45 protein-coding genes and 1 pseudogene (1 of these 46 running past the window's edge) are annotated in these 57,671 nt (G+C 70.9%); 30 read left to right on the top strand and 16 right to left on the bottom strand.

Going from position 1 to position 57,671, the window contains the following annotated elements; translation table 11 throughout:
- Nucleotides 1–120: 120 nt before the first annotated feature.
- Nucleotides 121–2,277, bottom strand: a complete 2,157-nt coding sequence (locus F8271_RS04455; RefSeq protein ID WP_151488361.1) for an elongation factor G-like protein EF-G2 — start codon at nucleotides 2,275–2,277, stop codon at nucleotides 121–123.
- A gap of 249 nt (nucleotides 2,278–2,526) precedes the next feature.
- On the opposite strand from F8271_RS04455, the gene pgsA reads away from it, so the two are divergent.
- The 9 genes from pgsA (at nucleotide 2,527) to F8271_RS04500 (ending at nucleotide 18,799) form a co-directional block, all read left to right on the top strand.
- Nucleotides 2,527–3,156 (top strand): phosphatidylinositol phosphate synthase, encoded by a 630-nt coding sequence (pgsA, locus tag F8271_RS04460; RefSeq protein WP_151488362.1) that lies wholly within the window; start codon nucleotides 2,527–2,529, stop codon nucleotides 3,154–3,156.
- A gap of 49 nt (nucleotides 3,157–3,205) precedes the next feature.
- Nucleotides 3,206–4,138, top strand: coding sequence for a phosphatidylinositol mannoside acyltransferase (locus F8271_RS04465; protein WP_151488363.1), 933 nt, complete (start codon nucleotides 3,206–3,208; stop codon nucleotides 4,136–4,138).
- A gap of 170 nt (nucleotides 4,139–4,308) precedes the next feature.
- Complete coding sequence (locus F8271_RS04470; RefSeq protein ID WP_151488364.1) at nucleotides 4,309–5,469, top strand: glycosyltransferase family 4 protein; 1,161 nt, start codon at nucleotides 4,309–4,311, stop codon at nucleotides 5,467–5,469.
- 83 nt (nucleotides 5,470–5,552) lie between these two features.
- A complete protein-coding gene (locus tag F8271_RS04475) occupies nucleotides 5,553–6,056 on the top strand; it encodes a hypothetical protein (protein ID WP_151488365.1) in 504 nt (167 codons plus the stop codon).
- A 136-nt stretch (nucleotides 6,057–6,192) separates the two neighbouring features.
- Complete coding sequence (pdxS, locus tag F8271_RS04480; RefSeq protein WP_151488366.1) at nucleotides 6,193–7,110, top strand: pyridoxal 5'-phosphate synthase lyase subunit PdxS; 918 nt, start codon at nucleotides 6,193–6,195, stop codon at nucleotides 7,108–7,110.
- A gap of 2 nt (nucleotides 7,111–7,112) precedes the next feature.
- Entirely contained in the window at nucleotides 7,113–7,715 is a 603-nt protein-coding gene (pdxT, locus tag F8271_RS04485; RefSeq protein WP_151488367.1) for a pyridoxal 5'-phosphate synthase glutaminase subunit PdxT, read from the top strand.
- Nucleotides 7,716–7,975: 260 nt separating this feature from the next.
- Nucleotides 7,976–8,725 (top strand): YebC/PmpR family DNA-binding transcriptional regulator, encoded by a 750-nt coding sequence (locus tag F8271_RS04490; RefSeq protein WP_151488368.1) that lies wholly within the window; start codon nucleotides 7,976–7,978, stop codon nucleotides 8,723–8,725.
- A gap of 611 nt (nucleotides 8,726–9,336) precedes the next feature.
- A complete protein-coding gene (locus tag F8271_RS04495; protein WP_151488369.1) occupies nucleotides 9,337–17,823 on the top strand; it encodes a hypothetical protein in 8,487 nt (2,828 codons plus the stop codon).
- Nucleotides 17,824–18,172: 349 nt separating this feature from the next.
- Complete coding sequence (locus tag F8271_RS04500; RefSeq protein WP_151488370.1) at nucleotides 18,173–18,799, top strand: DUF402 domain-containing protein; 627 nt, start codon at nucleotides 18,173–18,175, stop codon at nucleotides 18,797–18,799.
- A gap of 118 nt (nucleotides 18,800–18,917) precedes the next feature.
- Here the strand turns inward: F8271_RS04500 and F8271_RS04505 are convergent, their stop codons facing one another.
- From F8271_RS04505 to F8271_RS04535, 7 genes are all read right to left on the bottom strand, one after another.
- A complete protein-coding gene (locus tag F8271_RS04505) occupies nucleotides 18,918–19,979 on the bottom strand; it encodes an ABC transporter permease (RefSeq protein WP_151488371.1) in 1,062 nt (353 codons plus the stop codon).
- Entirely contained in the window at nucleotides 19,976–20,869 is an 894-nt protein-coding gene (locus F8271_RS04510; RefSeq protein ID WP_151488372.1) for an ABC transporter ATP-binding protein, read from the bottom strand. Before F8271_RS04510 ends, F8271_RS04505 begins: the two co-directional genes overlap by 4 nt.
- Nucleotides 20,870–20,950: 81 nt before the next feature.
- The gene (locus F8271_RS04515) at nucleotides 20,951–21,649 is read right to left on the bottom strand and encodes a response regulator transcription factor (protein ID WP_151488373.1); all 699 of its coding nucleotides are present in this window, start codon (nucleotides 21,647–21,649) and stop codon (nucleotides 20,951–20,953) included.
- A complete protein-coding gene (locus F8271_RS04520) occupies nucleotides 21,646–22,977 on the bottom strand; it encodes a sensor histidine kinase (RefSeq protein WP_151488401.1) in 1,332 nt (443 codons plus the stop codon). Before F8271_RS04520 ends, F8271_RS04515 begins: the two co-directional genes overlap by 4 nt.
- A 122-nt stretch (nucleotides 22,978–23,099) precedes the next feature.
- Complete coding sequence (locus F8271_RS04525; RefSeq protein WP_151488374.1) at nucleotides 23,100–24,047, bottom strand: permease prefix domain 1-containing protein; 948 nt, start codon at nucleotides 24,045–24,047, stop codon at nucleotides 23,100–23,102.
- Entirely contained in the window at nucleotides 24,044–24,385 is a 342-nt protein-coding gene (locus F8271_RS04530) for a PadR family transcriptional regulator (protein ID WP_151488375.1), read from the bottom strand. Before F8271_RS04530 ends, F8271_RS04525 begins: the two co-directional genes overlap by 4 nt.
- Nucleotides 24,386–24,509: 124 nt before the next feature.
- Nucleotides 24,510–25,130 (bottom strand): L-threonylcarbamoyladenylate synthase, encoded by a 621-nt coding sequence (locus F8271_RS04535; protein WP_151488376.1) that lies wholly within the window; start codon nucleotides 25,128–25,130, stop codon nucleotides 24,510–24,512.
- Nucleotides 25,131–25,274: 144 nt separating this feature from the next.
- Here F8271_RS04535 and dnaE point away from each other — a divergent pair, with 144 nt between their 5' ends.
- Nucleotides 25,275–28,805: a DNA polymerase III subunit alpha gene (dnaE, locus tag F8271_RS04540; RefSeq protein WP_151488377.1), complete on the top strand. Its 3,531-nt coding sequence runs from the start codon at nucleotides 25,275–25,277 to the stop codon at nucleotides 28,803–28,805.
- A gap of 49 nt (nucleotides 28,806–28,854) precedes the next feature.
- Here the strand turns inward: dnaE and abc-f are convergent, their stop codons facing one another.
- The 3 genes from abc-f to F8271_RS04555 all read right to left on the bottom strand — a co-directional run bounded on the left by abc-f (nucleotide 28,855) and on the right by F8271_RS04555 (nucleotide 33,063).
- Nucleotides 28,855–30,492 (bottom strand): ribosomal protection-like ABC-F family protein, encoded by a 1,638-nt coding sequence (gene abc-f / locus F8271_RS04545; protein WP_151488378.1) that lies wholly within the window; start codon nucleotides 30,490–30,492, stop codon nucleotides 28,855–28,857.
- 295 nt (nucleotides 30,493–30,787) lie between these two features.
- Nucleotides 30,788–31,483, bottom strand: a complete 696-nt coding sequence (locus tag F8271_RS04550; RefSeq protein WP_151488379.1) for a response regulator — start codon at nucleotides 31,481–31,483, stop codon at nucleotides 30,788–30,790.
- Nucleotides 31,480–33,063, bottom strand: coding sequence for a sensor histidine kinase (locus tag F8271_RS04555; RefSeq protein ID WP_151488380.1), 1,584 nt, complete (start codon nucleotides 33,061–33,063; stop codon nucleotides 31,480–31,482). Before F8271_RS04555 ends, F8271_RS04550 begins: the two co-directional genes overlap by 4 nt.
- Before the next feature lie 84 nt (nucleotides 33,064–33,147).
- On the opposite strand from F8271_RS04555, the gene F8271_RS04560 reads away from it, so the two are divergent.
- The 4 genes and pseudogenes from F8271_RS04560 (at nucleotide 33,148) to F8271_RS04570 (ending at nucleotide 38,575) form a co-directional block, all read left to right on the top strand.
- Nucleotides 33,148–34,536, top strand: a complete 1,389-nt coding sequence (locus F8271_RS04560; protein WP_151488381.1) for a cation:dicarboxylate symporter family transporter — start codon at nucleotides 33,148–33,150, stop codon at nucleotides 34,534–34,536.
- 257 nt (nucleotides 34,537–34,793) lie between these two features.
- Nucleotides 34,794–36,335, top strand: a pseudogene (locus F8271_RS04565) (serine/threonine-protein kinase); the annotation flags it as partial.
- Nucleotides 36,336–36,377: 42 nt separating this feature from the next.
- Nucleotides 36,378–36,878 carry a ricin-type beta-trefoil lectin domain protein gene (locus F8271_RS34075; RefSeq protein ID WP_370461857.1) on the top strand — a complete coding sequence of 167 codons (501 nt, stop codon included), beginning with the start codon at nucleotides 36,378–36,380 and terminating at the stop codon, nucleotides 36,876–36,878.
- Nucleotides 36,879–37,156: 278 nt separating this feature from the next.
- Nucleotides 37,157–38,575 carry an FAD-dependent oxidoreductase gene (locus F8271_RS04570; protein ID WP_151488382.1) on the top strand — a complete coding sequence of 473 codons (1,419 nt, stop codon included), beginning with the start codon at nucleotides 37,157–37,159 and terminating at the stop codon, nucleotides 38,573–38,575.
- Here the strand turns inward: F8271_RS04570 and F8271_RS34080 are convergent.
- Both F8271_RS34080 and F8271_RS32190 read right to left on the bottom strand, forming a co-directional pair.
- Nucleotides 38,558–38,923 (bottom strand): leucine-rich repeat domain-containing protein, encoded by a 366-nt coding sequence (locus F8271_RS34080; protein ID WP_225854160.1) that lies wholly within the window; start codon nucleotides 38,921–38,923, stop codon nucleotides 38,558–38,560. The two genes, F8271_RS04570 and F8271_RS34080, sit on opposite strands and share 18 nt — an antisense overlap.
- The gene (locus F8271_RS32190) at nucleotides 38,896–39,033 is read right to left on the bottom strand and encodes a hypothetical protein (RefSeq protein ID WP_192580139.1); all 138 of its coding nucleotides are present in this window, start codon (nucleotides 39,031–39,033) and stop codon (nucleotides 38,896–38,898) included. The genes F8271_RS34080 and F8271_RS32190 overlap by 28 nt, the downstream gene beginning before the upstream one ends.
- A 152-nt stretch (nucleotides 39,034–39,185) precedes the next feature.
- Here F8271_RS32190 and F8271_RS04580 point away from each other — a divergent pair, with 152 nt between their 5' ends.
- On the top strand, nucleotides 39,186–40,223 hold the full coding sequence (locus tag F8271_RS04580; protein WP_151488384.1) for an aminotransferase class V-fold PLP-dependent enzyme: 1,038 nt from the start codon (nucleotides 39,186–39,188) through the stop codon (nucleotides 40,221–40,223).
- Nucleotides 40,224–40,229: 6 nt separating this feature from the next.
- Here the strand turns inward: F8271_RS04580 and F8271_RS04585 are convergent, their stop codons facing one another.
- Entirely contained in the window at nucleotides 40,230–41,402 is a 1,173-nt protein-coding gene (locus tag F8271_RS04585) for an acyl-CoA dehydrogenase family protein (protein ID WP_151488385.1), read from the bottom strand.
- 97 nt (nucleotides 41,403–41,499) lie between these two features.
- Between F8271_RS04585 and F8271_RS04590 the strand changes: the two genes are divergently transcribed.
- The 7 genes from F8271_RS04590 to F8271_RS04620 all read left to right on the top strand — a co-directional run bounded on the left by F8271_RS04590 (nucleotide 41,500) and on the right by F8271_RS04620 (nucleotide 48,720).
- The gene (locus F8271_RS04590) at nucleotides 41,500–42,156 is read left to right on the top strand and encodes a TetR/AcrR family transcriptional regulator C-terminal domain-containing protein (protein WP_151488386.1); all 657 of its coding nucleotides are present in this window, start codon (nucleotides 41,500–41,502) and stop codon (nucleotides 42,154–42,156) included.
- A 77-nt stretch (nucleotides 42,157–42,233) separates the two neighbouring features.
- Nucleotides 42,234–43,688: an aldehyde dehydrogenase family protein gene (locus tag F8271_RS04595; RefSeq protein ID WP_151488387.1), complete on the top strand. Its 1,455-nt coding sequence runs from the start codon at nucleotides 42,234–42,236 to the stop codon at nucleotides 43,686–43,688.
- Nucleotides 43,685–44,860: a zinc-binding dehydrogenase gene (locus tag F8271_RS04600; protein WP_225854161.1), complete on the top strand. Its 1,176-nt coding sequence runs from the start codon at nucleotides 43,685–43,687 to the stop codon at nucleotides 44,858–44,860. The genes F8271_RS04595 and F8271_RS04600 overlap by 4 nt, the downstream gene beginning before the upstream one ends.
- Nucleotides 44,861–45,005: 145 nt before the next feature.
- On the top strand, nucleotides 45,006–45,371 hold the full coding sequence (locus F8271_RS04605) for a PadR family transcriptional regulator (RefSeq protein WP_151488388.1): 366 nt from the start codon (nucleotides 45,006–45,008) through the stop codon (nucleotides 45,369–45,371).
- Nucleotides 45,368–46,744, top strand: a complete 1,377-nt coding sequence (locus F8271_RS04610; protein ID WP_151488389.1) for a permease prefix domain 1-containing protein — start codon at nucleotides 45,368–45,370, stop codon at nucleotides 46,742–46,744. Before F8271_RS04605 ends, F8271_RS04610 begins: the two co-directional genes overlap by 4 nt.
- Before the next feature lie 151 nt (nucleotides 46,745–46,895).
- The gene (locus F8271_RS04615) at nucleotides 46,896–47,459 is read left to right on the top strand and encodes a TetR/AcrR family transcriptional regulator (protein WP_151488390.1); all 564 of its coding nucleotides are present in this window, start codon (nucleotides 46,896–46,898) and stop codon (nucleotides 47,457–47,459) included.
- Nucleotides 47,452–48,720 (top strand): NAD(P)/FAD-dependent oxidoreductase, encoded by a 1,269-nt coding sequence (locus F8271_RS04620; protein ID WP_151488403.1) that lies wholly within the window; start codon nucleotides 47,452–47,454, stop codon nucleotides 48,718–48,720. The genes F8271_RS04615 and F8271_RS04620 overlap by 8 nt, the downstream gene beginning before the upstream one ends.
- 12 nt (nucleotides 48,721–48,732) lie before the next feature.
- Here the strand turns inward: F8271_RS04620 and F8271_RS04625 are convergent, their stop codons facing one another.
- A complete protein-coding gene (locus F8271_RS04625; RefSeq protein ID WP_151488391.1) occupies nucleotides 48,733–49,590 on the bottom strand; it encodes an SPFH domain-containing protein in 858 nt (285 codons plus the stop codon).
- A 224-nt stretch (nucleotides 49,591–49,814) separates the two neighbouring features.
- Here F8271_RS04625 and F8271_RS04630 point away from each other — a divergent pair, with 224 nt between their 5' ends.
- The 8 genes from F8271_RS04630 to F8271_RS04665 all read left to right on the top strand — a co-directional run bounded on the left by F8271_RS04630 (nucleotide 49,815) and on the right by F8271_RS04665 (nucleotide 57,476).
- Complete coding sequence (locus F8271_RS04630; protein ID WP_151488392.1) at nucleotides 49,815–50,576, top strand: ABC transporter ATP-binding protein; 762 nt, start codon at nucleotides 49,815–49,817, stop codon at nucleotides 50,574–50,576.
- The gene (locus F8271_RS04635) at nucleotides 50,563–51,255 is read left to right on the top strand and encodes an ABC transporter ATP-binding protein (RefSeq protein ID WP_151488393.1); all 693 of its coding nucleotides are present in this window, start codon (nucleotides 50,563–50,565) and stop codon (nucleotides 51,253–51,255) included. The genes F8271_RS04630 and F8271_RS04635 overlap by 14 nt, the downstream gene beginning before the upstream one ends.
- A gap of 51 nt (nucleotides 51,256–51,306) precedes the next feature.
- Entirely contained in the window at nucleotides 51,307–52,557 is a 1,251-nt protein-coding gene (locus tag F8271_RS04640) for an ABC transporter substrate-binding protein (protein WP_192580140.1), read from the top strand.
- Nucleotides 52,554–53,435, top strand: a complete 882-nt coding sequence (locus F8271_RS04645) for a branched-chain amino acid ABC transporter permease (RefSeq protein WP_151488395.1) — start codon at nucleotides 52,554–52,556, stop codon at nucleotides 53,433–53,435. Before F8271_RS04640 ends, F8271_RS04645 begins: the two co-directional genes overlap by 4 nt.
- Complete coding sequence (locus F8271_RS04650; RefSeq protein WP_151488396.1) at nucleotides 53,432–54,445, top strand: branched-chain amino acid ABC transporter permease; 1,014 nt, start codon at nucleotides 53,432–53,434, stop codon at nucleotides 54,443–54,445. Before F8271_RS04645 ends, F8271_RS04650 begins: the two co-directional genes overlap by 4 nt.
- A 76-nt stretch (nucleotides 54,446–54,521) precedes the next feature.
- Nucleotides 54,522–55,145, top strand: a complete 624-nt coding sequence (locus F8271_RS04655) for a transcriptional regulator (protein ID WP_225854162.1) — start codon at nucleotides 54,522–54,524, stop codon at nucleotides 55,143–55,145.
- Between the two features lie 142 nt (nucleotides 55,146–55,287).
- Nucleotides 55,288–56,856 (top strand): MFS transporter, encoded by a 1,569-nt coding sequence (locus F8271_RS04660; RefSeq protein WP_151488397.1) that lies wholly within the window; start codon nucleotides 55,288–55,290, stop codon nucleotides 56,854–56,856.
- An 11-nt stretch (nucleotides 56,857–56,867) separates the two neighbouring features.
- Nucleotides 56,868–57,476: a TetR/AcrR family transcriptional regulator gene (locus F8271_RS04665; protein ID WP_151488398.1), complete on the top strand. Its 609-nt coding sequence runs from the start codon at nucleotides 56,868–56,870 to the stop codon at nucleotides 57,474–57,476.
- Between the two features lie 23 nt (nucleotides 57,477–57,499).
- Here F8271_RS04665 and F8271_RS04670 read toward each other — a convergent pair whose 3' ends face one another.
- Nucleotides 57,500–57,671, bottom strand: the end of a protein-coding gene (locus F8271_RS04670) for a helix-turn-helix domain-containing protein (protein WP_151488399.1). Its footprint extends 1,748 nt past the window's final position; the window shows 172 of its 1,920 coding nt (coding positions 1,749–1,920); its start codon lies beyond the right edge, outside the window — the gene reads right to left on this strand; its stop codon occupies nucleotides 57,500–57,502.

Consider the following 57,671-nt stretch of genomic DNA (forward strand, 5'->3'; position numbering starts at 1 on the left):
TTGTGGTGCCTCACAAATAGGGCTCAGATGAACATTCCGCCCACCACGATTCCATGATCGACGCGTGCTTCACCCGAACCGCGCCGGGCCGAGCCGGGGTTGCGGGCGGGGCTGTGGGATTTAGGGGAGTTGTTCTTTGCGGGCCTGGTCGGCCAGGTGGGTGGGCATGGGGTCGTGGCGGACGAAGTGGCGGCGGAAGGTGCCGGTGCCGGCGGTCATCGAGCGCAGCTCGACGGCGTACCGGAGCAGTTCGATGGCCGGCACCTCGGCGCGGACGAGGGTGCGACCCTCGGTGTCCGGGTCGGGTTCGGTGCCGAGCACCCGGCCGCGCCGGCCGGACAGGTCGCCCATCACGGTGCCTACCGAGCCGTCCGCGATTCGGATGGTGACCTCGTCGATCGGCTCCAGCAGTGCCGGTTGGCCGCGTTCGGCGGCGTCGCGTAGCGCGAGCGCGCCGGCGGTCTGGAAGGCGGCGTCGGACGAGTCGACGCTGTGCGCCTTTCCGTCGACGAGGGTGACCCGCAGGTCGACCACGGGGTGGCCGGCGACCAGGCCGCGTTCCAGTTGGGCGCGGACGCCCTTCTCCACCGACGGGATGTAGTTGTGCGGCACGGCGCCGCCGACGACCCGGTCGACGAATTCGAAGCCGCCGCCGCGGGGCAGCGGCTCGACCTCGATGTCGCAGACCGCGTACTGGCCGTGGCCGCCGGACTGCTTGACGTGCCGGCCGTGGCCCTTCGCGGGGGCGGTGAGGGTCTCGCGCAGTGACACCTTGACCGGTTCGGTGTCCAGTTCGACACCGCCGGCGCGGAGCCGGTCGAGTACCACGTCGGCGTGGGCTTCGCCCATGCACCAGAGCACCAGCTGGTGGGTTTCCGAGTTGCGTTCGAGTCGCAGGGTGGGGTCGCCGGCGACGAGTCGGGCGAGGTTGCGGGCGAGCGCGTCCTCGTCGGCGCGGCTGTGGGCGACGATCGCGACCGGCAGCAGGGGCTCCGGCATCTCCCACGGTGCGATCAGCAGCGGGTCGTCCTTGGCGGAGACGGTGTCGCCGGTCTCGGCGCTGCCCGATTTGGTGATCGCGCAGATGTCGCCGGCGACGCAGAGCGACACCTCGCGCAGGGTGGCGCCCAGCGGGGTGTAGAGGTGCCCGACCCGCTCGTCGGCGTCGTGGTCGGGGTGACCGCGCTCGGCCATGCCGTGCCCGCAGATGTGTACGGTCTGGTCGGGGCGCAGCGTGCCGGAGAAGACCCGGACCAGCGAGACCCGCCCGACGTGCCGGTCGACGGTGGTCTTGACCACCTCGGCGACGAGCGGCCCGTCCGGGTCGCAGGTCAGCGGGGGCCGGGGTGAGCCGTCCACACCGGTGACCGCCGGCAGTTCGTGTTCCAGCGGCGACGGGAACGCGGCGGTCAGCACCTCCAGCAGCGCGTCCAGGCCGACGCCGGTCTCGGCGCAGACCGGTACGACGGGGTAGAAGTGGCCGCGGGCGACGGCCTTCTCCAGGTCGTCGATGAGCACGTCGGTGCTGATCTCCTCGCCGTCGAGGTAGCGATCCATGAGGGTCTCGTCCTCGCTCTCGGCGATGATTCCCTCGATCAGCTCGTTGCGGGACTCGTCGATGGCGGGCCGGTGCTCCGGGTCGGGGTCGCGCACGTCGGCGGGGAGCCCGGCGGTGTAGTCGAAGACGCGGCGGGTGACCAGGCCGAGCAGACCTTCGGTGGAGACGCCGTCGTCGCCGAGCATCGGCAGGTACAGGGGCATGACGTTGTCGCCGAAGAGCCGCTGGCACAGCGCCACGGTCTCGTCGAAGTCGGCGCGGGGCTGGTCCAGTCGGGCCACCGCGACGGCGCGGGGCATGTCGACCGCCGCGCACTCCTCCCACAGGGCCACGGTGGCCGCGTCCATGCCACCGGCGGCGGACACGACGAACAGCGCGGCGTCGGCGGCCCGCAGCCCGGCGCGCAGTTCGCCGACGAAGTCGGCGTACCCGGGGGTGTCCAGCAGGTTGACCTTGATGCCGTTGTGCAGCAGGGGCGCGCAGGACAGACTCACGGAGCGCTGCTGGCGTACCGCTGCCGGGTCGTGGTCGCCGACGGTGGTGCCGTCGACCACGCTGCCCGCCCGGCCGATGGTGCCGGTGGCGGCGAGCAGCGCCTCGACCAGGGTGGTCTTGCCCGCTCCGGAGTGCCCGACGAGCACCACGTTGCGTACCCGGTCGGGTTCGGTCACCACCGGCGTGCCGCCGGTGGACCCCTTTTCCTGATTTTTCTGCGCCATGGGGCGCACCTCCCTCAGCCGGTGGTGGGTGGCGACCGCCGCGCGACGGGGTGCGGCCCGGGGCGAGTGCGCGGCGATATCCTCCGGTGGTCTGCTGCACAGCGAGAACTCAACGGGCGGGGGGGTGAGCTGGCTCACCCCCCGGCTCGATCTCACACCCGTTGTCGGGTAGGCACAAGCCTGCCCCGGGCGGGTCGGAGGGGCGGCCGTATCGCCGGACCTGGGCGGACCGTTATCGTGGGGACCGCCATGGCGAAGATCTTCCAAGTGTCGGCCCGCGCGGGGATGACCCGCGTCGTCGAGCCGATTGCCCGTGCCCTTCTGCGCGCGGGCGTCACCCCCAATGCCGTCACCGTCGCGGGCACCGTTGGTGTGCTCGTCGGCGCGCTCGGCTTCGGTGCTCGCGGCCACCTGGTCGCGGGCGCGTTGATTGTGACCGTTTTCGCGCTCACCGACCTGCTCGACGGGACGATGGCCCGGATGAGCGGCGGCTCCACCAGGTTCGGGGCGTTCCTCGACTCGAGCATGGACCGGGTCGCCGACAGTGCCGTCTTCGGCGCGGTCGCGTACTGGCTGGCCACCGAGGGTGACCACTCCGGCGTGGCCGCCGCGCTGGTCTGCCTGGCCGCCGGCAGCCTGGTCTCCTACGTGAAGGCCCGCGCGGAGGGGCTCGGAATGACCTGCAACGTGGGCATCGCCGAGCGCACCGAGCGGCTGCTGATCGTCGGCGTCGGCGGAATCCTCACCGGCGTGGGCGTGAAGCCGGCGCTGGAGATCGCGCTCTGGCTGCTCGCCGCGGTGTCGATCTTCACGGTGGGGCAGCGGATGGCACACGTCTACCGCCAGGCGCAGCAGCTCCAGCCGGACGGCCAGGCGTGAGGGGACGGGCGCACACGGCGCCTCGGCGCGCGACCGGCGGCCCGGTCGCGTGAACCTCACCGAGCTGGGTTACGTCGCCGGGTGGCGGGTGGTCCGCGCGCTACCCCGGCCGTTGGTGGCGGCGGCGTTCCAGGCGGGCGCGGACCGCGCCCATCGCGGCGGCGGCAAGGGTACGGCTCGACTGCGCGCGAACCTGCGCCGGGTGGTCGGCCCGGAGCTGCCCGAGGCCGAGTTGGACGATCTCGTCAAGCGCGGCCTGCGCTCGTACGCCCGGTACTGGATGGAGGCGTTCCGGCTGCCCGCCCTGAGCCGGTCGCAGATCCTGTCCGGGTTCCGGCTCGACGGCGCCGACCTGCTCGCCGCCGACGTCGCCGCCGGCCGGGGCGCGGTGGTGGCGCTGCCGCATGCCGGCAACTGGGATGCCGCGGGTGCCTGGGTGGCGGCCACCGGTTGGCCGATCACCACGGTCATGGAGCGGCTGAAACCGGAGGGCGTCTACAAGCGGTTCACGGCCTTCCGAGAGGTCCTCGGGATGGAGATCCTGCCGACCCACGGGGGACCGCGGCCGGCGTTCGACGTGTTGCTGGACCGCCTCCGTGCCGGTGCGGTGGTGCCGTTGCTGGCCGACCGTGACCTCTCCGCCCGGGGCGTGGAGGTGGATTTCTTCGGTGGGAAGACCCGGATGCCCGCCGGTCCGGCCCTGTTGGCGCTGCACACCGGCGCGCCGCTCTACGTGGCCTCGATGTGGTACGAACCGGACGCGGCGTGCGCGTCGCTGGCCGGTCCGCTGCCGGTTCCGGGTCCCGAGGTGGGGCCTTTGGACCAGCGCGTCCGATCATTGACGCAGCTGATCGCCGACCGTCTGGCGGCGGGTATCGCCCGCCATCCGGAAGACTGGCACATGTTGCAGCGGATGTGGCTGGACCAGCGGGCGCCGGCCGGCGGCACGGGGTCGCCCACGCCGTCCTCCGGTCGGGCCTAGAGGGGGTGGGCACGGTGAGCGCGAGGAGCGCGGCGCAGCGGAGCCCCGCAGTCGCGAGCGAGGTTGGCACGGTGAGCGCGAGGAGCGCAGCGCGGCGGAGCCCCACGGTCGCGAGCGAGGTGGGCGCCGTGAGGTGGTGTCCCGCTGTCGCGGACGGGGGTCGCTGACGCATGCGGATCGGCATCGTGTGTCCGTACTCCTTCGACGTCCCCGGCGGCGTGCAGAACCACGTGATGGATCTCGCCGAGGCGTTGATCACCCTCGGCCACGAGGTCAGCGTGCTCGCCCCGGCCGACGAGGACTCCCCGTTGCCGGAGTACGTGGTGTCCGCCGGGCGGGCCGTGCCGCTGCCGTACAACGGTTCGGTGGCCCGGATCGCGTTCGGGCCGGTCTCCACGGCCCGGGTGCGGCGGTGGATCACCAACGGCGACTTCGACGTGTTGCACGTGCACGAGCCGCTCACGTTGAGCCTGTCGCTGCTGGCCGTGCTCTCCGCCCGGGGGCCGGTGGTGGCCACGTTCCACACCGCGATGACCCGTTCGCGGGTGCTGGCCGCCGCGCAGGGCGTACTCCAGATCGTGCTGGAGCGGATCACCGCCCGCATCGCGGTGAGCGCGCTGGCCCGCAAGGTCCAGGTCGAGCACATGGACGGCGGCGCGGTGGAGATCCCCAACGGGGTGGCGGTGGCCAAGTTCGCCGACGCCGAGCCGCTGCCGGGCTGGCCGGGGGAGTGCGCACCGGGTGCCGGCGGCGCGGTGGGTTTCCTGGGCCGGTTCACCGAGGCCCGCAAGGGTTTCCCGGTGCTGCGGGATGCGTTCGTGGCGCTGGCCGACAGCCGCCCCGGGCTGCGGCTGCTGGTCGCCGGCCCGGGCGACCCCGACGATCTGTACGACCAGTTCCCGGTGGAACTGCACGAGCGGGTGACGTTCCTCGGCCTGGTCACCGAACCGGACAAGGCGCGCATGCTGCGCAGCGTGCACCTCTACGTGGCGCCGAACACCGGCGGCGAGTCGTTCGGCATGATCCTCACCGAGGCCCTGGCGGCCGGTACGACGGTGGTCGCCAGTGACCTGGACGCGTTCCGGCGGGTGCTCGACGGCGGCCGGGCCGGGCGGCTCTTCCCGACCGGGGATGCGGTGGGGTTGCGCGACGCGTTGACCGAGCTGCTCGACGATCCGGCCGGCCGGGCCACCCTGAGCGCCTGCGGTGATCAGGTGGTGGCGAATTTCGACTGGCCGGTGGTTGCCCGCCGCGTGATGGAGGTATACGCAGCGGCGATCGAGGCAACCGACGGGCGGGTCATCGACCAGGAATGGGTGGGGCTGAGCTGAGCCGGTGTGACGCATGGTGCGGACGGTGACCGGGGGACCGGCGGGGCCGCGCCCAATCGGAGGCGAAACGGAGCAGCACTACGATGCCGCACATGTGGTGGGTGGTGGCCGCGAGCGTGGTCGTGGGGCTGGTCGCGGCGTACCTCATCTGGACTGCCGGGCGGGTCGAGCGGCTGCAGGGCCGCGCGGAGCTGGCGGCGCGGGCTCTCGACGCCCACCTGTTGCGCCGGGCGGCGGCGGCCGCCGTGCTGGCTGAGCGGCGCTTCGGCGTCGAGTTGTACGCGGCGGCCCGGATCGCCCTGGACGCCCACCCGGACGAGCGGGAGGCGGCGGAGAACGACCTGACCCGCCAGTTGCGCTCGGTACGGCTGGACCCGGCCGATCCGGACTGCGGGGCCGTCATCGCCGCCAGTCGCCGGCTGGCGCTGTCCCGGCAGGTGCACACCGACCTGGTCCGCGACGCCCGTTCGGCGCGCAGCCGCCCGCTGGTGCGGTTGTTGCGGATGGGGCGGGGCCGGGAGTGGCCGCGGTACTTCGACATCGACGACCCGACCCTGACGGTGCCCACGGACGTGCCCGCGAGCTGACCCGGCGGTCGCGGCGGACCGGTGAGCAGTGCCACACCGCAGGCCACCGGGGGTCTGATTGGCTGTCGGCGCGGCGTTACGCCACGCGTAGCATTTTCGCTGCCACCCCCACAGCGCGTTCGAGGAGCGATGACCCGTGCCCGAAAACACCGCACCGACCACCGGCACCACCCCCGTCGTCGGCACCGCTCGTGTGAAGCGCGGCATGGCCGAAATGCTCAAGGGTGGCGTGATCATGGATGTGGTCAACGCCGAACAGGCCACGATCGCTGAGGACGCCGGCGCGGTCGCGGTGATGGCCCTGGAGCGGGTGCCCGCGGACATCCGCGCGCAGGGCGGCGTGTCGCGGATGAGCGACCCCGACATGATCGACGGGATCATCGAGGCGGTCTCCATCCCGGTGATGGCCAAGGCCCGCATCGGGCACTTCGTGGAGGCGCAGATCCTCCAGTCGCTGGGCGTCGACTACGTGGACGAGTCCGAGGTGCTGACCCCGGCCGACTACGCCAACCACATCGACAAGTGGGCGTTCACGGTCCCCTTCGTCTGTGGCGCGACCAACCTCGGTGAGGCGCTGCGGCGGATCACCGAGGGCGCGGCGATGATCCGCTCCAAGGGTGAGGCCGGCACCGGTGACGTCTCCAACGCCACCACCCACATGCGCAAGATCCGTCAGGAGATCCGCCGGCTCTCCGCACTGCCGGCCGACGAGCTGTACGTCGCGGCCAAGGAGCTGCAGGCGCCGTACGAGCTGGTCAAGGAGGTCGCCGAGAGCGGCGAGCTGCCGGTGGTGCTGTTCACCGCGGGCGGGATCGCCACCCCGGCCGACGCGGCCATGATGATGCAGCTCGGCGCGGAGGGCGTGTTCGTCGGCTCCGGCATCTTCAAGGCCGGCAACCCGGCCCAGCGGGCCGCCGCGATCGTCAAGGCCACCACCTTCCACGACGACCCGGACGTGCTGGCGAAGGTGTCGCGTGGTCTGGGCGAGGCGATGGTCGGCATCAACGTGGACGAGATCCCGCAGCCGCACCGCCTGGCCGAACGGGGTTGGTGAGCATGGGCGGTTCCACCATCGGTGTGCTCGCGCTTCAGGGGGACGTCCGCGAGCATCTGGCGGCGCTGACCGCGGTGGGTGCGGACGCCCGCCCGGTCCGCCGTCCGGGGGAGCTGGACGCGGTAGACGGCCTGGTGATCCCCGGGGGCGAGTCCACCACGATCAGCAAACTCGCCGACATCTTCGAGCTGCGCGAGCCGATCGACAAGCGGATCGCCGACGGGATGCCGGTCTACGGGTCCTGCGCCGGCATGATCATGCTGGCCTCCGAGGTGCTGGACGGCCGCCCCGACCAGCGCGGCTTCGCCGGCATCGAGATGACGGTGCGACGCAACGCGTTCGGTCGCCAGGTCGACTCGTTCGAGGCGCCGGTGCGGATCGACGGGGTGCCAGGCGAGCCGTTCCACGCGGTGTTCATCCGGGCGCCGTGGGTTGAGCGGGTCGGCGCCGGTGTCGAGGTGATCGGCACGGTGACCGGCGGCCCGGCCGCCGACCGGATCGTGGCGGTACGGCAGGGCAATCTGCTGGCCACCTCGTTCCACCCCGAGCTGACCGGCGACCTGCGCGTGCACGCGTACTTCGCGGAGCTGGTCCGCGCCGCCTGAGCGGCCGACTCCGGCCAGCGGGCATGGATCGGGCGCCTGGGCCGTTGGTCTGAGGGTGCCCTGGCGCCGTGCCGCCGCCCCGGGCGGGTCCCGGGTGTGACATGCCGGGGTCCGACCTCGGTAAGATTGCCGCGGTTCGGCAGGGCCGTGGCCCGGCGCGGGCATCTCCCGCGGGACCGACCGGCCGCCGGATCGCCGGATCAGGCGCGGAATCGGTGCGGCAGTCGACGCAGGCGTGGAATGACAGACGGAGGTAGAAGATGTCCGGCCACTCAAAGTGGGCGACGACCAAGCACAAGAAGGCCGTCATCGACGCCAAGCGCGGCAAGATGTTCGCCAAGCTGATCAAGAATGTCGAGGTGGCCGCGCGGACCGGCGGCGGAGACCCGTCCGGTAACCCCACGCTCTACGACGCCATCCAGAAGGCGAAGAAGAGCTCGGTGCCGAACGACAACATCGACCGCGCCGTCAAGCGCGGCTCCGGCCTGGAGGCCGGCGGCGCCGACTGGCAGACGATCATGTACGAGGGGTACGGCCCGAACGGCGTGGCCATGCTCATCGAGTGCCTCACCGACAACCGCAACCGCGCGGCGACCGAGGTGCGCACCGCGCTCACCCGCAACGGCGGGTCGCTCGCCGACGCCGGCTCGGTGTCGTACATGTTCTCCCGCAAGGGCGTGGTGATCGTCCCCAAGGAGGGCACCACCGAGGACGACGTGATGCTGGCCGTCCTCGACGCCGGCGCCGAGGAGGTCAACGACCTCGGTGAGGCGTACGAGGTGGTTTCCGAGCCGACCGACCTGATCGGGGTGCGTACCGCCCTGCAGGACGCCGGCATCGAGTACGAGTCGGCCGAGTCCTCCCTGATCCCCAGCATGAACGTGCCGCTGGACGAGGAGGGCGCGCGCAAGATCTTCAAGCTGATCGACGTCCTGGAGGACTGCGACGACGTGCAGAACGTCTACGCGAACTTCGATGTCTCCGACGAGACGCTCGCACAAATCGGCTGAGTGTCTGCGACCTGCCCGGCATGACGGCGACCGAGCTGCGACAGATGGTCGGGCAGTGCGGTGTGTTCGAGGATGCGGACGCGGTACGGGATGGCGCGGGCAGCGTCCATAGCGGACAGCGTGGTGTGAGGACGCGGAGCTCTCGGTAGACAGGTTCTTGCTACGGAATCAGTCTCCGAGAGGGCTCCCCCGTGCCCGGAGAACTCGTGCGGCACGTGGCGCGTCTGCCGCGCTGAGCGGGCGTGGGGCGTGGGGCTCTCGATCGGGTACCCGGGCGCTGACCTGCCTTTCCAGCTTCCAGCTTCCAGGCCCAGTCGCGATCGCGGCGAACGGGCACGCCCCCCGACCAGCACCGCGTAGACCGGTGAGCGTCGACGGGTCCGCCGCCTGGTCGGCAACTCATGCTCGCCATTGACCTCCTGAAGGGTACTTATTTGCTGAGGAACATTGGCGTAACATAGGCGAAACATTGTCGGTGCGACCTTAGGAACCAGAGTGGATCAGGTGAGCCCCCCGCCCCCGTCGCACTCATGACTGACTATCGACCGACGCGGGGGCTGTCTCCGCCCCCATCAGACCCGACCGTCGAGCGAGTCATCGCCGGGGGCGCCGTGGCCGACACCCTGGCCGGGCGGCAGAAGGAGCAACCGACCGAGGTGCTCGACGTCGATGCCGTGTGGGTGCACCCGGTGACCGGCGTACGGACCCGCGCGGCGTTCGACGCGGTGTTTCGTTCGGAGCACGGCCGGCCGGTCAGCGAGCTGACGGTGAAGGTGCGGATGGTGCCGGACGCGACCGTCAGCGCGGCGGAGCTGGCCGAGACCTGGCGGTCGGTGCGCAACGGCGTGGAGGAGCACTTCAATCGGCCCGAGCACCGCTTCCGCAGGCACGGCACGCTGAAGGTCAGCGTCGAACCGGTCACCGAGGGGCCGGCGCACCTGCAGGTCGACCTGTCGCACCGGCACGAGCAGGTAACGCAGAGTCGATGGCGGCCCGGCCTGACCGGCCAGGCCTACGCGCACGAGCTCGGCCACCAGCTAGGTCTACGCGAGGAGAACCGCCACCCCGGCGAGCCGGAAGGGCTCTTGCACATCCCCGGCTCGCTGATGGGCACGTTCGACGACCCAGTTCCGGCGGAGGCCGCCGCCGAGCCGCGTGGCGGGCTCCGGCAGCGCTACCTCGACCTCGTCGAGAGCCTGATCGAGGCTCGCCGCGACGCCGGGCCGGCGCTCCGGCCGTCGGAACCCGTCGTCGAGCATTTGCCCGAGCCGCGCATGCCGGCTGTGGGCCGGGTCACCGAGCGGGTTACCCGGATGGAGCAGGAGCAGTTCGCGGGTCCGCTGCGCGACCTCACCGGGCAGCGGACCCGGCCGCTGACCCTGGACGAGGCACGCGTCTGGGCCGAAAGCAGCACCGCGCTGCCGGGCAACCCCAGGCCGACCACGGCGGAGAAGTGGGCTTACCTGCGCCGATTGGAGCAGCGCAACCGGGCCACCCCAAACCCACCGGAGCAGAACGCGGACCTGCCGACACCCGTGCGCGAGTCGAGGCTGGCCAGCCAGGACCGCCGCCCGTGGCTGGAGAAGGACACGTCGCGGCCGCCCGTGCCGACGGGCACCGTCAGGTTCGGCGATCAGCGCATGCTGCCGAAGGCGATGCCGGTCACGCCCGGACGCGACCGGCCCGCGTTCAAGCTGGTGGACGCGATCGCCCGGCACATCGGCGAGCAGGGCGGGCTGCCCCGCCCTGCGCTCGACGCGCTCGCCGCGGCGCTGCGAAACCAGCCGGAGCAGTTCTTCGGCGAGGGTTACTGGCTGCGGTTCACCCGCAACGGTGTACCGCGCGAGATCATCGTGCGGGCCGTCAACTACGGCGACTGGAGCCGCTACTCGCTCGCGCCGACGCAGCGTCCGCAGCTCGGGACGACCGTCAGCGCGTTTGCCAGGGAGGCGCTCACCCTGCACCGGCCGGTGCAGCCGAAGGTCCGGCACATCGACGATGTGCATTTCTCGGTCACCGACGTCACCGACGTGCACAACCCGTCGACGGGCACTCCGGGCGCCCGGTTCACCGTGCGTAATGGCCTGCAATGGCACCTCTCCGACGATTACACGGCTCCGCACAACCGCCGCGGCCTACCGACGGATCTGGTCTTCACCGAGCAGCAGCCGCTCGGCGTCGTGGAGGTCGAGGGCGCCGGCGCGCCGCTGCACGGCGCTGCCGAACTGGTCCAGTCGGTCTTCCCGGACTTCACCGCGGCGAGCCCGACTTACCAGAACCTGTACGACTTTTTCGCCCACCGGCTCACCGAGCATCTGCCGCAGATGCTGGCCGGCTGGACGGACGTGCCGGGGACCAACCCACCCGGTGTGCGGATCCGTGCGATCGCCGAGAGTGGCCGGCTCGCACATGCCAGCGAGCAGCCTCCGGTCCGCCCGCAGGTTCCCACCACCGCCCCGAGCGGTGACGTGAGCGGGTGGGCCGGTTCGGTGTTCAGCAACCTGTTCCGCTCGGGCGACACGCTGATGCGCGACGACTCCGGCCGGTACGGCGTCTACGACACCCGGGTCCGGTTGGAGATCCAGCGCGTCGACGGGAAGCATCAGCCGCTTGGCCCCGGTGGCCGCAGTACATACAGGATGGCGTTCCCGATCCCAGTCCGGATGCGCATGGGCGCCGGCGAGGCGATCCGGCATGCCGTCGAACCGGCAGCGGCAGCCGTGGCGTCGCCCGGGCGGGCGGCCCCGGCGGTGCTCGCCTCGGTGCTCGTCCATGGTGGCGACCAGGTCATGGTGGGCCTGGCCGAGCCGGTGCAGGCGCATTCCGCGGTGCGTGCCCTCGGGGTGCCGAAGGCCGGCCTGCCGCACCTGGCGCAGGTCAACGAGATGGTCAAGAACCTGGGCGCGGCCGCGGGGGTTACCGTGCCGCCCGAGCGGCTGCGCATCCTGGGCCAGGAACTGCTCAACAACTATCCGCAGTTGGTCGGCGGGGCGATAATCGGACTGGGTCGGGCCGAGGCGCTCATCACCATAGACCCGACGCACCCGTGGAAGGTCGCCAACCCCTCGGGCTCCTTCGATCGTCCCTCGTCGCAGAGCGGCGCCTTTCCCGGCGGTACCGAGGAATCGGCCACCGGAGGCGGGGCGCAAGGCGCCGGTGGAGCACCGGCCAAGCCTGACGGCGGCTTCCACAGCAACGAGACGATCAACGGCCGCTTCCTCACCGGCACCCACAGCACCACGCACTCCGGCACGATGGGCGTCACCAACGCCAACGCCGCAATCAGCGGTGGCTTCGGCGTCGGCCCGGGCCCGGCGCAGGTAGCCAAGGTCAGCGTGGCGCTCAACGCGACAATGAACAAGGTGTCGAAGTCCCTCACCACCGTGGAGGACGCCGAGACCGGAATGGTGGAGATCAACCGGGGTTCCTCCACGCTGCTGGCCTACGTGCCGAACTGGCGGGTGCAGCTGCGCACCGACCCCACCGTGCGCTGGGAGGACGTCCCGCACCACGCGGTCGACGGCCCGGCGCAGGAGAAGCTGCTGCTGTGGGTCAACGACCACTACCTGAGCGCCGCGCCGGACAAAACGGTGACCGTGCGGTCGCCCTCGGCTGGCGACGACGCTGGGCCGGCGCCGGTGGCACCGGGTAGACCTGCGGCGCCGAGGCCGGCACTGCCCGACAACCCGACGCCCCAGCAGACCATGCAGCACGAGACCGACCTCCGGGCCTGGAACGACGCGCAGCGCCGGTACTACGAACAGCTCGGCCGCCACCATGCCGACCTGCATCGGCACAACGAGCACCTCGACCTGCTGAAGAACCACGTCGCGCGCCAGGGGCGGCTGCCCGACACCCTCGCCGCCGCCGGGCTCACCGACTTGCCGAAGCTGTTCGACAACATCGTCGCGGAGTTGCGCGAGGCCGGGCTCGCCCTGCCGATCGGCAGTCCACAACGCACCCAGCTGTGGCAGAAGCTGTCGAATCTCGACACGAACCTGAAAAAGGCAGTCAACCACAAGGACGGCTACCGCTTCACGATCGCCGACCGCGGGCACGAACTCGCCGAAGTCACCGTCCGCACCACTCGGGACACCGCGATCGAGCAGGTCGGCGCGACCACCAACGAGGCCCCCATCGAGGAGGTTCGCACCGCCATCGAGGGAGTCAGCGGCAACCAGGCGATCTCCCAGGAGACGAAGGGGAGCGTCAGCGGCGGTGCCGACCTGGTGCCGACGACGCTGCTGAAGATGACCGCCATGGCGCACGCCTCATTCAGCTCGTCGACCTCGACGAGCCTCGGCTCGGGTCGCACCGGCCTGTGGGTACTCGTCAGCCGCTACACCGGTTTCACGAACGGCTATCAGGTACGGCTGAAGCACAAGGCTACGGTCAGTGTCGCCAACAGCCCGCAGGCCGCCCCTCGGCCGGTACGGGAGGTCTGCGGCAGTGCGCTGCTACGAGTGGCCGAGCCGGACGCCTTCACACACGGCTTCCCAGTCGACGAGGATGCGCTGACCGATAAGTCCGCCACCGTTCCGGCCCCGGGCGCTGTCCGCGGGACCGCGCCACAGCCGGACGACCCGGTCGCGGCGCCGCTGCCGTTGCACGTGCTCAACGGCAAGGGCGTGGGCCACGGCTTGATCAAGGTGGACGAGGCCGTGATCAACGACATCAAGGCCAGGTTAGAGGCCGAACTGCGGCGCACCGGATTTCTGGCACCTGACAAGGAGCACCCGTTCGCAGCGGGTAAGGGCAAGCGGGACAGCCGTGTAGACAACGCGCACCTGCTGGACAAGAAGGTCTCGGAGGCCGGCTTCGACTCCCACTACGACCCGATCCATCAGGACGGCATGGCCTTCACCCTGACTCTGCGCCACAAGGGTGGCTTCACCTCCCACGCCCGGATCACGATCAAGGCGGGGCAGCGTCTGCAGGGCTACGAGGACCACGAGGGCAACCGGCACTCGCCGTACTACGTGCGGCGCACCAACGAGTACGACAGCGTGAACCTGGCCATGGGAATGGACTGGGCGGCGCCTGGCGCTGGGGGCGGCAAGGGCGCCAGCACCGGTTTCACGGTCACTGTGGGCTACAACGGCGACAAACCACGGTACAAGTGGTTCCGCGGCTACACCATGGGCATCGAGTACTTCCGCAAAGTCAGCGCCAGCGAGGGTCTCTTCCTCATGGTCAACCGGCCTGAGCTGCTGGCGCATCCCGGCCCAGCGGACATTTTCCGGCTGCCCAGCCACTACACGGTCACCATCGACTACAGCAGCAGCAGCCTCACCATGCCACGGCCCATCGAGGTCAGGAACGCGATGGCGACCGTGCACCTCGTGCCCGCCTTCAACAATCCTGCCCGGGGCGGCCAGGCCATCTTTGCCCAGCCGACCGCCAGGGACGTCATCGATCAGGCGGTCATCCTGTACGTGGACAGCTCTGGCGTGACCAGCGCGCTCCGCGCGCTCCTGCCGGATCTACACGGCCCAGGTAAGATCAACGACGACGCGATCAGCAAGTTCGGCGGCAACATACTCATCCGCTCGCACCTCAAGGAAGTCCTCTACCGCGAGTACACCACCGACCACCTGTTCGATCCGGGGATATGGCGCGACGGCACCGCGTCGGCGGCGCTGGGCGCCACCATGCGGTCGAGCCGCTTCGCCGGCTCCACCGCCGACCAGTTCACTCTTGGCAAGATCAAACTCTGGCTCTCCCAGGCGACCCAGACGGCGAACCGCTCCCGGGGCTTCCGCATCATCCCACTGTCGCTCGCCGCTGGCGGCTCGTCGCCGTCGCCCCACAGCGACAACCTCGACCCACTGTCGTTCGCCGCTGGCGGCTCGTCGCGCCACAGCGACAACCTCGACCTGCGTGGGTCGGCCGGTGGCACCATGTGGTGGGGCGTGGCCCGGTCCGAGTCCAGCGTCCGAGCCGCGGCGAAGGAGTTCCTGGAGCTCGACTTCCGCCGTGCCTACGCGTTCGCCACCAAACTGGACTTCACCGTTGACGCCGTGCACGAGAAGCACGGCAAGCTGGCCTGGGCGTCGATCCGCAGACCCGACCAGGACACGCTCGCCGACAAGGAGATGCTGTACCTCCTCTCCGAGCCCGACGCGTTGACCGCCTATGCCAAGGACAGGGTGCCCGTCCCCGACGAACTGCTGGTCAACGCCCTGACGTCCTGGGGCGACGGCACATTGCAGCTCAGCGGCAACACCGTCGCAGGGCTGCTGGCCCGCCGGTTCGCGGACATGTGGTCACGTCCCGAGCTCGGCGCATGGCGCCAGGAGATGAGCCGGGTTCCGCTGGCCGTCTGGGCGAGCATGGTGAAGGCCAGGCACGACAACGGCGAGCTGTACATCACCGGAGATGCCGCGGCGCGCTTCAACGAAATGTTCCCGAGGCTGGCCGTCGGAAGTGGTGTCAACCCGTTCGCCGACCGGTGGATCCCGCCCTATCTGACCCGAACCGGCCCGAAGGCGTTGGGGCACAGCGGCATCCAGGAGCTGAAGTTCGATGGCGATCCCGCCCGTGGCATCCCGGCGGGTTCGAGCGCATTCTCGTTCGTGCACGCCATGGTGGAACGGGCCGCGCCCGGCCTGCTGGCAAAGCGGTCCGAGGAGTGGGGGGACGACGACGGCCCCGTCCTCGGACGGCTACAGGGCGGCATCGATGCCCTGCAGGCGCTGCTCTCCGGCGGGCGGGAGCAACCGCTCGTCGAGGACATGTTGCACAAGGACGGCGTCAGTCTCGTGCTGGCCAACCGGATCGGCGGGGTGCTGCACGACGCCGTCCTGGTGAACCTGAAGTACCGGATGGTCTCCCGGCCGGAAGTGAACGACTTCGTGCCCGGGACCGGCCTGGAGAACTACACGCATGGCTACAACGGCCGCAGCGAGGGCAAGTCGCGGGAGTTCGGCTACTCGGCGAGCGCCGGGCTGGCCGGCCGGGGGTCGCTCGGCCACCACAATCCCGGCGACCCGACGAACGATCTGCCCCGGGGCGACCTGGGCGCCGGCCTCGGCGCGAAGGTGGGCACGGGCAGCCACACGAGCGTGACCCGCGCGCAGACCGAGAGCAACCAGCAGACCGTCTACGACTGGAACGGGGACTACCGCGCAGAGGTTCGACACCGCCTGGATGTGGAAGTCCGCCGGGTCGACCTGGCGGGGCAGTTCCTGAACAGACCGCTCACCGCCACCTACCGACTGCTGGCCGGCCACGCGCAGCCGGTGCGGGCTTCCTTCACCGGCACCACGGTGCTGAAGATCCCGCGCAGCATCGGCGACGCCCGGCCCATGGCGGGCCCGCACCTGCCGGACTACCGGGCGCTCGTGGACTGGCCGGGCGACGGCTACCTGAAGGCGTCGCTGCTCGATGACGCACCGGCCGTCGCCCGCAAGCTGCTGGCCGACCTGGTCGGAAGCGAAGCCGACGACCCCGCCTTCCTGTCCAGCCTCTCGCTGCCCATCGAGTTGTCCCGCACGCACCTGCAGGGGCACCTGCACGAGGCCATCGGCGGCAAGGAGTATCCGCTCGGCGATGACATCTTCCTGCCCGGTCGCAGCAGCTATCGGGTGCGGATGTCGTTGGTTGGAGACCTGTTAAACCTGCAGATCGTCGCGCCGATCAGCGGCAACGGCCCGGGCGCGTTACGCAAGACCCAGGACGGCACGTCGTTCGCCCACTCCACCGACTCGCCCCGGGCCGGTTGGAGTCTCGGGGCGGACGGCGGCGGCGCCACGCATATCAAGGACTTCGCCCACCAGACCAGTCCGTGGAACAGCGACACGGCGACCGGCGAGGCCGGCACCGGCGCCGACCACACCCACAACCAGGGCACCGCACACACCGAGAACTACCGCCGCGAGCAGCACGTCAAGCAGCAGGGCCCGACCTACCTGGTGCAGATGCGCGGCAAGTTCCGGCTGGTGGCCCGCCGTACGGTCGCCAACATCGTGCTGCCCGACCAGTCCGGCAACTGGAAGTGGAGCGACCCGTTCAGCGGCGACGTCTACGCCCTGCTGACCGCCGGCGAGGTTCACGAGCTGCGCCAGCGCATGGCGAAGCTGCCGCCGCGCACGGCCTCCGACACCGACCCGGCCACCTCGCCGGGCCCTCGGGCGGGCACCCCGCGACGCGACCTGATCGACCAGCTCGACAGGGTAGGGCGAGACGGCTACGACCAGTTCGCGGCGGCGGGCGAGGTGGCGCAGCGGCTACGCGCCGACGTCGGCGGCGGGCCTCGATCGTCGTCCGTCCGCCCGCCCTCCGGCTTGGTGCTGACCAGTCGGGAGGGCCATGTGATCGTGCGCACCTTCGAGGCCACCCTCGCGTGGGCGGAACAGGAGCTGACCGGCCTGGGGGCCGCCACGGAGCTCGCCGCGGTGCGACACGAGCAGCAGCAGCTGGCCGAGCTGCGGAGGCTGGCCGACGGGCAGCCGAGCGCGGTGGCGGCCCGCCGGCTGACCGAAGCCCAGAAGATCGACATCGGAATCACCAACCGGGTTATCGCGCTGCACGGCGACAACTGGCAGGAGGCCGTCGGCCGACGGACGCTGCCCCCGGTCGGCCTCAGTCCGGTGCAGGTGGGCCGGCAGGTAGCGCACGAGTTGGAGACCTACGTCGACATCGAGCACACCGCCGTCGACGGCACCGTTTCCCGACATCGGATCGACCCCGAGGGGCGGGTCGTGCGGCTCGGGGGCGCAGGTCAGCTCGAGACGGTGCAGCCACAGGGTGCGCCACAAACCGCAGCCTCCGGCGCGCCCGAGGTGGCCTTCGCTCCCTCGACCATCCCGTTGGTGCCGTCCTTCGAAGGCGGATCGGGCGACGACGAGACAATACGGGACGAGCGGACACGTGATGTGGCGCGGCCGCAACCTGCCGTGGGCAATGTGGGCCAGCCGCACCGGCTTACCGTTGCGGCGGTGGCTCGGCTCAACTCCCAGCACGGTGAGCCGCAGAGGCCGGCAGGCGACGCCACGTCGAGTATGGAGTACATGTCGAGCACATCGCAGCAGACGTACCGGCCCGTGGTGGCGACCAACGGAGTGGTGCGCGGCGTGCCCAACCGGCGTGTGGCGTAGATATCTTTCGACCCGTATCGCAACGGCACCATCACTCAGGTGGTGGTGTCAGGTGGCTTCGTGATCCTCGACTTCCCAACGAACGGTGGAGAGGCACCATGATTGATCTGACCGGCGCTCACCTTCACCCCGGCAGCGTGGTCCGCGTTCGTGACGCTCGCCAAAGCAGCCGAATAGCCTGCCGCGCGGCTTCGCGGCAACGAGGGATCGGGTCGCCGAGAGGTCGAGATGTACGCGGAAGCCTGAACGCTTCGCCGCCGCGTCGTTGAGCAGCGTCGGCGGGGCCCGGCGTCCCGCAGGTCCGTACGCTCCTGGGGGTTGTTGGCTGGAGCGGGGAGAGGTCGGGGTCATGGAAACGACGGTGCGCCGGTACGCGCCGGGCGATGTGGTCGTCCGGCGCGAGGTCCTTCGGGGCGAGGTCTGGTTCGGCTGCCCGACGATCTGTGTCGAGGATTCGCCCGACCTGCTCGCCCTCTACCTCCCGCCGGGTGCCGAGTTCGGCTTCCCGCAGACGGGTACGTTCCCCTGTGGGCGGCATCCGTGGGAAACCGCCGGGCACCGCGCCTGGTCGGGGCACGGCAAGGTGATGCTGCAACGCCCCGGCGAGGCGCACTCGGTCGACGTGTTCTGGACGGGCCCGGGGCGCGACTTCGCCGGCTGGTACTTCAACCTCCAGGACCCGGTGCGGCGTACGCCGATCGGGGTGGACACCCTCGACCACGAGCTGGACCTGTGGTGGGCGGCGGACGCCGACCGGTACGTCTGGAAGGACGTGGACATGTTCGCCCAGCGCCTCGTCGAGGGGCGCTACCCGGGCATGGCGGACGCCATTCGGGCCGAGGGTGACCGGATCGCGGCGCTGCTCGACGCGGGGCAGCTCTGGTGGGACGAGGGCTGGGCGCAGTGGGAGCCCGACCCCGCCTGGTCGGCGTCTCCGTTGCCCGCCGGCTGGGACCGGGTGCCCCCGGCCCGCTGACCCGGTGGGGCGGTCAGCGTTCCGGGAGGGCGTCGACCAGGAACACCTGGTCCGCGCCGCCGGTGCAGGTTTCGACCAGCGCTTCGGCCATCGGCGCCCGCGGAGGCGCGGCGTCGGCTCAGCCGATCGTCTCCCGCTCCCGCCACGCGGTGCGCAGCGACGTCCGGCCGTTGGTCCGCAGCAGCGACCCCTCGTACACCCGGGCGCCGGCGACCAGGAACGCACCGGCGGCGAGCAGCAGGACGGCCAGCGAGACGATCGGCTCCCACGCGGCCGCGTCCCCGGTGAACAGGCGCAGCGGCATGGCCGTCGGCGAGGAGAACGGCAGGTAGGACAGCACCCGCATCGCGGTGTCGTTGTCGTTCAGGAAGATCACCGCGAAGAACGGCAGCATGACGGCGAACTGCACCGGCGTCGACACGGCGGCGATGTCCTCCTGCCGGTTCGCCAGGGCGCCGGCCGCCGCCCACATCGCGGCGAGCAGCACGAATCCGAGCAGGAAGAACGGCACGAACCAGCCGATCGCCGGTGCGAGCAGGGTGAGCAGGCCCCCGCTGTCGCCGAGCTGTAGTCCGAGTACCGCCACCACCGCGATGAGCGCGATCTGACCCAGCGCCAGCAGCGCCCCCGCCACGACCTTGCCGGCCAGCAGCGCCCGGACCGGTACGGCGGCGACCAGGATCTCCACGATCCGGGTCTGCTTCTCCTCGATGACGCTCTGCGCGATCTGCACGCCGAAGGTCTGCGAGGTGATGAAGAAGACGAACGCGAAGACGAACGGCACCAGGAACGCCACCACCGGGTCGACCGCGTCCGGGTCGAGCAACCGTACCGGCGGTGCGCTGCTCAGCGCGCGGACGACGTCCTCGGGGGTTTCGTCCATGGCGAGCACCGTCGGCCCGGCGACCACTGCGGCGTCGGTGTCCCCGTCGCGGACGGCCCGCTCGGCCGCCCGGTCGTCGGGCACGACACGGACGTCGAGACCGGCGGCGCGCAGCGGACCGGCCGCGCTCTCGGTCACCGCGACGCTGTCCGGCCCGCCGGAGAGCAGCGGCGGCAGGATGGTGCCCGCCGCGGCGATCAGCAGGAAGAAGAGCGTGCCGAACAGGAAGGTACGGTCGCGCAGCTTGACCCGGATCTCGCGTTCGGCGACCAGCCGGGTGGCCTGGGTGACGTTCACTGGGTGACCTCTCGGAAGATCTCGGTGAGCGAGGGGCTGACCGGGCGGAAGGCACGGACCGGGCCCCGGGCCAGGGCGGCGTGCAGCACGGGCTGTTCGTCGGCGCCGGCCGGCAGGTCGAACACCGCCCGCGCGCCGTCCAACTCGACCAGGGTCACCCCGGGCTCGTCGCGTACCCACCCGGCGTCGGTCGCCACGATGAGTTCGTAGCGGGGCACGGTGTACGTGTCGCGCAGCTGCCGGCGGCTGCCGGCCGCCCGGATACCCCCGTCCGCGATGATCACCAGGTCGTCGCAGAGCCGCTCGACCACGTCGAGTTGGTGGCTGGAGAAGAGCACCGGCGCACCGGCGGCGGCCCGTTCCCGCAGCACCGCGACGACCGTGTCGACGGCCAGCGGGTCCAGCCCGGAGAACGGCTCGTCGAGCACCAGCACCTCCGGATCGTGCACCAGGGCGGCGGCGATCTGGGCGCGCTGCTGGTTGCCCAGCGACAGCGTCTCCAGCAGGTCGTCACCCCGCTCGGCGAGACCGACCCGTTCCAGCAGGGCGTCGGTGGCGCGCCGGGCGGCAGGGGCGTCCAGGCCGTGCAACCGGCCCAGGTAGGTCACCTGCTCCCGCGTGGTCATCTTGGGGTAGAGACCCCGCTCCTCCGGCATGTAGCCGAAGCGCCGCCGGTCCTGCCGGGTCAGCTTCGCACCGCCCCAGGTCACCTCGCCCGCGTCCGGGGCGAGCACGCCGAGAATGATGCGCATGGAGGTGGTCTTGCCGGCGCCGTTGGCGCCCACGAAGCCGGTCATCCGGCCGGCGGCCACCTCGAAGGAGACGTTCCTGAGTACCTGCCGGTCGCCGAAGCTGCGGTCGACGCCGTCCAGGCGCAGCGTGCTGGTCACGCGCCCACGCTAGATCGGGTACGTCCGCGTGCCGTCCGCCCGGGGGTTGAGGTGCGGGGTCCGTCCCGCGACGGATACCGGTCACCCGCCGGGGCGTACCACCCCGTTCTCGTACGCGAAGACCACCGCCTGGACCCGGTCGCGCAGGCCGAGTTTGGCCAGTACCCGGCTCACGTGGGTCTTCACCGTCGCCTCGCCGAGGTGCATCGTGACGGCGATCTCGGCGTTGCTCGCCCCGGCGGCGAGCAGCACCAGCACCTCGGACTCACGCGGGGTCAGCTCGCGCAGTGCGGCGTCGGCGTCCGGCCCCCGGTGGGCGGTGCCGGCCGGGTCGCCGGGGCGGGCGAACGTGGAGATGACCCGGCGGGTGATCTCCGGGGCGAGCAGGCCGTCGCCCCGGGCGAGCACCTGGATCGCCTCGATGAGTTCCTCCGGTGTGCCGTTCTTGAGCAGGAAGCCGCTGGCCCCGGCGCGCAGGGCGGCGAACAGGTAGTCGTCGCGGTCGAAGGTGGTGAGGATCAGCACCGCCGGGGCGCCGGCCCCGTCGCCGGTGATCCGCCGGGTGGCCTCCAGCCCGTCCATCCCGGGCATCTCGACGTCCATCAGCACCACGTCGGGTCGGGTGGCGCGGGCCATGGTGACGGCACGCTCGCCGTCGGCGGCCTCGCCGACCACCTCGATGTCGTCCTCCACCTCGAGGATGATCCGGAATCCGGTGCGGACGAGGTGCTGGTCGTCGGCGAGCAGCACCCGGATCGGGGCACCCGGTGCGCCGTTCACGCCGACCGCTCCGCGCCGGAGGTGACGGACGACCGCTCGTCGGTGCTCTTCCGGGGGCCGCCGGCCGGCTGGTCCGCGAGCGGGAAACGGGCGCGTACCCGCCAACCGCCGCCGGCGCGGGGGCCGGCCTCCAACTCGCCGTCGTGGGCGGTGACCCGCTCGCGCATGCCGATCAGGCCGAGCCCGGCGGCGTCGGGTCGACCGGGTCGCCCGTCGTCGGTCACGTCGACCTCCACCTCCCGGGCCAGGTAGCGGACCCGCACGTCCAGCAGGCTCGCCCCGGCGTGCTTCAGCGTGTTGGTGACCGCCTCCTGCGTCACCCGGTAGGCCGCCTGCGACACCGACTCGGGCAGCGCGACCGGGTCGCCGTACACCCCGAGGGTTGCCGTCAGGCCCGCGGCCCGCGCCCGCTCGACCAGCTCGGCGATCCGCTCGACGTCGCCGGCCGTGGGCTGCTCGACGTCGGCGTCGCCGGAGGCGCGCAGCACGCCGAGCATCCGGCGCAGCTCGTCGACGGCCGTGCGGGCGCTCTGCTCGATGGCGGTGAGCGCGGTGCGGGCCTTGCCCGGGTCGCGGTCGAACACCCGCCGGCAGGCGGACGCCTGCACGCCCATCACCGACACGTGGTGGGCGACCACGTCGTGCAGCTCCCGGGCGATCCGGACCCGTTCACCGAGCACCGCCCGTTCCCGGGCCTCGGCCTGGGAGCGGCGCAGGTCCTCGGCCTGTTCGCACAGCTCGTGCTCGCGCCGCGCGGCCACCCAAGCGGTCTCGCCGAAGAAGTACGCGAACCCGAAGACGAGCACGTTGACCAGGACGCCGGTGACCATCGCGGCGAGCACCGGCGGCACCGGCCCGACCGCGTCGGCGAACGCGTCGGGCGGGATGTGGTCGATCGTCACCGCGTAGTACACACCCAGCCAGGCGAACATCGTGGCGATCACGCCGATCCGCAGCCGGCGGGCCAACCGGTGATCGGGCCCCCACGCGCCCAGGGTGTAGAGGGCACAGAACAGCGCCCACGAGGAGAACTGGGTCTCCGGGGCCGATCGTGCCTGCGCGGCGATGAACGCCGCCGAGACGGCCAGCAGGGTCGCGGCCGGCCAGCGGCGGCGCCAGATCAGCGGCAGGGTCACCGCGACGGCCCAGAGCAGCTGCTCCGGCCCGGACGGCGGTGGCCCCAGCAGGAACGCCCCGGTGCTGCGGGCCAGGGTAAGGCTGGCCAGCGCCAGCCCGGTCACCGCCAGCCCGAGCCACACGTCGTTGCGGCGCTGCTGCGGCGTCGGCCCGGGACGGCGCCATTCCTCTCGCGGTACGACGACGGCCATCCGGGAACGATGCCACGTCAGCCGCCCCACCCGCAGACCGGGCAGGGCGGTGCGGCTCCGGCCACCTGCACGGGCGGCGGCCCGGCGCGGGGTACGCGCCGGGCCGCCGGGTGGGGTGTCGTTCATGCCGTCTGGCGGCGGGTCTTGATCGCGGTGTCGACCAGGTCCCAGATCATGATCACGGCCGTGCTCACCACGATGATCGCTCCGAGGACGTCGCGGTTGTCCGTGTCCGCCAGCCAGCTGAAGCGCTCGGCCAGGGTCGGGTTGAGCAGCCGGTCGGAGAGCGCCAGCCAGATCACCGGCACCGAGAACGCCAGGTTGAGCAGCGCCTTGACGCCGAACAGCGTCCAGGTCCAGCGTCCGACCCGGTACTTGACGACCTCGAAGATCGCGCTGGCGACGAGCACGACGATCAGCGCCGGCAGCCAGAACGACCACAGTGCCGGGTCGAGGATCGGAATGTTCTCGCCGTTGGTGTCGCGTACCCAGGACTGGAACTGCTGCAACGTCAGGTATCCGATGGTCACCACCAGCATGACCACTGCGGCGATGGTGTCGGCGAGGGGGATGCCTCGTCGCACCGGAGCGACGGGCAGCTGGTCGACGGTCCACTCTGGCAGGTCCACGGCAGTCTGAGTGCGCTCGATGATGGCGAAGGTCAGGGTGAGCCAGAAGGTGATCTGCACGGCCACCTGCATGGCCACGGCGACGCCGGGCCCGATGGCGCCGAAGCCCTTTCCCTCCGCCACCTCGACCACTGTGACGATCGTGCCGACGAGCGCCGGAATGAAGGTGAGCAGGAGCTTCAGCAGTCGCAGCCAGATCAGGTAGTAGGTCGGGCCGATGAGTTGCAGCCGACGGTCGGCGTACCGGGCGGCCAGCACGTCCGGGTTGCCCAGCTCGGTCAGCACCTCGCGCTCTGCCGTGGCGGCGTCCTGACCGCTGTCGGTCCGACCCTCGATCATGTCGTCGATGGAGGCGCGCAGCTCGCTGGCGATCTCGTTGCGGCGCGGCGCGGGCACCGAGCGCAGGGTGGCGGCGAGGTAGCGGTCGGTCAGGGTGTTCATCGGTCCACTCCTTGGATGAGCCCGGTGATGGAGGTCTGCACGGCGGCGAGATCATCGAGGAGCCGGTTCAGCATCGACTCGCCCTCGTCGCTGGTCCGGTAGAACTTGCGCGGTCGGCTTTCCTCGGTGTTCCACTCGCTGGTCAGCAGCCCCTGGTCCTCCAGGCGGCGCAGCAGCGGGTAGAGCGTGTTGGCGTCCACCGGGAAGCCGTGGTCGGTGAGCCGTTGCAGCAGTGCGTAGCCGTAGTCCGGGTGCCGGAGCGCGACCAGGCTGGCCACCACGACCGTGCCTCGACGCAACTCCTGCAGGTGCGTCCGTAGAACGTCCTCGCTAACCATGCGTCACACCATACTGTGTGGCACACACTGTTGTCTAGAAAGACAGCGTTGTGTCGGAGGGGGGCACCACGAAGCAGGGCCCGCGCCTCATGGCGCGGGCCCTGCTGGCAAACCGGAACTGGCGTTACTCGAAGCGGGACACGTCTCCCGCGCCCCGGCGCAGGATCTCCGGTTCGGGTCCGGACAGGTCGATCACCGTCGTCGGTTCCCTGCCGCAGTCGCCGGCGTCGAGCACCGCGTCGAGCTGGTGGTCGAGCCGTTCCTTGATCTCCCACCCCTGGGTCATCGGCTCGTCGTCGCCGGGCAGGACCAGGGTGCTCGACACCAGCGGCTCGCCCAGCTCGGCGAGCAGCGCCTGGGTCACGGTGTGCCGGGGTACGCGGACGCCGACGGTGCGCTTCTTCGGGTGCAGCATGCGACGCGGCACCTCCTTGGTGGCCGGCAGGATGAACGTGTAGCTGCCCGGGGTGGTCGCCTTCACCAGGCGGAACACCGCGTTGTTGATCTGGACGAACTGGCCGAGCTGCGCGAAGTCCCGGCAGACCAGGGTGAAGTGGTGCCGGTCGTCGAGGTGGCGGATCTCGCGGATCCGGTCCAGCCCGTCCCGGTTGCCCAGCTGGATGCCGAGCGCGTAGCAGGAGTCCGTCGGGTAGGCGACCAGCCCACCGCCACGGATCAGGTCGGCGACCTGGCCGATGACCCGGGGTTGCGGGTTCTCCGGGTGTACGTCGTAGTACCTCGCCATCCTGAAGAGCCTAGGCCCATCGGGTGCGATCAGGAGACGAGGGACACCCTCGGCGCGGACGGTGGAGCCGCCGAGATCACCTCGGTAGGGTAGGTCCCGGTCGGCTCCGACCATCTAGATCCACACCGCCGGGGGGCGCCAGGCATGGCCGATTCGTTCGCGCATCTGCACGTGCACACGGAGTACTCGATGCTCGACGGAGCGGCCCGACTCAAGGACCTGTTCGCCGAGGCCAACCGGCTCGGCATGCCGGCCGTGGCGATCACCGACCACGGCAACATGCACGGCGCGAACGACTTCTACAACCAGGCGATGGCCGCCGGGATCACCCCGATCCTGGGCGTCGAGGCGTACGTGGCGCCGGAGTCGCGCTATCACAAGGCGCGGGTCAAGTGGGGCCGGCCGGAGCAGAAGAGCGACGACGTCTCGGGTAACGGCGCGATCACCCACAAGACCATGTGGGCGAAGAACGCGCAGGGCCTGAAGAACCTGTTCACCCTCAACTCGCGCGCGTCCATGGAGGGGCACTACGTCAAGTGGCCCCGGATGGACATGGAGCTGATCGCCGAGCACGCCGAGGGGATCATGGCCACCACCGGCTGCCCGTCCGGCGCGGTGCAGACCCGGCTGCGGCTGGGGCAGTTCGACGAGGCGCTCAAGGTCGCGGCCAGCTACCAGGACATCTTCGGCAAGGACAACTACTTCCTGGAGATCATGGATCACGGGCTCTCCATCGAGCGCCGGGTCCGTGACGGGCTCACCGAGATCGCCCGCAAGCTCGACATCCCGCCGGTGGTCACCAACGACTCGCACTACACCCACGAGGCGCAGGCCACCGCGCACGACGTGCTGCTCTGCGTGCAGACCGGCAGCAACATCGACGACCCCAACCGGTTCCGGTTCGAGGGTGGCGGCTACTTCGTCAAGAGCGCCGACCAGATGCGCGCGGTCGACTCGTCCGAGCTGTGGCAGCAGGGTTGCCGCAACACCCTGCTGGTCGCCGAGAAGGTCGACCCGAAGGGCATGTTCGAGTTCCACAACCTGATGCCGCGTTTCCCGGTCCCGGAGGGGGAGACCGAGGAGTCCTGGTTCCGCAAGGAGACCTTCGCCGGTCTGGCCCGCCGCTACCCGAACGGCATCCCCGAGGGGCACGTCGTCCAGGCCGAGTACGAGCTGGGCGTCATCAACCAGATGGGCTTCCCGTCGTACTTCCTCGTGGTCGCCGACTTCATCCAGTGGGCGAAGAACCAGGGCATCGCGGTGGGCCCGGGTCGTGGCTCGGCCGCCGGCTCCCTCGTGGCGTACGCGCTGGGCATCACCGACCTGGACCCGATCCCGCACGGGCTGATCTTCGAGCGGTTCCTCAACCCCGAGCGTGTCTCGATGCCGGATGTCGACATCGACTTCGACGAGCGTCGGCGCGGCGAGGTGATCAAGTACGTCACCGACAAGTGGGGCGAGGACAAGGTCGCCCAGATCGCGACCTTCGGCACGATCAAGGCGAAGGCCGCGATCAAGGACTCGGCCCGGGTGCTGGGCTTCCCGTACGCGGTGGGTGACCGGATCACCAAGGCGATGCCGCCGGCCGTGATGGGCAAGGACATCCCGCTCACCGGCATCTTCGACTCGAAGCATCCCCGCTACGCCGAGGCCGGCGAGATCCGTGGCCTGTACGAGTCCGACCCGGACGTCCGCAAGGTGATCGACACCGCGAAGGGCATCGAGGGGCTGATCCGGCAGACCGGTGTGCACGCCGCCGGCGTCATCATGTCCGCCGAGCCGATCATCGAGCACATCCCGTTGATGCGCCGCGACGCCGACGGGGCGATCATCACGCAGTTCGACTACCCGACCTGCGAGTCGCTCGGGCTGCTGAAGATGGACTTCCTCGGCCTGCGCAACCTGACGATCATCGACGACGCGGTCAAGAACATCGAGCTGAACCACGGCAAGAAGCTCGACCTGCTGGCCCTGCCGTTGGACGACCCGGCCGCCTACGAGCTGCTGGCCCGTGGTGACACCCTCGGCGTGTTCCAGCTCGACGGCGGGCCGATGCGGTCGCTGCTGCGGTTGATGAAGCCGGACAACTTCGAGGACATCTCCGCCGTCCTGGCGCTGTACCGGCCCGGACCGATGGGCGTCGACTCGCACACCAACTACGCGCTGCGCAAGAACGGCCTCCAGGAGATCACCCCGATCCACCCGGAGCTGGAGGAGCCGCTGCGGGAGATCCTGGCGCCCACCCACGGCCTGATCGTCTATCAGGAGCAGGTGCAGCGCGCCGCGCAGATCCTCGCCGGCTACACCCTCGGCCAGGCGGACCTGCTGCGCCGGGCGATGGGTAAGAAGAAGAAGGAGATCCTCGACAAGGAGTTCATCCCGTTCCGGGACGGCTGCCGCGAGCGCGGCTACTCCGATGAGGCCATCCAGGCGGTGTGGGACGTCCTGGTGCCGTTCGCCGGGTACGCCTTCAACAAGGCGCACTCCGCCGCGTACGGCCTGGTCTCCTACTGGACGGCGTACCTAAAGGCGCACTACCCGGCCGAGTACATGGCGGGGTTGCTCACGTCCGTCGGCGACGACAAGGACAAGATGGCGCTCTACCTGTCCGAGTGTCGCCGGATGCGCATCCAGGTGCTGCCGCCGGACGTGAACACCTCGGCCGGACCGTTCACCCCGGTCGGCAAGGACATCCGCTTCGGCCTGGCGGCCGTGCGCAATGTCGGCGCGAACGTGGTCGCCTCGATCATGCGGTGCCGGGACGAGAAGGGCGAGTACACCGACTTCTACGACTTCCTGTCCAAGGTGGACGCGGTGGTCTGCAACAAGAAGACCATCGAATCGCTGATCAAGGCGGGCGCCTTCGACTCCCTCGACCACCCGCGCAAGGGCCTGCTCGCGGTCCACGCGGACGCGATCGACGCGTACGCCGACGTCAAGCGCAAGGAGGCCGTCGGCCAGTACGACCTGTTCGGCGCCGGCTTCGGTGACGCCGACACGGGCGGTACGACGGTGATGCCGGTCATCGGCGACAGCGAGTGGGACAAACGCGACAAGCTGGCCTTCGAACGCGAGATGCTCGGCCTGTACGTCTCCGACCACCCGCTCTTCGGCCTGGAGCACATCCTCAACGCGGCGGCCGACACCACCATCGCCTCCCTGGCCGAGGACGGCGCGGTGCCCGACGGGGCGGTCGTCACCCTCGCCGGCATCCTCTCCGGCGTCCAGCGGCGGGTCACCAAGCAGGGCCGGGCCTGGGCCTCGGCCACCCTGGAGGACCTGGCCGGCGGCGTGGAGACGCTGTTCTTCCCCAACACGTACGAGGTGATCGGGCAGTACATCGCCGAGGACGCCATCGTGGTGGTCAAGGGCCGCGTGGACCGCCGCGACGACACGCCACGGATCATGGCGATGGACATGTCCATGCCGGACGTCAGCACCAGCGCCACCAACAAACCGGTCACCCTCACCATCCCGGTGCACCGGTGCACGCCGCCGCTGGTGGAACGCCTGAAGGAGACCCTGGTGCTGCACCCCGGCGACACCGAGGTGCACGTCAAACTGCTCAACGGCGGGCGCACCACCACCCTGCGGCTCGGTCCGTTCCGGGTGGCGGCGACGACCGCGCTGATGGGTGACCTGAAGAGCGTCCTCGGCCCGGCCAACGTGAGCTGACCCGGCCGCGGCCCGGCCGGCGTGTGCCTGGCCGGGCCGCGACGTCGGCTCAGCCCCGGTCGGGGGCCGCGATCTCCCGCAACTGGCCGTCGGCCAGCCGCAACCAGCGCTGCACGCCGATCTCGGCGAGGAATCGTTCGTCGTGGCTGACCACGACGAACGCCCCCTGGTACGCGGTCAACGCGCTCTCCAGTTGTGCGACGCTGACCAGGTCCAGGTTGTTGGTCGGCTCGTCGAGCAGCAGCAGTTGCGGCGCCGGTTCGGCGCACAGCACACACGCCAGGGTGGCGCGTAGCCGCTCCCCGCCGGAGAGCACCCCGACGGTCAGGTTCACCCGGGCGCCCCGGAACAGGAACCGGGCGAGCAGATTCATCCGCCTGGCGTCCGGCAGGCTCGGCGCGTACGCGGCGAGGTTCTCCGCCACCGTACGGTCGAGGTCCAGCAGGTCCAGCCGCTGCGACAGGTACGCGATGCGCCCGTCCGCCCGGCGGATCTCGCCGCCGGCCGGTTCGAGGTCGCCGTGCACGAGGCGCAGCAGGGTCGACTTGCCCGCGCCGTTCGCCCCGGTGAGCGCGATCCGCTCCGGGCCCCGGATCACCAGGTCGGCGCCGCCGCCGCCGAACAACTCCCGGTCGTCGAAGCGGGCCCGCATCCCCGTACCCGTGAAGACCGTCCGTCCGGCCGGGACGGTGGTGTCCGGCAGGTCCACGACGATGCGGTCCTCCTCGCGGACCGCGCGGCCCGCCTCGTCCAGTCGGGCCTTGGCCTGACCGAGGCGCGCGGAGTGCGTGTCCTGGGCCTTGCCCGCCGACTCCTGCGCGCTGCGCTTGAGGCCTCCGGCCACGATCCGGGCCAGACCGGCGTTCTTCAGGTTCTTCGACGCGTTGCTGGCCCGCCGGTCGGCCCGCTCCCGGGCCTGCTGCATCTCCCGCCTCTCCCGCTTGACCTCCTGCTCGGCGTTGCGCAGGTTGCTCTCGGCCACCTCGCGCGCCGCCCGCACCGCCTCGGTGTACGCGGTGAAGTTGCCCCCGTACCAGCGGATCTCGCCGCGCTCCAGCTCGGCGATGCGATCCATCCGGTCCAGCAGCTCCCGGTCGTGGCTGACCAGCAGCAGGCACCCGGTGAAGTCGGTGAGCACGTCGTAGAGCTTGTGCCGGGCCGCCACGTCCAGGTTGTTGGTCGGCTCGTCGAGCAGCAGCACGTCCGGGCGGCGCAGGAGCTGCGCCGCCAGCCCGAGGGAGACCACCTGGCCGCCGCTGAGCGTGTGCAGCGGCCGGTCGAGGGCCAGGTCGCCGAGGCCGAGCCGGTCCAGCTCGGAGCGGCTGCGTTCCTCGATGTCCCAGTCGTCGCCGATGGTGGCGAAGTGCGCCTCACTGGCGTCCCCGGCCTCGATGGCGTGCAGCGCCGCGATCCGCTCGGCGACGCCGAGCACCTGCGCCACGGCCGGGTCACCGGCCAGCGGCAGGGTCTGCGGCAGGTAGCCGAGCAGACCGTCGACGGTGATGCTGCCGCCGGTGGGCCGCAGCTCCCCGGCGATCAGCCGCTCCAGGGTGCTCTTGCCGGCGCCGTTGGGCGCGACCAGCCCGGTGCGGCCGCCGGGGACGCTGAAGGACAGGTCCGAGAAGACCGGGGTGTCGTCCGGCCAGGAGAAGGACAGGTTCGAGCAGACGACGAAAGCGTCAGACATGGTGAGTGACCTCAGAGGGTGGGCTGGGCGTGCGTAAGCCGCCCGACGACGAACGGGACCGGTGGAACGACGACATGGCCACGACGGCTGCGCCTACGCGCGCCGAACCGATGGCTGAACACGTCCGGTCTCACCCGGAGATGTCGTCGTCACCCGCCATGTCTGGTCTCCCTGGTCGTACCGCTGACCCAACGGGCCGAGTCTAACAACGGATCTCCGCCCCGCCACGGAGTTCCCGCGCCCGGGCCTGCTCGCGTGAAGTCAGGGGCCGCATCTCAGGGCTGGTGTCGTCAGCTCAGCGGGGGCGGTACTCGACCTCGGGGCGGCCGGGGGTGCCGTAGCGGGGTTGGCGGAGGGCGCGGTCGATGGTCACCAGGTACTCCAGATAGCGGCGGGCGGTCACCCGGGAGATACCGGTCGCCGCGCTCACCTCGGTCGCTGACAGCCCCACCCCCGGGTCGGACCCGTCGGCCAGCGCGGCGCGTACCCGGGTGAGGGTCTGCGCGTCGAGCCCCTTCGGCAGGCTGTGCCCGGTGGCGCCACGCAGCGTGGCGAACATTCGGTCCACGTCGTGCTGGGCGGCCACCTCACCGTCGGCGAGCGCCTGGGCGCGGTAGTCCGCGTAGCGCTCCAGCTTGTCGCGGAACGCTGCGAACGTGAACGGCTTGAGCAGGTAGTGGGTCACCCCGAGGGACACCGCGGTGCGCACCACCGCCAGGTCCCGCGCGGAGGTCACGGCGAGCACGTCGACGCTGCTGCCGGCCGCGCGCAGCGCCCGGCAGACGTCCAGGCCGTGCAGGTCGGGCAGCCGAAAATCCAGGAGTACGAGGTCCACGTCGCCGCCGTCGTTGGCGCGCAGAGCCGCCATCGCCGCCCGTGCCGTGTGTGCCACCCCCACCACCGTGAAACCGGGCACCCGCTCGGTGTACGCGGCGTGCGCCTCGGCCAGCAGCGGCTCGTCCTCGACCACGAGCACCCGGATGTCGGTCATCGTGGGCCCCGGGCCGGTAGGCGGACGGTGAACAGGCTGCCGCCCGCGTCGGAGCGGGTCACCTCGGCGCTGCCGCCGTGCCGGCGGACCACCTGCCCGATCAGCGCCAGCCCGAGCCCCCGTCCGGTGCTCTTGGTGGACCAGCCGCGTCGGAAGGCGTCCGCCACCCGCTCCTTCGCCAACCCGGGTCCGCTGTCGGCGACCCGGACCACCAGCTCGTCGTCGACGGTGCCGACGAAGACCCGTACGGTGCGCGGCGGGGGCGTACCGGCGACCGCCTCCAGGGCGTTGTCGACGAGGTTGCCGACGACGGTGAGCAGGTCGTTGGTCGGCAGCGGGCTGTCGTCGAGGTGGCAGTCCGGCTCGATCACCAGGTCCACGCCCCGTTCGCCGGCCTGCGCGGACTTGCCGAGCAGCAGGGCGGCCAGGGCCGGCTCGGTGACCGCGTCGACGACCCGGTCGGTGAGCTGCTGGGCGAGGGCCAGGTCCCGGGTGCCGAGCCGGACGGCCTCGTCGGCCCGGCCCAGCTCCACCAGGGTGAGGACGGTGTGCAGCCGGTTGGCCGACTCGTGCGTCTGCGCCTGCAACGCCTGGGTGAGTGCGCGTACCGAGTCCAGCTCGCTGGCCAGGGCGCGTAGCTCGGTCTGGTCGCGCAGGGTCAGCACGGTGCCGAGCGCCGCCCCCTCGAAGCGGGCGGTCCGCTGGTTGGCCACCAGCACCCGGTCACCGGCCAGCAGCGGCTCGTCGAGGGCGTCCCGGCCGGCCGCGAGCAGCTCGGCCACCGCCGGTGGCAGGTCGACCTCGGTCACCGGTTGGTCGGTGACCGGCTCGTCGGCGTCGAGCCCCAGCAGCCGCCGGCCCTCGTCGTTGACCAGCGCCACCCGCCGGTCGGTGGTCAGCACAACGAGACCCTCGCGCACCGAGTGCAGGACCGCGTCGTAGTACTCGTACATCCGGGTCATCTGCGCCGGGCCCAGGCCGTGGGTCTGGCGGCGCAGCCGGCGGCTGAGCAGCCACGATCCGGTCGCGGCGAGTGCGAGCGCCGGCGCCGCGACGCCGAGCAGCACGGGGAGTTGGCGCAGCAGCTTGCGGTTGATCTCGCGGGTGGTGATGCCCACCGAGACCAGGCCGACGATGTGCCGCCGCTGGTCGTACACCGGGACGACCGCGCGCACCGACTCGCCGAGCGTTCCGACGTTGGTCGTGGTGAACGCGTGGCCCGCCAGGGCGGGCCCGATCTCGCCGACGAACGGCTCGCCGATCCGCTCCGGCGTGGGATGGGAGAAGCGGGTGCGGTCGGGGGCCATCACGACCACGAAGTCGGTGCCCGTGGCGTGCCGGGTCGACTCGGCGTACGGCTGCAGGATGCGGGCGGGATCGGCGGTCGTGAGGGCCGCGCGGACATCGGGGGAGTTGGCCACGGTCTGCGCCACCGCGAGCACCTCCTCCTGCGCGGCCTGGCGGGAGTCGGCGCGGGCCAGCCAGACAGCGCCCGCCGCGCCGGCCAGCACGAGCAGCGTCACCACCACCGCCTGGAGGGCGAAGAGTTGCCCCGCGATGCTCCACTGCCGTCGGGTCACCTCCAACACCTCCTCGGGGGTTTTCGCGGTGAACAGAATGACCGCAAGGCTGTCAACCGGTGAGACGCGCTTCACATTGTCGACATGGACACCACCGCACCCACCACCACGGCGGAGCCGTCGGCCCGTCGGGACCGTACTCGTTACCTGTACCTGGCCGTCATCGTGGCCGTGCTCGCCGGCATCGTGGTCGGCCTGGTCGCCCCCGATTTCGGCAAGGAACTCAAGCCCATCGGCACGGGCTTCGTCAACCTCATCAAGATGATGATCAGCCCGGTCATCTTCTGCACGATCGTGCTCGGCGTCGGTTCGGTCCGGCAGGCCGCGAAGGTCGGCAAGGTCGGCGGTCTGGCTCTCGGTTACTTCCTGACCATGTCGACCGTGGCGCTCGCCATCGGCCTGGTCGTGGGCAACATCATCCACCCCGGCTCCGGCCTGGACCTGGGTCAGGACCTCGCGGGCGCCGGCAAGGCCGCCGCCGGAGACGAGGCCGGCGGTACGACGGAATTCCTCCTCGGGGTCATCCCGACGACCCTGCTCTCCGCGCTCACCGAAGGCGAGGTGCTCCAGACGCTGCTGGTCGCGCTGCTCGTCGGCTTCGCCGTGCAGGCGCTGGGCCGCCGCGGTGAGCCCGTGCTCGGCGCGATCGCCGTCATCCAGCGGGTCGTGTTCAAGGTCCTCGCCATGATCATGTGGCTGGCGCCGGTCGGCGCGTTCGGCGCGATGGCCGCCGTGGTCGGCGCGACCGGCGTGGACGCCCTCAAGAGCCTCGCCCAGATCATGCTCGGCTTCTACGCCACCTGTCTGATCTTCGTGCTGGTGGTGCTGGGCGCGCTGCTCTGGTTCGTGGCCCGGATCTCGATCTTCTCGCTGCTGCGCTACCTGGGCCGGGAGTTCCTGCTGATCCTGTCGACGTCGTCTTCGGAGTCGGCGCTGCCCCGGCTGATCGCCAAGATGGAGCACTTCGGCGTCAGCAAGCCGGTCGTCGGCATCACCGTGCCGACCGGGTACTCCTTCAACCTCGACGGCACGGCCATCTACCTGACCATGGCGTCGCTGTTCATCGCCGACGCGCTGGGCAAGCCGCTCGCCGTCGGCGAGCAGATCTCGCTGCTGCTGTTCATGGTGATCGCGTCCAAGGGGGCGGCCGGCGTCACCGGCGCCGGCCTGGCCACGCTGGCCGGTGGCCTCCAGTCGCACCGCCCGGACCTGGTCGATGGGGTCGGTCTGATCGTCGGCATCGACCGGTTCATGTCGGAGGCGCGGGCGCTGACCAACTTCGCCGGCAACGCGGTGGCGACGGTGCTGGTGGGAACCTGGACCGGCGAGTTCGACCGGGACCGGGCGGCCGGGGTCCTGCGCGGCGACGACCCGTTCGACGAGGCCACCATGGTCGACGACCAAGACGACGGGCCCGAGCCGCGGCGGCCCGACGAGGAATCGGCGACGGTGCCCGCGGGGGCGCCGGCCTGAGAGGGAGGATCGACTCCAGATCGACGATGTGGGGGTATCCAGCCCACCGGACACCCCCACATCGCCGACCTTGTGCCGATCACCGCCTGTTGGTTACGTGCCGGCGACAATCGTGACGTACCCAACTGGTGTCTTCTCGATTGCGGCACGGATTGGGCGCGGAAACACCGCCCAAGTATCTTGCCTGAGTGCCTGACGCCTCTCGACAGTTGATCGCCGACCGTTACCGGCTGGTCCGTCCACTCGGCCAGGGCGGAATGGGCCGCGTGTGGCTCGCTCGGGACGAGATGCTCCACCGGGACGTCGCCATCAAGGAGTTGGTGGTGTCGCCGGGTCTGCCTGACGTCGAGCGGGGGGTGATGCGGGAGCGGTCCATGCGCGAGGCGCGGGTGGTCGCCCAGCTGGGCCACGTCAACGTGGTACGGGTCTTCGACGTGCTGCACTCGGGCGAGGACCCGTGGATCGTCATGGAACTGGTCCCGTCCCGGTCCCTGCAGGAGGTACTCAAGGCCGAGGGGCCGATACCGGCGCCCCGTGCCGCGAGGATCGGGTTGGGCGTGCTGGCCGCGTTGCGGGCCGCGCACCGCGCCGGCGTTCTGCATCGGGACGTCAAGCCGGCCAATGTGCTGCTCGCCCACGACGGCAGGGTGGTGTTGACCGACTTCGGTCTGGCAACCCTCCCCGGCGACCCGCGGATGACCCAGACCGGGATGGTGCTCGGCTCGCCAGCGTTCCTCCCCCCGGAGCGAGCCACCGACGGGACGGTGGGCCCAGCCGCGGACCTCTGGTCGCTCGGTGCCACCCTCTACGCGGCGGTCGAGGGCCGCACCCCCTACCAGCGATCGTCGTCGATCGCCACACTGGCGGCGCTCGCGACCGAGCCGCCGCCGCCAGCCCAGCGGGCGGGTCAGCTGACCCCACTGCTTGAAGGGCTGCTGCGGCGGGATCCGAACCAGCGGATCAGTGGCGAGGAGGCTGAGCGGCTGCTCCGCCAGGTCGCTGGCCTGGGCGAGCCGGACGTTCCGGAGGGCAGCAACGTTGACGGCCCGGTCGCTGCGGGGGGTGGCGCCGGCGACGGTTCGATCGCCGGGACGGACGACATCCGTACGGTGCTCCGGCCGGAGATCGTGTCCGATCTGGTCACCGCCGAGGTCAGTCTGCCCGCGCCGCGGGGCGCTACCGAAGTGCCCGTATCAACGGCGGGGCGCACGCGTCGGACCTGGCTGATCGGCGCGTTGGCCGTCGGCCTCCTGCTGGTGGTGCTGGTGACCGCGACGGTGCTGAACGGTGGGCTGCGCGGCGGCGTGAGCGACAGCTCGGCTGCGGCACCGACCGTGAACCCGTCGGCGAGCGGCTTGTCGGAGCTCAGGGCGCTGCCGTCTGCGGGTTGGCACTACTACCGCGACGATCCCCGCTTTCTCGTACCGTTGCCGGACGGCTGGCAGCCGCGGCGTGACGGTGGGCGGGTCGATTTCCGTGAACCGGACGGCAGGCGGCTGCTCGTCGTCGACGAACTCCGGTCCATCCCCGCGGACCTTCCTGCCGACCTGCGGACGCGGGAGGCGTCCGAGCGCGAGCGGTACGCCGACTACCGGCAGGTACGGCTCGCTGCGCTGCGTTTTCAGGTGCGGGCCGCCGAGTGGGAGTGGACGTACACCGACGAGGACGGCACGCCGATGCGGGCGGTGAGTCGGGCATTCGTGGGGCAGAACGGGCACGGGTACACGATCGGCTGGACCACCTCGGCCGCCGAATGGTCGGCGAGCGCGGATGTTTATGCGCTGATCACGGACGGCTTCCAAGGCTTGCCGGTGGTGGGCGGCCCCCGGTCGGGACCCACCGTGGCGCCATCCTCGCCGGCGCCCGCGAAATCCGCGCCGGAAAACGGCAGCCCCGGCGCGACGGCCCCGGGCGCCCCGGCCCCGCAGTCGTCGGCCCTGTCGCAGGGCGCCGCTGGCGTCGGGAAGCAGATCATCGGGTTCGCCAGCAATCGTTGCATCGAGATTCCGGGCGGCAACGCCACGGCCGGTGTCCGACTTCAGATCGGGGACTGTAGTCGGACGGCGACGCAGCTGTGGACTTTCCCCGGTGACGGTACGGTCCGCTCGATGGGCAAGTGCCTGGACGTCGCCGGTCACTCCACCGCGGAGGGTGCTGCCGTTCAACTGGCCGACTGCTCCGGCGCCAGTTCGCAGAGGTTCAACCTGAACAAGGCCCACGACCTGGTCAACATCCAGGCGACCAAGTGCGTTGACGTGCTCGACGCGAACACCGACAACGGTGCCCGGCTGCAGATCTGGCAGTGCAATGGCAAATCCAATCAGAAATGGCGGACCAGTTGAGCGCACATGCCGGTCACGGATTGGGTCTGCCCCGCTAGCGGTGCCGGAGGTTTCTGCTGCCCAGCGGGTCGGGTCCGAAGCATAGTCCATTGTAGAGCAGCTACTTTATTTTAAGTTTATTCCCAGCTGGAATGCGGGTTTCCGGCCATGATTGAGGGAACTGTTGACAGGCGGCATCCACGAATCGAATAATTCCCCTGCATTGCTGCGGGCCGCACTCGGTATTCCGCGGCGCTCGACTCCTGATTCCTAGTCTTGCCAGAAGGGGAGATCGGTAGATGACCAAATACCGCAGTTCACCGCAGCTTTCGAGGCGGAGTGTTCTCGCGTCGGCGGGTGCCGGTGCGGCGGCGGCGCTGTTGGGCGCTGCTGGGCGGCCCGGGGTCGCCGAAGCCGCCTTGCCCGGCCGTGCCGGGACGCGGGTCGTGGTGATCGGCGGTGGGATCGCCGGGGTCGCCGCCGCCTGGCTGATGGATGGGAACTGCAATGTGACGCTGCTGGAGGCGGCGTCCACGCTGGGTGGTCACAACGCCACCGTCCAGCTCGACGTCGACGGCCGTCAGGTGGCCGTCGATCTCGGCGCGCAGTTCTTCGGGCCAGCCTCACACCCGATCTATCACAAACTCGTGACGTCGGTTCTGCAGTTGCCGACCGTACCGAACGCCTTGTACAACACCGTCGCGCAGTATGGGGTGCCCACCCCGGTCATGGTCTCACCCTCGGCCGGGCGTCCGATCACCGACGTGCTGCCCTACCTGCCCGGGCTGCAGGCCATCGGCGTGGTCATGGCCGGGGCAATGGACCTGGAAACCCGCCAAGACTGGGATACCACCGTCGCCGACTTCGTCGAGGCATTGGCCATCGATGAAACTCTGAAACAGAACCTTGTTTATCCGTTTGTGGCGTCCTTGAATGGCGCGTCGATCACCCAGGTCAAGGCCTTCTCGGCGCGCGCCGCGTTGGCGCTCGGGGTCCGCCCGCTTGTCGGCGACGGTGCCGAGCAACGGACGGAGTACGTCAACGCACGGGACGGTCTGCAAGCCGTCATCGCGGCGCTCGCCGGTGAGTTCACCACCGTGACCGCGCTGACCAACTCGGCGGCCGTGGGGCTCGGTCGGGACGGCGGGCTGTACCGGGTCGTCGATGCGGTGGGTCGGGTGTACGTCGCGGAGCACGTGGTGCTGGCGCTGCCACCGGAGCCGGCGGCGACGCTTGTTGCTCAGCTGCCCGGTGCCGATCCGCTCGTTCGGGCCTACCGTCGCTTCGGGTACATGCCGGCGCGTATCGCCGTGCACCGGGACCCCATCTACATGCCGGCCGCGTCCGCGGACTGGTCGTCGTTCAACATCCTGCGAGACGGCGACTACGCAGAGGCGTCGATCGCCTACCAGCAACTGCGCGGCGACGTCACCCTCTACAAGAGTTGGGCGCTCAACCGCCGGCAGGAGCCGACGCAACTGCTGGCGGAGACGACCTTCCGCCACCCCGTGATCACGCCGGACTTCATCCGGGCGCAGTCCGTGCTGCACGACAGCAACGGCCGCGATGGGCTCTGGTTCGCTGGCAGTCACGTTCTCGACGTGGACAGCCAGGAGAGCGCCCTCGTCACCGCTATCCGGGTGGCCGCCAAGCTGTCTCCGCTCTCAGCGAACCGCCGCCGGCTGGGCACGTTGCCGCCATCACCGGTGATCCCCTGACCATCCGCCGAACCTCGCGTCCTGGTCGGGCAGGGTGCCCCTGAGGGGCTGCGGCGCGTGCGTGGCCGCGGCCCCACACCCGGGCGCGACTTCGACCTGGCCGGCAGGCGGATGGTCTTCGTCGACCCGTCCGACGGCCCTGCTGCGGGACACCCCGGGCAGCTGTGGTCGGCCCAGCGCGGTGAGGGAGGTCCAGGCGGCGACGGCGTCCGGTAACGCGCTGAGCCTGTTGTCATTCAGGTCGAGGGATCTGAGCGAGGTCCAGGCAATGACGGTGTCTGGCAGGGTGTCCAGGTTGTTGTCGGACAGGTCGAGGGCACTCACGCGAGCCGAGCCGGACTCTCGCACAGCAGCTCGGCAAGATCGCCGCTGGTAAGGCCGAGGCCGCCGAGCTTGACATGCCCGTTGGTAGCGGCAGCTGTGCGGTGCCTGGCCTCGACAAGCGCGCCGTCGTCCATGCCGAAGCAGCGTAGTCCCTTGTGCACAGTCGGTATCACCGACCGGGGCGGCCCCGCTGCCTCCGGGCCGCGACCGGGAAGACCCGCTGGCAGGCCGCCGACCGCCGATTGGCCGTGGCTGACCCGCGCTGACCAGGCATAGCGTCGGTGGCATGGAGATCGCACAGGCGCAGCAGTTGTGGAAGCCGGAGCCCGGCTGGTTGAACACCGCCTCCTACGGGTTGCCGCCCGAGCCGGCCTGGACGGCGTTGCAGGAATCCCTCGCCCAGTGGCGTGTCGGCAGCACCTCCTGGGAGGGCTGGGGCGACTCGGTGCAGCGGGCCCGTACCGCGTTCGCCGGCCTGATCGGGGTGCCCGACGTCGACGTGGCGGTCGGGGCGACGGTCTCCCAGATGCTCGCGCCGGTGGCGGCGTCGCTGCCGGCCGGCGCCACCGTGGTCGTTCCGGAGGTCGAGTTCACCTCGAACCTGTTCCCGTGGTTGGTGCAGCAGGAGCGGGGGGTGACCGTCCGCACCGTGCCGGCGGACCGGCTGGCCGACGCCGTCGACGCCGACACGGACGTGGTCGCGTTCAGCCTGGTGCAGTCGTCCGACGGATCCGTCGCCGGGTACGACGAGATCGTGGCCGCAGCCCGCGCGCACGACGCGCTGGTGGTGGTGGACGCGACCCAGGCGTGCGGGTGGCTGCCGTTCGACGGCGGCCGGGCCGACGTGGTGGCCGTGGGCGGCTACAAGTGGCTGATGAACCCGCGCGGCACCGCGTACGCCTATCTCGCCCCCGCGCTGCGCGAGCATCTGCGTCCGGACGCGGCCGGCTGGTTCGCCGGCCAGGACCCGCACGCCTCCTACTACGGCCTGCCGTTGCGGTTGGCCGACGATGCCCGCCGGTTCGACATCTCGCCGGCCTGGTTCAGTTGGGTGGGCGCGGCCCCGGCCATGGAGTTGGTCGCCGAGATCGGCGTGCCGGCGGTCCAGGCGCACGACGTGGCGTTGGCCAACCGGTTCCTGACCGGCCTGGGTCGGCCGGCGGGGGACAGCGCCATCGTCACCGTCGACGTGCCGGACGCCGAGCAGCGCCTCGCGGCGGCCGGCATCCGGGCGGCGGTCCGGGCCGGCCGGGTCCGCGCCTCGTTCCACCTCTACTCCACCGAGGCGGACGTGGACGCCGCACTGGAGGCGCTGACGGGGTGACCCGGCTCAGGCCAGGTGACCGCCGATCTTCGTGTACCCGCGCAGCAGGTCCCGAGAGATGATCAGGCGCTGCATCTCGTCGGTGCCCTCGAAGATCCGGTACAGCCGGACCTGCCGATACCAGCGTTCGATGGGCAGCTCGCGGGTGTAGCCCATGCCGCCGTGGATCTGGAGCACCCGGTCGACCACCCGGTTGACCATCCCGGCGCCGTAGAGCTTGCCCATCGACGAGGCGTGCCGGGGGTCCAGGCCCTGATCGACCGTCCACGCCGAGCGCAGCACCAGCCAGCGCGCCGCCTCCAGTTCGGTCTCCGAGTCGGCGATCATCCACTGGATGGCCTGGTTGGTGCCGATCTTCGCGCCGAAGGTCTCCCGGGTGTTGGCGTAGTCGATCGCCATCTGCAGCACCCGCTCGGCGATGCCGATGGCGTGTGACGGGATGGTGTAGCGACCCTTGCCGATCCACTCCATGCCGAGGGTGAAGCCCTGCCCGATCTCGCCGAGGATGTTGCGGTGCGGCACGCGTACCCCCTCGAAGATGAGCGACGCGGGCCCGCCCTCGCCCATGGTCTGGATGAACTCCGAGCGCCAGCCCATCGCCCGGTCCACCAGGAACGCGGTGGCGCCGCCGTTGCGGGCGCCCTTCTCCCGGTCGGTCACCGCCACCACGATGGCGAAGTCGGCATCGTGCCCGCCGGTGATGAAGGTCTTCTCACCGTCGAGGACCCAGTCGTCGCCGTCGCGCCGGGCCGACAGCCGGATGTTCGCCGCGTCCGACCCGGCGCCCGGTTCGGTGATGGCGAAGCAGGAACGCCGCTCACCCTCGATCGTCGGGATGAGGAACTCCCGCTTCTGCTCCTCCGTGGCGTGGAACAGGATGTTGTCCGCCTCGCCGCCGAAGCGGAACGGCACGAACGTGCGGCCCAGCTCCGTCCAGATCAACGACTGGAGGACGGCCGGCAGGTTCATGCCGCCGTACTCCTCGGGGGTGGCCAGGCCCCAGAAGCCGAACTTGCGGGCCTTGAGTTGCAGCTCGCGCAGCTCGGAGTGGTCCAGGCCGGGCTGGTGCGCCCGTTCCCGGCGGAGCACCTCCGCCTCCAACGGCATCACCTCGCGGCTGATGAACGACCGGACGGTGTCCCGTACCGCCCGCTCCTCGTCGGTGAGCGAAAAGTCCACGGTGGTCCTCCTGGCGTCGGCGCTCCCGGTCACCCTTAAACTAGCGGTGTAAGTTTTGCCGCGTCCAGACCCGGCCGCCGCGACCGCGAGGAGCGCAGTGCCCCGACCCCGTCAGCCCCGGCTCACCCGGCAGCTCATCGTCGAGACCGCCACCGCGCTCATCGACGCCGAGGGCATGCCGGCGTTCTCCACCCGCCGGCTCGCCGCCGAGCTGGGCGTGCGGGGGCCCTCGCTCTACAACCACTTCGCCACCAAGGACGAGATCCTCGACGCGGTCGCCGACACTGTCACCGGCGCCGTCGACACCAGCGGCTTCGCCGGCCGGGACTGGGTCGCGGCACTGCGCGACTGGGCCTGGTCGTACCGGCGGGCGCTCACCGCGCACCCGAACATCGTGCCGTACCTGGCGCAGGGCCCCGGTCGCCGACCGGCCGCCCTCGCCATGGCCGACGCGGTCTACGGCGGCCTCGTCCGCGCCGGCTGGCCGCCCGCGCGGGCCACCCACATCGGCGCGGCACTGCGCTACTTCGTGGCCGGGTCGGCGCTCGGCTCGTTCGCCCGCGGCTTCGTCGAGGACCCCGAGCTGTACGCGGCGCACTACCCGCACCTGCGTCAGGCGCACCGGCTCGCCGAACACCAGCAGAGCGTCGACGAGGGCGCCTTCGCCCTCGGCCTGGACGCCCTGCTGCACGGACTGGCCGCCGAGTACGCCCGCACCGTCGACCCGGTGGAGTCCGGCCGGCCCAGCGGGTAGCGTCCAAACTCCCAGCGCTAGTTTCACCGCCGCCGCCAACCCCGCCGTCGCCATCGCCCCACCCCCGAAGGGACGCCATGGACCTCGCCGCCCCGCCGTCGCAGCTGCCCGACGCCCTGCGCCTCAGGCGCCACCTGCACATCGGCGGCGAGTGGGCCTCTCCCGCCGGCACCGACGTGACCGACGTGGAAGCCCCGAGCACCGGCGAGCTGATCGGGCAGGTGCCCGCCGGCACGGCAGCCGATGTGGACCGTGCCGTGGCGGCCGCCCGCGCCGCGTTCCCGGCCTGGGCCGCCACCGCGCCCGCCGAACGCGCCGCGCACCTCGACCGGCTGCACGCCGCGCTCGCCGCGCGGGCCGACGACCTCGCCCGCACCATCGCCGTCGAGCTGGGCGCCCCGCTGAAGCTCGCCACCCGGGTGCAGGTCGGGCTGCCACTGACCGTGCTGCGCGACCACGTCACGCTCGCCGCCCGCCCAGCGGTCGAGGAGAGCATCGGCAACTCCCTCGTGGTCCGCGAGCCGATCGGCGTGGTCGGCGCGATCACCCCGTGGAACTACCCGCTGCACCAGGTGATGGCGAAGCTCGCGCCCGCGCTGGCCGCCGGCTGCACGGTGGTGCTCAAGCCCAGCGAGCTGACCCCGTTGACCGCGTACCTGCTCTTCGACGCGGTCACCGAGGCGGGCCTGCCACCGGGTGTGCTCAACCTGGTCCCCGGCACCGGGCCGGTGGTCGGCGAGGCCCTGGCCGGGCATCCCGACGTCGACCTGGTCTCGTTCACCGGTAGCACCGCCACCGGCTCGCGGATCATGCGTCTCGCCGCCGACCGGATCGCCCGGGTGTCCCTGGAGCTGGGCGGCAAGTCCGCCAACCTGATCCTGCCCGACGCCGACCTGGCCACCGCCGTCAAGGTGGGCGTCGGCAACGCCCTGCTCAACTCCGGGCAGACCTGCACGGCGTGGACCCGGATGCTGGTGCACCGCGACCGGTACGACGAAGCGCTCGACCTGATCGCCACGGCGGTGGCCGGCTACCGGCTCGGCGACCCGTTCGACCCGGCCACCCGGCTCGGCCCGCTGGTCTCGGCGGCCCAGGCCGAGCGGGTCCGCGGCCACATCGACCGGGCCCTGGCCGACGGCGCCCGGCTGGTCACCGGCGGCCCCGACGCACCCGTGCCGGCCCGGGGCCACTTCGTCGCCCCGACCGTCTTCGCCGACGTGCACCCGGACAGCGCGCTCGCCCAGGAGGAGGTGTTCGGCCCGGTGCTCGCCGTCCTCCCGTTCACCGACACCGACGAGGCGGTCGCCATCGCCAACAACTCGCGCTACGGGCTGGCCGGCGCGGTCTGGTCCGCCGACACCGACGCGGCGCTCGCGGTGGCGCGGCGGCTGCGTACCGGCGCCGTCGACATCAACGGCGCACCGTTCAACCCGCTCGCCCCGTTCGGCGGTTACAAGCAGTCCGGCCTCGGCCGCGAGTTGGGTGTGCACGGCCTCGCCGAGTTCTCCGAGCTGAAGGCGATCCAGCGATGACCGGCCCCGAGCTGTCCCGGGCCATGCCGGCGGGCCGCGCCGAGCTGTCACCGGCCGTGCCGGCGGGCGACAGCGAGCCGGCGGCCGCGCCGGTCACCGTCCGCGCGCTCGTCGCGCGCGGGTCCGGTGCCGAGTTGCGGGTCGAGCGGGTACGCCTGCCCGCGCCCGGTCCCGGCGAGGTGCGGGTGACGATCCGCGCCGCCGGCGTGTGCCATTCGGATCTGTCCATGGTGAACGGGACCATCGCCGCGAGGTTCCCGTTGGTGCTCGGGCACGAGGCGACCGGCGTGATCGCCGAGACCGGCCCTGGCAGCAGCCTGGCGGTCGGCACCCCGGTGGTGCTCAACTGGGCGCCGGCCTGCCGGGCCTGCTGGTGGTGCCGACGCGGCGAGCCGTGGCTCTGCGCCGACACCGCGGCCCCGACCGTGCCGCGCGGCGAGACCGACGACGGCGTACCGCTGCACCTGACCCTCGGCCTCGGCGCGCTCGCCGAGGCGGTGGTGGTGCCCGAGCGTGCCGTCATCCCCGTGCCCGCCGGGCTGCCGCCCGAGCGCGCCGCGCTGCTCGGCTGCGCGGTGCTCACCGGCGTCGGCGCGGTCCGTAACACCGCACGGGTGGCGCCCGGCGAGTCGGTGGCGGTCGTCGGCCTCGGTGGGGTCGGCCTCGCCGTGCTGACCGCCGCCCGTCGGGCCGGCGCCACGACGATCCTGGCCATCGACGTCGCCGAGGCGAAACGGGAGCTGGCCCTCGCCGCCGGCGCGACCGACTTCCTGCTCTCCGACGACCGGCTCTCCAAGGAGGTCCGGGCGCGCACCGAGGGTCGGGGCGTCGACCACGCCTTCGAGTGCGTCGGCCGCGCCGCCACCATCCGCGCCGCCTGGCGGCTGACCCGGCGCGGGGGAGCGGTGATCGTGGTCGGCATGGGCGCGAAGGACGACATGGTCAGCCTCGGCGCGCTCGACATCTTCCACTCCGCCCGTACGCTGCGCTCCTCGGTGTACGGCTCGTCCGACCCGGACCGGGAGGTGCCGGCGCTGGCTGCCGAACTGTCCGACGGTGTGCTGGATCTGCGTGTGCTGGTCAGCGGCACGATCTCGTTGGACGAGGCACCCATGGCGTTCGACCGGCTGGCCCGGGGTGAGGGCGCTCGCTGGGTGGTCACCCTGAGCTGAGTCGAACAGGTTCGTGATCGACTGAGTTGCGCTCGCCGGCACGTCCCGCTCCGCTCCGGGGCCGGGTGATCAGTCCGTTGCGGCCCTCGCATACCTAGCAGTACTATGCATCATGCTTCTAGGGTTTAGGGCGGGGTGAGGCCCCATGAGGGTCGCTAAGGATCTGGTGGCCGCCTCGGCGACACCGATGGTGCTCGGCATCCTGACCGAGGGCGAGAGCTACGGCTACGCCATCCTCCGGCGGATCAACGAGCTGTCGGGGGGTGAGCTGAGCTGGACCGAAGGGCTGCTGTACCCATTGCTGCACCGGCTCGAGCGCCTGGGTCACGTGGAGTCGAGCTGGCAGGCGGTCGCCGGCGAGCGGAAGCGCAAGTACTACCGCATCACCGACACGGGCCGGGCTGAGCTGGCCGAGCAGCGCCGGCAGTGGGCCACCGTCGTGGGCGCGCTCAAGGAGATCTGGCATGACCGTGCGCCGCTGACGGTGAACCCGCTGGAGGGTCTGGCATGACGGCGCACGACGGACCCGAGGAATTGGAAGCGCAGTTCGCGCAGTGGCGCCAGTACGTGCTTCGCCGTAGGGAGCTGCAATCGCCGGACGCCGACGAACTCGAAGATCACCTTCGTGGCTCGGTGGACGAGCTCGTCGCAGCAGGGCTGAGCCCGGACGAGGCCTTCCTGGTCGCGGTCAAGAGGATGGGCAGCCTCGACGAACTCTCCCGCGAGTTCGCCCGCGAGCATTCGGAACGGCTATGGAAGCAACTGGTGCTGACCGGGGACGCGGACAACCCGGTCGCCGCCACGCGCTCGCGGCGGGACCTGTGGGCCATGCTCGCCTGCGCGGCGGGCGCGGTGGCGTCCGTCAAGGTGCCAGCGCTGTTCGGGCTGACCTTCGACGACGACGGCTCGTTCTACGCGCGGAACTTCACCCTGTTCGCGCTGCCCTGGCTGGCGGCGTTCCTGGCCTGGCGGCGTGGAGCCCGACGGCCGATGATCGCGACGTTGGCGGCGCTGTTCGCTCTCGGCGTCGTGGCCGCCAACGTCTACCCGCTGGCAGACGACTCCCAGTCCATTGTCGTCACCAGCCTCCACCTTCCCATCGCCCTGTGGCTCGTGGTCGGTCTGGCCTACGTCGCCGACGACTGGCGCTCCTCCCGTCGTCGCATGGACTTCATCCGCTTCACCGGCGAATGGTTCATCTACGTCGTCCTCATGGGGCTCGGCGGCGGCGTCCTCTCCGCGCTCCTGTTCAACACCTTCGACGCCATCGGCGTCGATGCGGAGGAGTTCATCTCGCAATGGCTCCTGCCCTGCGGCGCCGCGGCCGCGGTCGTCGTGGCCGGGTGGCTCGTCGAAGCCAAGCAGAGTGTCGTCGAGAACATCGCGCCGGTCCTCACGCGCCTGTTCACCCCGCTCTTCACGGCCGCCCTCGTCGCGTTCCTCGTGGCCGTCGTCTGGACCAGCCACGGCATCGACGTCGAGCGCGAAGCGCTGATCCTGTTCGACGTCCTGCTGGTCGTGGTGCTGGGGCTGCTGCTTTACTCGCTCTCGGCCCGCGATCCGCTGGCCCCGCCCGGGCTGTTCGACAAACTCCAACTCGCGCTCGTGGTCAGCGCGTTGGCCATCGACGTGCTGGTCCTAATGGAGATCACCGGGCGTATCACCGACGAGTACGGCAGCACGCCCAACCGGGCGGCCGCGCTCGGCGAGAACGTCATTTTGCTCGTCAACCTCGCCTGGTCGGCGTGGCTCCTGCTGACCTTCATCCGCCGGCGTACGCCGTTCGCGTCGCTCGAACGGTGGCAGACCAGCTACCTGCCGGTGTACGCCGCGTGGGCCTGGATCGTGGTTCTCGTCTTTCCCCCACTGTTCACCTACGCCTAGGCGTAGCGCTCCTCGGTCCACGGGTCGTCCGACCCGGGACCGGGGAGCGCCGGCGCTGGCTGCCACATTGGGGTTCATCAACCACCTGGTTGACAGTTCGTCGCACCGATGCTGAACTATCAACCAACCACTTGGTTGGGGATGGTGGGGGATGACTGAACAGCTCGACCGCCGACAGGCGCTGGTCCAAGCGGCATTTTCGGCGATCGCCGAGGGTGGCTTCGAAGGGTTCCGGCTGCGACCGATCGCTGCCGCGGCCGGCATCGATCACTCCACCCTGCACCACTACTTCCGCACCAAGGCCGACCTGATCGCCGCAGTGCTCGAGCACGTGACCACACAATTCGAGGCGACGATGCACAACGACCTGGACCCCGCCGCCCGATTGCGGCAGCACCTCAGCGAGATCGCCACCGCCGTCGCGGAACGACCCGAGCTGTTCATCGTGCTCGACGAGCTCGATCTTCGCGCTCGACGTGACGAGTCCACCGGGCTCGCCATCGAGCGCGACGAACAGGGGTGGCGCGACGCACTCGCGGCGATCTTCACCGAAGGCGTCGCGCGGCACGTCTGGTCGGTGAACCTCGACGTCGCTGCCAGCGTCGAGCTGGTGATCGCCACCGTCAAAGGCATTCGCCTGCGTCCCGACAGGGCCGAGTCGGTCGTCAACCAACTGTGCGATCTCTTCGCACCAGAGGGAGCCACCCATGATTGACGTGCTGATCATCGGCGGTGGGATCGGCGGCCTCGCTCTCGCCCAGGGTCTGCGGAGACACGGCATCGCCGTCACCGTGTACGAGCGTGACCGGCACCGCGACGAGCGGGTGGACCGCTACCGGCTCGCCATCAACCCGGCGGGGAGCCGGTCGCTGCGTGCCTGCCTGCCCGACCGGCACTGGCAGGCGTTCACGGACACCGCGGGCCGACCCGGCGGCGGTTTCGGATTCCTGGGCACCGACCTGCGCACGCTCGTCCTCGTCGAGGACGCGGTCATGTATCCCGCCGATCCCGACCCCGCCGGGCGGGCCTACCCGGTTGACCGTCAGACGCTGCGCGGCGTTCTCCTCGACGGACTCGACGACGCCGTGCACTACGACAAGGCGTTCGAACGCTACGAGCTCACCGCTGACGGACGCCCCACCGCGCACTTCACCGACGGAACGTCCGCCAGCGGCGACGTCCTGGTCGGCGCCGACGGGATCAATTCTCGGGTACGCGCGCAGTACCTGCCGGCGGCCACCCAGCGGGATGCCGGTGCGGTGGGCGTCGGGCTCAAGTTGCCGCTGAACGACGACACCCGAGCCTGGTTGCCCGCCCGGCTGGCGGAGGGCATGAACCTCGTCCTGACCGGTGCGCCGCACTTCCTGTTCACCTCCGTGTTCGAACGGCAGGAGCCGACGGGGGACGACTATCTGCTGTGCGCGTTCGTCGCCCGCAACGACCTGTTCGCCTCGCGCCCGGAGCGCCTCGACGGCCAACGGCTGAAGGCGTACGTCGCCGAGCTGATCACGGACTGGCACCCCGCGCTACGCCAGATGGTCGACGAGTGTCCACCGCACGAGGTGAGCGCGTTTCCGTTCCAGGCGTCCGACCGTCCCGCACCCTGGGCGCCCTCGCGGGTCACCGTGCTCGGTGACGCCGTGCACGGCATGCCACCGGCCGGCGGTAACGGCGCCAACACCGCACTGCGCGACGCCGCCCTGCTCACCCGCCAGTTGTCTCTGGCCGACGGCGGGCACCTGCCGCTGTTGGACGCGATCGGCGACTACGAGACCGAGATGCGCGAGTACGGATTCCACGCCGTCGAACTGGCCATGAGGACCCTGCGGCAGGGCCTGACGAGCAACCCGGTGACCGTGGGTCTGACCCGTGGCTGGTTCAGCCTCTGCGGCATCGCGGCACCGCTGCGCCGGATGACCTTCGGCGCGAGCTGGGCCGAGATCAGTGCTCCCCGCCGGTGGGAGCGCTCCGCCTGACGAGCGCTTGCCTCACTTGCCGGTGACGATGCCGGGGTTGATGCAGAGCCCCGGGTTGGCCCCGTTCTTCTCGGCGATCTCCAGGCAGCGGGTCACCTTGTCGACCTTCGCGTTGGTCTCGGTGATCTGCTTGGAGATCTCGGCGTTCTTGCGGTCCTGCTCCAGGTTGCGGGTCTGCGCCAGCTTGTCCTGGAACGCCTTGATGTTGCCCTCGGTCTTGTCGTCGTGGTTCACGCGGGTGATGGTCACCGAGAGGATGTCGACGTCGGTGGCGAGCCGGGTCTCCGCGCTGGTCTTGATGTTGGCGGCGAACGGTTTCAGGTCGACGTTGAGATCGCCGGTCTGCGCGTCGATCTTCTCCAGGGGGTTGTACGCGGCGAAGGCGTCGTTGACCGCGCTGTCCAGTTGCACGCCCACCCGCTGGCCCCGGAAGCTGTCGAAGTCTCCCTTGTAGTCCATGAACTGCTTCGGCGCGTTCTCCGGCTTGACCTGCCACTCGATGAGCACCTCGACGCACGCGTCGGCGAGCGTGCCGGTGCGTACCCGTACGCAGGTGTCGCCACCGATGTGGTCGTACTTCTGTCGGCCCGCGTCCCACTCGCCGACCTTCTGCCAGGGGGCCACCCACTTCAGGCCCGAGCCGGTCACCTCGCCGGTGGGCTTGCCGAAGCTGGTCACGATGCCCACCGAGCGGATCGGTACGGAGTGGGCGCTGGAGGTGACACCGACCAGCAGCGTGAGGGCGAGGAAGCCGAGCGCCGCGAGGGCGCCGATCCGCTTCAGGGACCGCGCGGGGGCGACGAGTGCGAGGACGGCGCAGACGACCAGGGCGACGGCGAAGACGATCGCCATGGTGAAGCCGACGGGCATGGGTTGGGGGCCTTTCCTCGGGCTGTCTGGATCATCAAGGTAGAGCGTCCGGTCAAGTCCGCGCCGGCGACAGGTGGTGGCCGCACACGTCTTTACCGGGCTGAATATGGATCGCATCGACATGGCTCGACTCGCGCGACCGGCCGTAGGTTTCCTCCACGCGACGGGCATGTGACCACGGTCACCGGATCGACCGTCGCCGTGACCGTGCGGAGGATGAGGCGATGGCCGGGCAAGCGCTCCTGTCGGCCCGCGGGCTGACCCGGGACTTCCAGGGCTTCCGGGCGGTCGACGACGTCGACCTCGACGTCGCGCCGGACAGCGTGCACGCGCTGGTCGGCCCCAACGGTGCCGGCAAGACCACCCTGTTCAACCTGCTCACCGGGTTCCTCGCACCCAGCGGCGGGCGGATCGAACTGGCCGGGCGGGACGTCACCGGGCTGCCCCCGGAGCAGGTGGCACGGCTCGGCGTGGCCCGCTCGTTCCAAATCACCAGCCTCTTCCCGCAACTGTCCGCACGGGAACACGTGGCGCTGGCGTTGCAGTCGCCGAGCGGGCTGGGCTGGCGGTTCTGGCGCTCGGCGAAGCTGATGGGCCGCTACACCGAGCGGGCCGACGAGCTGCTGGCCATGGTGGGGCTGGCCGACCTGGCGGAGGCCCCCTCCGCAGCCCTCGCGTACGGCCGCAAGCGGGCCCTGGAGCTGGCCGTCGCGTTGGCGTTGGACCCGAAGGTGCTGCTGCTCGACGAGCCGACCGCCGGCATGGGGCTGGAGGACGTCGACCGCACCGTCGAGCTGATCAGCCGCGTCCGCGAGGGCCGGACCGTGGTGATGGTGGAGCACAACATGAGCGTGGTCGGCCGTCTCGCCGACACCGTCACCGTGCTGCAGGCCGGCAGGGTCCTCGTCGAGGGCCCGTACGAGCAGGTTCGCGCCGACGAGCGTGTGATCACCGCCTACCTGGGAGCCGCCGATGCTGCGCATTGAGAATCTGTCCGCCTTCTACGGTGAGGCGCAGGTGCTGCGGGACGTCAGCCTCCAGGTGTCCGCCGGCGAGGTGGTCACCCTGGTCGGGCGCAACGGCGCCGGCAAGTCCACCCTGCTGCGCTGCGTGATGGGGCTGCATCCCGGTCAGCGCGGCACGGTGGAGTTGGACGGGCGCGACATCGGCAGGTTGCCGGCCCACAAACGGGCCCGCCTCGGGTTGGGTTGGGTGCCCGACGACCGGGGCAGCTACGCCACGCTGACCGTCACCGAGAACCTCACGCTGCCGCCGACCGTCGGCCCGGACCCGTGGTCGCTGCAGCGGGTGTACGACGCGTTCCCGGCCCTCTACACCCGGCGGGACTCGGCGGCCACCATGCTCTCCGGCGGCGAGCAGCAGATGCTCGCGCTGGCCCGGGTGCTGCGGATGGGCGCCCGGCTGCTGCTCTGCGACGAGCCCACCGAGGGGCTGTCGCCACTGCTGGTGCAGCAGGTCGGCGACCTGCTGCGCGAGGCCAAGCAGCACGGGGTGACCGTGCTGCTGGTCGAACAGAACCTGCACTTCGCCACCGGTGTCGCCGACCGGCACTACCTGCTGGCCGAGGGACGTGTCGCCGAGGCGATGGACAACTCCGAGGTGCGCTCGCGTGAGCGCGAACTGCTCGCGTACCTCGGGATCTGATTTCTCTCAACGACGATCCGCGCGACGACGCGTGGGATGGATGGAGTGGGCATGCGCAGGACGGTGGGTGTGGCCGCGGCGTCGGCCGCGGTGGTGCTGGTCGCCGGTTGCGGCGGCGGTGGCCCCCAGTCGGGCGGCGAGGGGAAACTGACCGGCGACAAGATCGTGCTGGGCGTGCTCAACGACCAGTCCGGGGCGTACTCGGAGTTGTCCGGTAAGAACTCGGTGACGGCGGTGGAGATGGCCATCGCCGACTTCACCGCGAAGTACGGCGACAAGGCGGTGACCAAGGACATCACCGTGGAGACCGCCGACCACCAGAACAAGCCGGACGTGGCGAACTCCAAGGCCCAGGAGATGTACGACCGTAAGGGCGTCGACCTGATCCTCGACGTGCCCACCTCGTCGGCGGCGCTGAAGGTCGCCGACGTGGCGAAGGAGAAGAAGAAGCTCTACTTCAACATCGGCGCGGCGACCACCGACCTGACCGGCAAGAGCTGCAACAGGTACACCTTCCACTACGCGTACGACACGTACATGCTGGCCAACGGCACGGGGAAGACCACCACCGAGCAGATCGGCAAGAACTGGTACATCCTGTACCCGAACTACGCCTTCGGTCAGGACATGGAGAAGAGCTTCTCCACCGCGATCACGGCGGCCGGCGGCAAGGTCGTCGGCAAGGACGGCGCGCCGTTCCCGAACACCAGCGGCGACTTCTCCACCTTCCTGCTCAAGGCGCCGACGCTGAACCCGAAGCCGGACGTGCTGGGCACCATGCAGGCCGGCGCGGAACTGGTCAACGTGGTCAAGCAGTACAACGAGTTCAAGCTGCGCGACAAGGGCGTCGGCCTGGCGGTGGGGCTGATGTTTCTCACCGACATTCACTCGCTCACCCCGGCGGCGCTGGCCGGCACCACGTACACCGACGCCTGGTACTGGAACTTCGACGCGAAGAACCGGGAGTTCGCCGACCGGTTCCAGCAGAAGGCCGGCACCCGGCCGACGTTCGCGCACGCGGCCAACTACTCGGCGGCGTTGCAGTACCTGGAGGCGGTGCAGGCCGCCGGCACCGACGACGCGGACGCCGTGGTCAAGGGCCTGGAGGGCAAGACGGTCGAGGACGTCTTCCTGCGCAATGGCACGATCCGCGCAGCGGACCACCGGGTGGTGCACGACGCGTACCTGGCCCAGGTGAAGCCGCAGTCCGAGGTCACCGAGCCGTGGGACTACGTGAAGGTGCTCAAGACCATCCCCGCCGCGGAGGCGTTCCGCGCGCCGTCCGCGGACTGCAAGCTATGAGTGGTTTCGCGCAGAACACGTTCAACGGGCTGGTGAGCGGGGCGTTCTACGCCCTGCTCGCCCTCGGGCTCGCGGTCATCTTCGGCATGCTGCGGGTGGTCAACTTCGCGCACGGCGCGTTCTACATGCTTGGCGCCTTCGGGGCGTACGTGCTGCTCACCGAGGCGGGTGTGCCGTTCTGGGCGGCCCTGGTGATCATGCCGGTGGGGCTGGGTCTGCTCGGCATGGCGCTCGAACGGGCCGTGATCCACCGGCTGACCAAGCTGGATCCGCTCTACAACTTCCTGCTCACCTTCGGCCTGACGCTGATCCTGCAGGACCTCGTGAAGCTGCGCTACGGCGTGCAGTCCAGCCCGTACGCCACCCCGTCGGGCTTGAGTGGGACGGTGAACTTCGGGTTGTTCGACTTCCCGACCTACCGGGTGTTCATCCTCGGCTTCGCGGTGCTGCTCTGCGTCGCGGTGTGGTGGGTGCTCACCCGCACCCGGATCGGCATGGTGGTCCGCGCGTCCACCGAGCGGCCGGATCTGACCCGCGCGTTCGGCATCGACGTCGGGCGCTGGGTCACCCCGGTCTTCGGCTTCGGCATCGGGCTGGCCGGCCTGGCCGGGGTGCTGGCCGCGCCGATGCGCGCGGTCAACCCGCTGATGGGCGCCGACCTGATCATCGTGGTCTTCGCGGTGGTGGTGATCGGTGGGCTGGGCTCGATCTTCGGTTCGGTCGCCGCCGGCTTCGGCATCGGCCTGGTGCAGGCGTGGGGCGAGGCGTACCTGTCGCACTTCCCGATCGTGTCGCAGACGATCGTCTTCATCGTGATGGCCGGTGTGCTGCTCTGGCGTCCGGCCGGGCTGTTCGGCCGGGAGGAGGCGCCGGCATGACCAGTACCGTGGACACGCCCGCCGACGCGTCCCGCCCGGCCCCGCCGTCCGGGCTGGTCGCCGTCGCCCGCGCCCCCGGCTGGGTGCGCTACGCGCTGCTCGCCGTCGGGCTGGCCGTCGCGGCGTGGCTGCCCAACGGCCTCTACCCGGCGGTGGCGGTGGACATCCTCTGCTGGGCGTTGTTCGCCGTGGCGGTGGACCTGCTGCTGGGCTTCACCGGGTTGATGTCGTTCGGGCACGCCGCGTTCTGGGGCACCTCGGCGTACGTCACCGGGTTGGTGGCCATCCACGCCGGCCTGCCGTTCCCGCTCGCCGTGCTGGCCGGGGCGCTCGCCGCGGCCGTCCTCGCCGTGCCGATCGGGTACCTGGCGGTCAAGCGGACCGGCATCTACTTCGCGATGGTGACCCTGGCCTTCGCGCAGATGGTCTACTACGTCGCCAACGAGTGGCGGTCGGTCACGCAGGGCGAGAACGGGCTGCAGGGCGTGCCCCGCGAGTTCTTCGGCGCCGATCTCACCGACGACTACTACTTCTACTACGCGATCCTGCCGATCGTGCTGCTCGGGCTGGCCGCGGCCTGGCGGATCGTGCACTCGCCGTTCGGCCGGGTGCTGGTCGGCATCCGGGACAACCCGGCCCGGGCCCGGGCACTGGGCTATCCGGTGCACCGCTACAAGCTGACCGCGTTCGTCCTCTCCGGTTTCATCGCCGGCCTCGGCGGTGGGCTGTTCGCGGTCGGCCACCGCTTCGTCTCGCTGGACGTGCTGCACTGGACCACCTCCGGCAAGGCCGTCATCGTGGTGGTGCTCGGTGGGATCGGCACCCTCTGGGGCGGGGTGCTCGGCGCCGCCATCGTCGTGCGCCTGGAGGACTGGTTGTCGTTCTCCGGGTTCGAGGCGATCGGCCTGGTCACCGGCGGCATCTTCGTCCTCGTGGTGGTGCTGTTCCGGCGCGGCATCTGGGGCAGCGCCGCCACGCTGGCGCAGCGGCTGGCGGCCCGCCGCTGGTAAATCCGGCGCGGGCGCATCCGCCGCGCGCCGTCGGAGCGAACCCCCGGGTAGAGACCGTCTACCCGGGGGTACGTCTGTGCTGACCGATCCGATGCCGGCCGAGGCCGTGGAGACCGCGCACAAGCGGGTCCGCCTGGCGGCCGAGGACCTGGACGGTAACCGTGTCGCCACGCTGATGCTGGAACTGGCCGACGAGTGGGGCGTGCCGGCCGTGTGGGAGCGGGTCTGCCAACCGCTGCTGGGCCGGCTGTCCGGGCGTAGCGCCACCGAGATCGCCATCGAGCGCGCCCTGTGCGAGGGCGTCCGGGTCGGATTGGACGTGCACCGCCGGGAGCCGGGCCGGTCGCTGCCCACCGGCGGGGTCCTGCTCGCCGGCGCCGAGATGGAGGCGCACGCTCTCGGCCTGCACGCGCTCGCCGCGGCGCTGCGGGAGCAGGGACGCGGCTGTCTGCACCTCGGCCCCGCGCTGCCCTGGTCGGCGTTGGCCAGCGCGGTGCGCAGGGCCCGGCCGCACACCGTCGTGCTCTGGTCGCAGACGCCGGTCACCGGCCGCGCGTACCGCCTGGTGCGGTTCGCCCGGGACTTTCCGTCCCTGCGGGTGTACGGCGCCGGGCCGGGCTGGATCGAGCCGCTCGGCGTTCCGGCGAGCCACCTGGGCACGCTGCCGGCCGCCGTCGACGCCTGCCTGGCCGCCCGCTGAACCCGCCGTACGGGGAGTGACGCCCACCACATGCGATACGGATCGGTTCCGTATCGTTAATGCCGCCCGTAGTCTGTTCGCAGTTACGAGTCTGGCCCGTCTCGAATTCTGTGGCGGGTGAAACCGGGGGGGAGAACCGGGCATGGAACTGCACGACAACACGGGACACCCGAGGAGGTGGGCGATCCTGGGGGTGCTGGTGATCAGCCTCCTCGTGGTCGTCCTCGACAACACGATCCTCAACGTCGCCCTACGCACCCTGGCCGACCCGGTGCACGGCCTCGGTGCCAGCCAGGGCGAGCTGGAGTGGTCCATCAACTCCTACACGCTGGTCTTCGCCGGACTGCTGTTCACCTTCGGGGTGCTCGGCGACCGCGCCGGCCGCAAGCGCTTCCTGATGATCGGGCTGGCGCTGTTCGGCCTGGCGTCACTGCTCTCCGCGTACGCCGACAGCCCCGCGCAGCTCATCGCGGCCCGCGCCCTGATGGGGGTCGGCGGCGCGGCCATCATGCCGGTGACGCTCTCGATCATCTCCAACGTGTTCGACCCGCGCGAGCGCGGCCGGGCCATCGGCGTCTGGGCCGGAGCGGTCGGCCTGGCCGTGGCGATCGGCCCGATCCTCGGCGGCACGCTGCTGGAGCACTTCTGGTGGGGCTCGGTCTTCCTGATCAACGTCCCGGTGGTCGTCGCCGGCGTGGTCCTGGTGGCACTGCTGGTCCCCGAGTCGCGTGACCCGCGCCCCGGCCGCGTCGACCTGCTCGGCGTCCTGCTCTCCGTGGTCGGCCTGGTGGCTCTCTCCTACGGCATCATCGACGGTGGTGAGCACGGCTTCGACCGTCCGGTGGCCTGGGGCTCGATCCTGGTGGGCATCGCGGTGCTGGCCTGGTTCGTGCGGCACGAGCTCCGCTCCGACCACCCGTCGCTGGACGTCCGGCTGTTCAAGGTGCCGCGCTTCGCCGCGCCGGTGGCGATCGTCGGCCTGGTGTTCTTCGCCGCGATGGGCGTGATGTTCTTCAGCTCGTTCTACCTGCAGCTGGTGCGCGACTACAGCCCGCTGCAGACCGGCCTGCTCTTCCTGCCCTTCGCCGGCGCCCAGCTGATCTTCGCGCCGCGCAGCGCCGCGATGGTCCGCCGCCACGGCGGTCGGGCGGTCGCCGCCGTCGGGCTGGGGCTGACCGTGGTGGCGCTGGCCGCGTTCGCCTTCATCGGCGCGTCCACCCCGATCTGGGTCGTGCTCGTCGTCTTCTTCATCCAGGGCGTCGGAATGGCCAACATCATGCCGCCGGCCACTGAGTCGATCATGTCGGCGCTGCCCCGCGAGAAGGCCGGCGTGGGCTCCGCGGTGAGCAACACCGTCCGCCAGGTGGCCGGCGCGCTCGGCGTGGCGGTCCTCGGCTCGGTGCTCTCCGCGGTCTACCGCAGTGACATCGGCGACGCGCTGACCGGCCTGCCCGCACAGGCTCGTGACGCGGCCGACGAGTCCATCTCCGGGGCGTACGCGGCGGCCGGGCAGCTCGGTCCGGCGGCGCCGACGCTGATCTCGGCGGCCAACGACGCCTTCGTCACCGCCATGCACTGGGCGGCGGCCCTGTCCGCGGTGGTCGCGGCGCTCGGGATGCTGGTGGTGCTGCGGTGGATGCCGGGTCGCGAGGCCCTGGCTCCGGCTTCGGCGGCACCCGCCACCGAGCCCGAGTTGGCCGGCACGGCCTAGGTTCGGCGACAATGTCGGACATGACGTCCACTGCCGACGCTCCGCGGTCGCCCGGGCGACCGCGGAGCGTCCGCGCCGATGAGGCGATCATCGAGGCCACCCTCGACCTGCTCGCCGAGGGCAGCACCATCGAGGCGCTCTCGATCGAGGCGATCGCCGCCCGCGCCGGAGTCGGCAAGGCCACCATCTACCGCCGCTGGGCCGGTAAGGAAGCACTACTGCTGGACGCGCTGCGCCGGCTCAAGGGCATCATGGCGCAGCCCGAGGGGCACTCGGTCCGCGACGACCTGATCCTGCTGGTCGGCGCGGTCGGCAAGAACGTCGACCCGCGCGCATCCAAGATCATGCCGTGTCTGGTGCCCGAGGTGAACCGCAGTCCGGACCACTTCCGGCTCTACCAGAACATCATCTCCCCGCGTCGGCAGCTGATGCGCGAGGTGCTGCGGCGTGGCGTCGACGAGGGCCTGCTCCGGCCCGACATCGACGTGGAGGTCACCATGGCGCTGCTCACCGGCCCGATGCTGATCCAACGGGTGCTGCAGTGGAACCCGGAGCTGGACGCGAAGACCCTGCCGGCGCAGGTCGTCGACGCCGTCCTGGACGGCATCCGCGCCCGCTGACCGGCCCGCGCCGCCCCGGTGGGTCAGCCCGCCGGGGCGCGCAGGCGGTGCAGGCGCAGCGCCAACTGCACCTCCAGCGCCCGCTCCGGCCGCTGCCAGTCCGCGCCGAGCAGCTGCCCGACCCGCTCCAACCGCTGGGTCACCGTGTTGACGTGCACGTGCAGCTGCTCGGCGGCCCGGGCCAGGCTGCCGCCC

The sequence above is a fragment of the Micromonospora sp. ALFpr18c genome, from assembly GCF_008868155.1.
Classification (GTDB): domain Bacteria; phylum Actinomycetota; class Actinomycetes; order Mycobacteriales; family Micromonosporaceae; genus Micromonospora.

Coding starts and splice junctions, on each gene's coding strand:
- F8271_RS04455 (WP_151488361.1), bottom strand. CDS start 2,277: ATGGCGCAGAAAAATCAGGAAAAGGGGTCCACCGGCGGCACGCCGGTG.
- pgsA (WP_151488362.1), top strand. CDS start 2,527: ATGGCGAAGATCTTCCAAGTGTCGGCCCGCGCGGGGATGACCCGCGTC.
- F8271_RS04470 (WP_151488364.1), top strand. CDS start 4,309: ATGCGGATCGGCATCGTGTGTCCGTACTCCTTCGACGTCCCCGGCGGC.
- F8271_RS04475 (WP_151488365.1), top strand. CDS start 5,553: ATGCCGCACATGTGGTGGGTGGTGGCCGCGAGCGTGGTCGTGGGGCTG.
- pdxT (WP_151488367.1), top strand. CDS start 7,113: ATGGGCGGTTCCACCATCGGTGTGCTCGCGCTTCAGGGGGACGTCCGC.
- F8271_RS04490 (WP_151488368.1), top strand. CDS start 7,976: ATGTCCGGCCACTCAAAGTGGGCGACGACCAAGCACAAGAAGGCCGTC.
- F8271_RS04500 (WP_151488370.1), top strand. CDS start 18,173: ATGGAAACGACGGTGCGCCGGTACGCGCCGGGCGATGTGGTCGTCCGG.
- F8271_RS04520 (WP_151488401.1), bottom strand. CDS start 22,977: ATGGCCGTCGTCGTACCGCGAGAGGAATGGCGCCGTCCCGGGCCGACG.
- F8271_RS04525 (WP_151488374.1), bottom strand. CDS start 24,047: ATGAACACCCTGACCGACCGCTACCTCGCCGCCACCCTGCGCTCGGTG.
- F8271_RS04530 (WP_151488375.1), bottom strand. CDS start 24,385: ATGGTTAGCGAGGACGTTCTACGGACGCACCTGCAGGAGTTGCGTCGA.
- F8271_RS04535 (WP_151488376.1), bottom strand. CDS start 25,130: ATGGCGAGGTACTACGACGTACACCCGGAGAACCCGCAACCCCGGGTC.
- dnaE (WP_151488377.1), top strand. CDS start 25,275: ATGGCCGATTCGTTCGCGCATCTGCACGTGCACACGGAGTACTCGATG.
- abc-f (WP_151488378.1), bottom strand. CDS start 30,492: ATGTCTGACGCTTTCGTCGTCTGCTCGAACCTGTCCTTCTCCTGGCCG.
- F8271_RS04550 (WP_151488379.1), bottom strand. CDS start 31,483: ATGACCGACATCCGGGTGCTCGTGGTCGAGGACGAGCCGCTGCTGGCC.
- F8271_RS04560 (WP_151488381.1), top strand. CDS start 33,148: ATGGACACCACCGCACCCACCACCACGGCGGAGCCGTCGGCCCGTCGG.
- F8271_RS04570 (WP_151488382.1), top strand. CDS start 37,157: ATGACCAAATACCGCAGTTCACCGCAGCTTTCGAGGCGGAGTGTTCTC.
- F8271_RS32190 (WP_192580139.1), bottom strand. CDS start 39,033: ATGGACGACGGCGCGCTTGTCGAGGCCAGGCACCGCACAGCTGCCGCT.
- F8271_RS04580 (WP_151488384.1), top strand. CDS start 39,186: ATGGAGATCGCACAGGCGCAGCAGTTGTGGAAGCCGGAGCCCGGCTGG.
- F8271_RS04595 (WP_151488387.1), top strand. CDS start 42,234: ATGGACCTCGCCGCCCCGCCGTCGCAGCTGCCCGACGCCCTGCGCCTC.
- F8271_RS04600 (WP_225854161.1), top strand. CDS start 43,685: ATGACCGGCCCCGAGCTGTCCCGGGCCATGCCGGCGGGCCGCGCCGAG.
- F8271_RS04605 (WP_151488388.1), top strand. CDS start 45,006: ATGAGGGTCGCTAAGGATCTGGTGGCCGCCTCGGCGACACCGATGGTG.
- F8271_RS04610 (WP_151488389.1), top strand. CDS start 45,368: ATGACGGCGCACGACGGACCCGAGGAATTGGAAGCGCAGTTCGCGCAG.
- F8271_RS04615 (WP_151488390.1), top strand. CDS start 46,896: ATGACTGAACAGCTCGACCGCCGACAGGCGCTGGTCCAAGCGGCATTT.
- F8271_RS04620 (WP_151488403.1), top strand. CDS start 47,452: ATGATTGACGTGCTGATCATCGGCGGTGGGATCGGCGGCCTCGCTCTC.
- F8271_RS04625 (WP_151488391.1), bottom strand. CDS start 49,590: ATGCCCGTCGGCTTCACCATGGCGATCGTCTTCGCCGTCGCCCTGGTC.
- F8271_RS04630 (WP_151488392.1), top strand. CDS start 49,815: ATGGCCGGGCAAGCGCTCCTGTCGGCCCGCGGGCTGACCCGGGACTTC.
- F8271_RS04635 (WP_151488393.1), top strand. CDS start 50,563: ATGCTGCGCATTGAGAATCTGTCCGCCTTCTACGGTGAGGCGCAGGTG.
- F8271_RS04640 (WP_192580140.1), top strand. CDS start 51,307: ATGCGCAGGACGGTGGGTGTGGCCGCGGCGTCGGCCGCGGTGGTGCTG.
- F8271_RS04645 (WP_151488395.1), top strand. CDS start 52,554: ATGAGTGGTTTCGCGCAGAACACGTTCAACGGGCTGGTGAGCGGGGCG.
- F8271_RS04650 (WP_151488396.1), top strand. CDS start 53,432: ATGACCAGTACCGTGGACACGCCCGCCGACGCGTCCCGCCCGGCCCCG.
- F8271_RS04660 (WP_151488397.1), top strand. CDS start 55,288: ATGGAACTGCACGACAACACGGGACACCCGAGGAGGTGGGCGATCCTG.
- F8271_RS04665 (WP_151488398.1), top strand. CDS start 56,868: ATGTCGGACATGACGTCCACTGCCGACGCTCCGCGGTCGCCCGGGCGA.